This is a genomic window from Amycolatopsis speibonae (genome assembly GCF_042647925.1).
Taxonomy (GTDB): Bacteria; Actinomycetota; Actinomycetes; order Mycobacteriales; family Pseudonocardiaceae; genus Amycolatopsis; species Amycolatopsis speibonae.
Map to the genome: position 1 here is coordinate 1 of NZ_JBHRWK010000006.1, position 54,365 is coordinate 54,365.

Annotated in this window: 54 protein-coding genes; 36 read left to right on the forward strand and 18 right to left on the reverse strand. The window is 70.1% G+C overall.

All coding sequences use genetic code 11. The features are described from left to right. Positions 1 to 268: 268 nt before the first annotated feature. Positions 269 to 748 carry a hypothetical protein gene (locus ACFOSH_RS03125; protein WP_378237082.1) on the forward strand — a complete coding sequence of 160 codons (480 nt, stop codon included), beginning with the start codon at positions 269 to 271 and terminating at the stop codon, positions 746 to 748. On the opposite strand, the gene ACFOSH_RS03130 is transcribed toward ACFOSH_RS03125, so the two are convergent. Beyond that, positions 745 to 1,386 (reverse strand): nitroreductase family protein, encoded by a 642-nt coding sequence (locus ACFOSH_RS03130; protein ID WP_378237084.1) that lies wholly within the window; start codon positions 1,384 to 1,386, stop codon positions 745 to 747. The two genes, ACFOSH_RS03125 and ACFOSH_RS03130, sit on opposite strands and share 4 nt — an antisense overlap. A 10-nt stretch (positions 1,387 to 1,396) precedes the next feature. Continuing rightward, entirely contained in the window at positions 1,397 to 2,245 is an 849-nt protein-coding gene (locus ACFOSH_RS03135; protein WP_378237085.1) for an alpha/beta fold hydrolase, read from the reverse strand. Positions 2,246 to 2,303: 58 nt separating this feature from the next. On the opposite strand from ACFOSH_RS03135, the gene ACFOSH_RS03140 reads away from it, so the two are divergent. Then, positions 2,304 to 2,837, forward strand: coding sequence for an ABATE domain-containing protein (locus ACFOSH_RS03140; protein ID WP_378237086.1), 534 nt, complete (start codon positions 2,304 to 2,306; stop codon positions 2,835 to 2,837). On the opposite strand, the gene ACFOSH_RS03145 is transcribed toward ACFOSH_RS03140, so the two are convergent. Next, positions 2,834 to 3,361 (reverse strand): amino-acid N-acetyltransferase, encoded by a 528-nt coding sequence (locus ACFOSH_RS03145; protein ID WP_378237087.1) that lies wholly within the window; start codon positions 3,359 to 3,361, stop codon positions 2,834 to 2,836. The two genes, ACFOSH_RS03140 and ACFOSH_RS03145, sit on opposite strands and share 4 nt — an antisense overlap. Before the next feature lie 88 nt (positions 3,362 to 3,449). On the opposite strand from ACFOSH_RS03145, the gene rimO reads away from it, so the two are divergent. From rimO to ACFOSH_RS03165, 4 genes are all read left to right on the forward strand, one after another. Further along, on the forward strand, positions 3,450 to 4,898 hold the full coding sequence (rimO, locus tag ACFOSH_RS03150) for a 30S ribosomal protein S12 methylthiotransferase RimO (protein WP_378237088.1): 1,449 nt from the start codon (positions 3,450 to 3,452) through the stop codon (positions 4,896 to 4,898). Continuing rightward, positions 4,895 to 5,536, forward strand: coding sequence for a CDP-diacylglycerol--glycerol-3-phosphate 3-phosphatidyltransferase (gene pgsA / locus ACFOSH_RS03155; protein ID WP_378237089.1), 642 nt, complete (start codon positions 4,895 to 4,897; stop codon positions 5,534 to 5,536). The genes rimO and pgsA overlap by 4 nt, the downstream gene beginning before the upstream one ends. Further along, positions 5,533 to 5,994 carry a CinA family protein gene (locus ACFOSH_RS03160; protein WP_378237091.1) on the forward strand — a complete coding sequence of 154 codons (462 nt, stop codon included), beginning with the start codon at positions 5,533 to 5,535 and terminating at the stop codon, positions 5,992 to 5,994. The genes pgsA and ACFOSH_RS03160 overlap by 4 nt, the downstream gene beginning before the upstream one ends. Before the next feature lie 101 nt (positions 5,995 to 6,095). Continuing rightward, positions 6,096 to 6,542: a helix-turn-helix domain-containing protein gene (locus ACFOSH_RS03165; RefSeq protein ID WP_378237092.1), complete on the forward strand. Its 447-nt coding sequence runs from the start codon at positions 6,096 to 6,098 to the stop codon at positions 6,540 to 6,542. A gap of 62 nt (positions 6,543 to 6,604) precedes the next feature. Here the strand turns inward: ACFOSH_RS03165 and ACFOSH_RS03170 are convergent, their stop codons facing one another. Further along, entirely contained in the window at positions 6,605 to 7,090 is a 486-nt protein-coding gene (locus ACFOSH_RS03170; RefSeq protein ID WP_378237093.1) for a carboxymuconolactone decarboxylase family protein, read from the reverse strand. Between the two features lie 171 nt (positions 7,091 to 7,261). On the opposite strand from ACFOSH_RS03170, the gene ACFOSH_RS03175 reads away from it, so the two are divergent. The 4 genes from ACFOSH_RS03175 to ACFOSH_RS03190 all read left to right on the forward strand — a co-directional run bounded on the left by ACFOSH_RS03175 (position 7,262) and on the right by ACFOSH_RS03190 (position 12,727). Then, positions 7,262 to 8,143, forward strand: a complete 882-nt coding sequence (locus tag ACFOSH_RS03175; protein ID WP_378237094.1) for an RNA polymerase sigma-70 factor — start codon at positions 7,262 to 7,264, stop codon at positions 8,141 to 8,143. A gap of 219 nt (positions 8,144 to 8,362) precedes the next feature. Continuing rightward, positions 8,363 to 9,208 (forward strand): PspA/IM30 family protein, encoded by an 846-nt coding sequence (locus ACFOSH_RS03180; protein ID WP_378237095.1) that lies wholly within the window; start codon positions 8,363 to 8,365, stop codon positions 9,206 to 9,208. A 73-nt stretch (positions 9,209 to 9,281) separates the two neighbouring features. After that, positions 9,282 to 10,262, forward strand: a complete 981-nt coding sequence (pspM, locus tag ACFOSH_RS03185) for a phage shock envelope stress response protein PspM (RefSeq protein ID WP_378237096.1) — start codon at positions 9,282 to 9,284, stop codon at positions 10,260 to 10,262. 830 nt (positions 10,263 to 11,092) lie between these two features. Then, positions 11,093 to 12,727, forward strand: coding sequence for an amidase family protein (locus tag ACFOSH_RS03190; RefSeq protein WP_378237097.1), 1,635 nt, complete (start codon positions 11,093 to 11,095; stop codon positions 12,725 to 12,727). Here ACFOSH_RS03190 and ACFOSH_RS03195 read toward each other — a convergent pair. The 6 genes from ACFOSH_RS03195 to ACFOSH_RS03220 form a co-directional block, all read right to left on the reverse strand. After that, entirely contained in the window at positions 12,687 to 13,736 is a 1,050-nt protein-coding gene (locus ACFOSH_RS03195; protein ID WP_378237098.1) for a quinone-dependent dihydroorotate dehydrogenase, read from the reverse strand. The genes ACFOSH_RS03190 and ACFOSH_RS03195 overlap by 41 nt on opposite strands. Before the next feature lie 23 nt (positions 13,737 to 13,759). After that, positions 13,760 to 14,320: a GNAT family N-acetyltransferase gene (locus ACFOSH_RS03200; RefSeq protein ID WP_378237099.1), complete on the reverse strand. Its 561-nt coding sequence runs from the start codon at positions 14,318 to 14,320 to the stop codon at positions 13,760 to 13,762. Between the two features lie 381 nt (positions 14,321 to 14,701). Then, positions 14,702 to 14,887 (reverse strand): hypothetical protein, encoded by a 186-nt coding sequence (locus tag ACFOSH_RS03205; protein WP_378237100.1) that lies wholly within the window; start codon positions 14,885 to 14,887, stop codon positions 14,702 to 14,704. Then, the gene (locus ACFOSH_RS03210; protein ID WP_378237101.1) at positions 14,830 to 15,240 is read right to left on the reverse strand and encodes a hypothetical protein; all 411 of its coding nucleotides are present in this window, start codon (positions 15,238 to 15,240) and stop codon (positions 14,830 to 14,832) included. The genes ACFOSH_RS03205 and ACFOSH_RS03210 overlap by 58 nt, the downstream gene beginning before the upstream one ends. A 231-nt stretch (positions 15,241 to 15,471) precedes the next feature. Then, positions 15,472 to 16,275 carry a DNA-formamidopyrimidine glycosylase family protein gene (locus tag ACFOSH_RS03215; protein ID WP_378237103.1) on the reverse strand — a complete coding sequence of 268 codons (804 nt, stop codon included), beginning with the start codon at positions 16,273 to 16,275 and terminating at the stop codon, positions 15,472 to 15,474. A gap of 5 nt (positions 16,276 to 16,280) precedes the next feature. Next, positions 16,281 to 17,147 (reverse strand): ParA family protein, encoded by an 867-nt coding sequence (locus ACFOSH_RS03220; RefSeq protein WP_378237104.1) that lies wholly within the window; start codon positions 17,145 to 17,147, stop codon positions 16,281 to 16,283. A 109-nt stretch (positions 17,148 to 17,256) separates the two neighbouring features. Here ACFOSH_RS03220 and ACFOSH_RS03225 point away from each other — a divergent pair, with 109 nt between their 5' ends. The 3 genes from ACFOSH_RS03225 to ACFOSH_RS03235 all read left to right on the forward strand — a co-directional run bounded on the left by ACFOSH_RS03225 (position 17,257) and on the right by ACFOSH_RS03235 (position 20,121). Further along, on the forward strand, positions 17,257 to 17,988 hold the full coding sequence (locus ACFOSH_RS03225; RefSeq protein ID WP_378237105.1) for a methyltransferase domain-containing protein: 732 nt from the start codon (positions 17,257 to 17,259) through the stop codon (positions 17,986 to 17,988). 301 nt (positions 17,989 to 18,289) lie between these two features. Then, positions 18,290 to 19,507 (forward strand): DNA polymerase IV, encoded by a 1,218-nt coding sequence (gene dinB, locus ACFOSH_RS03230; RefSeq protein ID WP_378237138.1) that lies wholly within the window; start codon positions 18,290 to 18,292, stop codon positions 19,505 to 19,507. A 197-nt stretch (positions 19,508 to 19,704) separates the two neighbouring features. Next, entirely contained in the window at positions 19,705 to 20,121 is a 417-nt protein-coding gene (locus ACFOSH_RS03235) for a DUF3040 domain-containing protein (protein WP_378237106.1), read from the forward strand. Positions 20,122 to 20,721: 600 nt separating this feature from the next. Here the strand turns inward: ACFOSH_RS03235 and ACFOSH_RS03240 are convergent. From ACFOSH_RS03240 to ACFOSH_RS03250, 3 genes are read right to left on the reverse strand one after another with little or no spacing between them, the layout of a single operon-like run. Next, positions 20,722 to 23,247 (reverse strand): transglutaminase family protein, encoded by a 2,526-nt coding sequence (locus ACFOSH_RS03240; protein ID WP_378237107.1) that lies wholly within the window; start codon positions 23,245 to 23,247, stop codon positions 20,722 to 20,724. Continuing rightward, positions 23,244 to 24,518 (reverse strand): DUF58 domain-containing protein, encoded by a 1,275-nt coding sequence (locus tag ACFOSH_RS03245; protein WP_378237108.1) that lies wholly within the window; start codon positions 24,516 to 24,518, stop codon positions 23,244 to 23,246. The genes ACFOSH_RS03240 and ACFOSH_RS03245 overlap by 4 nt, the downstream gene beginning before the upstream one ends. 15 nt (positions 24,519 to 24,533) lie before the next feature. Further along, positions 24,534 to 25,622 (reverse strand): AAA family ATPase, encoded by a 1,089-nt coding sequence (locus tag ACFOSH_RS03250; protein WP_378237109.1) that lies wholly within the window; start codon positions 25,620 to 25,622, stop codon positions 24,534 to 24,536. Positions 25,623 to 25,908: 286 nt separating this feature from the next. Between ACFOSH_RS03250 and ACFOSH_RS03255 the strand changes: the two genes are divergently transcribed. The 20 genes from ACFOSH_RS03255 (at position 25,909) to ACFOSH_RS03350 (ending at position 46,266) form a co-directional block, all read left to right on the forward strand. Further along, positions 25,909 to 26,262, forward strand: a complete 354-nt coding sequence (locus ACFOSH_RS03255) for a hypothetical protein (RefSeq protein WP_378237110.1) — start codon at positions 25,909 to 25,911, stop codon at positions 26,260 to 26,262. Positions 26,263 to 26,266: 4 nt separating this feature from the next. Beyond that, a complete protein-coding gene (locus tag ACFOSH_RS03260) occupies positions 26,267 to 26,821 on the forward strand; it encodes a DUF3558 domain-containing protein (RefSeq protein ID WP_378237111.1) in 555 nt (184 codons plus the stop codon). Positions 26,822 to 26,832: 11 nt separating this feature from the next. Then, positions 26,833 to 27,411: a PE-PGRS family protein gene (locus ACFOSH_RS03265; protein ID WP_378237112.1), complete on the forward strand. Its 579-nt coding sequence runs from the start codon at positions 26,833 to 26,835 to the stop codon at positions 27,409 to 27,411. After that, positions 27,408 to 28,160: an ESX secretion-associated protein EspG gene (locus ACFOSH_RS03270; RefSeq protein ID WP_378237113.1), complete on the forward strand. Its 753-nt coding sequence runs from the start codon at positions 27,408 to 27,410 to the stop codon at positions 28,158 to 28,160. Before ACFOSH_RS03265 ends, ACFOSH_RS03270 begins: the two co-directional genes overlap by 4 nt. 53 nt (positions 28,161 to 28,213) lie before the next feature. After that, a complete protein-coding gene (locus ACFOSH_RS03275) occupies positions 28,214 to 28,741 on the forward strand; it encodes a YbaB/EbfC family nucleoid-associated protein (protein ID WP_378237115.1) in 528 nt (175 codons plus the stop codon). Then, positions 28,738 to 29,061: a type VII secretion target gene (locus ACFOSH_RS03280; protein ID WP_378237116.1), complete on the forward strand. Its 324-nt coding sequence runs from the start codon at positions 28,738 to 28,740 to the stop codon at positions 29,059 to 29,061. Before ACFOSH_RS03275 ends, ACFOSH_RS03280 begins: the two co-directional genes overlap by 4 nt. Next, positions 29,058 to 30,116 carry a WXG100 family type VII secretion target gene (locus ACFOSH_RS03285; protein ID WP_378237117.1) on the forward strand — a complete coding sequence of 353 codons (1,059 nt, stop codon included), beginning with the start codon at positions 29,058 to 29,060 and terminating at the stop codon, positions 30,114 to 30,116. Before ACFOSH_RS03280 ends, ACFOSH_RS03285 begins: the two co-directional genes overlap by 4 nt. Then, entirely contained in the window at positions 30,116 to 30,688 is a 573-nt protein-coding gene (locus ACFOSH_RS03290; RefSeq protein ID WP_378237118.1) for a hypothetical protein, read from the forward strand. Before ACFOSH_RS03285 ends, ACFOSH_RS03290 begins: the two co-directional genes overlap by 1 nt. 505 nt (positions 30,689 to 31,193) lie before the next feature. After that, positions 31,194 to 31,625 (forward strand): division/cell wall cluster transcriptional repressor MraZ, encoded by a 432-nt coding sequence (gene mraZ, locus ACFOSH_RS03295; protein ID WP_091616769.1) that lies wholly within the window; start codon positions 31,194 to 31,196, stop codon positions 31,623 to 31,625. A gap of 204 nt (positions 31,626 to 31,829) precedes the next feature. Continuing rightward, entirely contained in the window at positions 31,830 to 32,789 is a 960-nt protein-coding gene (rsmH, locus tag ACFOSH_RS03300; RefSeq protein ID WP_378237120.1) for a 16S rRNA (cytosine(1402)-N(4))-methyltransferase RsmH, read from the forward strand. Then, entirely contained in the window at positions 32,786 to 33,511 is a 726-nt protein-coding gene (locus tag ACFOSH_RS03305; protein ID WP_378237121.1) for a hypothetical protein, read from the forward strand. The genes rsmH and ACFOSH_RS03305 overlap by 4 nt, the downstream gene beginning before the upstream one ends. Next, positions 33,511 to 35,439: a peptidoglycan D,D-transpeptidase FtsI family protein gene (locus ACFOSH_RS03310; protein ID WP_378237122.1), complete on the forward strand. Its 1,929-nt coding sequence runs from the start codon at positions 33,511 to 33,513 to the stop codon at positions 35,437 to 35,439. The genes ACFOSH_RS03305 and ACFOSH_RS03310 overlap by 1 nt, the downstream gene beginning before the upstream one ends. Positions 35,440 to 35,880: 441 nt before the next feature. After that, positions 35,881 to 37,386, forward strand: coding sequence for a UDP-N-acetylmuramoyl-L-alanyl-D-glutamate--2,6-diaminopimelate ligase (locus ACFOSH_RS03315; protein WP_378237139.1), 1,506 nt, complete (start codon positions 35,881 to 35,883; stop codon positions 37,384 to 37,386). Beyond that, positions 37,383 to 38,915 (forward strand): UDP-N-acetylmuramoyl-tripeptide--D-alanyl-D-alanine ligase, encoded by a 1,533-nt coding sequence (locus ACFOSH_RS03320; RefSeq protein ID WP_378237123.1) that lies wholly within the window; start codon positions 37,383 to 37,385, stop codon positions 38,913 to 38,915. The genes ACFOSH_RS03315 and ACFOSH_RS03320 overlap by 4 nt, the downstream gene beginning before the upstream one ends. Further along, positions 38,912 to 39,997: a phospho-N-acetylmuramoyl-pentapeptide-transferase gene (mraY, locus tag ACFOSH_RS03325; protein WP_378237124.1), complete on the forward strand. Its 1,086-nt coding sequence runs from the start codon at positions 38,912 to 38,914 to the stop codon at positions 39,995 to 39,997. The genes ACFOSH_RS03320 and mraY overlap by 4 nt, the downstream gene beginning before the upstream one ends. Before the next feature lie 3 nt (positions 39,998 to 40,000). Continuing rightward, complete coding sequence (gene murD / locus ACFOSH_RS03330) at positions 40,001 to 41,404, forward strand: UDP-N-acetylmuramoyl-L-alanine--D-glutamate ligase (RefSeq protein ID WP_378237125.1); 1,404 nt, start codon at positions 40,001 to 40,003, stop codon at positions 41,402 to 41,404. Then, positions 41,391 to 42,878 (forward strand): putative lipid II flippase FtsW, encoded by a 1,488-nt coding sequence (gene ftsW / locus ACFOSH_RS03335; protein WP_378237126.1) that lies wholly within the window; start codon positions 41,391 to 41,393, stop codon positions 42,876 to 42,878. The genes murD and ftsW overlap by 14 nt, the downstream gene beginning before the upstream one ends. Next, a complete protein-coding gene (gene murG / locus ACFOSH_RS03340) occupies positions 42,875 to 44,002 on the forward strand; it encodes an undecaprenyldiphospho-muramoylpentapeptide beta-N-acetylglucosaminyltransferase (protein ID WP_378237127.1) in 1,128 nt (375 codons plus the stop codon). The genes ftsW and murG overlap by 4 nt, the downstream gene beginning before the upstream one ends. After that, on the forward strand, positions 43,995 to 45,404 hold the full coding sequence (gene murC, locus ACFOSH_RS03345) for a UDP-N-acetylmuramate--L-alanine ligase (RefSeq protein WP_378237128.1): 1,410 nt from the start codon (positions 43,995 to 43,997) through the stop codon (positions 45,402 to 45,404). The genes murG and murC overlap by 8 nt, the downstream gene beginning before the upstream one ends. 25 nt (positions 45,405 to 45,429) lie before the next feature. After that, positions 45,430 to 46,266 (forward strand): cell division protein FtsQ/DivIB, encoded by an 837-nt coding sequence (locus tag ACFOSH_RS03350; protein ID WP_378237129.1) that lies wholly within the window; start codon positions 45,430 to 45,432, stop codon positions 46,264 to 46,266. Positions 46,267 to 46,276: 10 nt separating this feature from the next. Here the strand turns inward: ACFOSH_RS03350 and ACFOSH_RS03355 are convergent, their stop codons facing one another. Continuing rightward, complete coding sequence (locus tag ACFOSH_RS03355) at positions 46,277 to 47,026, reverse strand: TetR/AcrR family transcriptional regulator (RefSeq protein ID WP_378237130.1); 750 nt, start codon at positions 47,024 to 47,026, stop codon at positions 46,277 to 46,279. 95 nt (positions 47,027 to 47,121) lie between these two features. Here ACFOSH_RS03355 and ACFOSH_RS03360 point away from each other — a divergent pair, with 95 nt between their 5' ends. Further along, the gene (locus ACFOSH_RS03360; RefSeq protein ID WP_378237132.1) at positions 47,122 to 47,955 is read left to right on the forward strand and encodes an NAD(P)H-binding protein; all 834 of its coding nucleotides are present in this window, start codon (positions 47,122 to 47,124) and stop codon (positions 47,953 to 47,955) included. Positions 47,956 to 48,159: 204 nt separating this feature from the next. Here ACFOSH_RS03360 and ACFOSH_RS03365 read toward each other — a convergent pair whose 3' ends face one another. Together ACFOSH_RS03365 and ACFOSH_RS03370 are read right to left on the reverse strand one after the other, a co-directional pair. Continuing rightward, complete coding sequence (locus tag ACFOSH_RS03365) at positions 48,160 to 48,942, reverse strand: hypothetical protein (RefSeq protein ID WP_378237133.1); 783 nt, start codon at positions 48,940 to 48,942, stop codon at positions 48,160 to 48,162. 120 nt (positions 48,943 to 49,062) lie between these two features. Then, positions 49,063 to 51,120 carry a PASTA domain-containing protein gene (locus ACFOSH_RS03370; protein ID WP_378237134.1) on the reverse strand — a complete coding sequence of 686 codons (2,058 nt, stop codon included), beginning with the start codon at positions 51,118 to 51,120 and terminating at the stop codon, positions 49,063 to 49,065. Positions 51,121 to 51,304: 184 nt separating this feature from the next. Between ACFOSH_RS03370 and ACFOSH_RS03375 the strand changes: the two genes are divergently transcribed. Continuing rightward, positions 51,305 to 51,673 carry an Rv2175c family DNA-binding protein gene (locus tag ACFOSH_RS03375; RefSeq protein WP_378237135.1) on the forward strand — a complete coding sequence of 123 codons (369 nt, stop codon included), beginning with the start codon at positions 51,305 to 51,307 and terminating at the stop codon, positions 51,671 to 51,673. Here the strand turns inward: ACFOSH_RS03375 and ACFOSH_RS03380 are convergent. Further along, positions 51,642 to 52,820, reverse strand: a complete 1,179-nt coding sequence (locus ACFOSH_RS03380) for an MFS transporter (RefSeq protein ID WP_378237136.1) — start codon at positions 52,818 to 52,820, stop codon at positions 51,642 to 51,644. The genes ACFOSH_RS03375 and ACFOSH_RS03380 overlap by 32 nt on opposite strands. 22 nt (positions 52,821 to 52,842) lie before the next feature. Between ACFOSH_RS03380 and ACFOSH_RS03385 the strand changes: the two genes are divergently transcribed. Continuing rightward, complete coding sequence (locus tag ACFOSH_RS03385; RefSeq protein WP_378237140.1) at positions 52,843 to 53,394, forward strand: CGNR zinc finger domain-containing protein; 552 nt, start codon at positions 52,843 to 52,845, stop codon at positions 53,392 to 53,394. Between the two features lie 68 nt (positions 53,395 to 53,462). Here the strand turns inward: ACFOSH_RS03385 and ACFOSH_RS03390 are convergent, their stop codons facing one another. After that, positions 53,463 to 54,248 (reverse strand): LLM class F420-dependent oxidoreductase, encoded by a 786-nt coding sequence (locus tag ACFOSH_RS03390; protein WP_378237137.1) that lies wholly within the window; start codon positions 54,246 to 54,248, stop codon positions 53,463 to 53,465. Between the last annotated feature and the right edge of the window lie 117 nt (positions 54,249 to 54,365).

Consider the following 54,365-nt stretch of genomic DNA (forward strand, 5'->3'; position numbering starts at 1 on the left):
TTGTTCCGTCGCAAGAACAATCATCCCAAGCCAGAGGGCATTTGCGTACCCAGACACACCCCAAACACCACATCAACACCGGTGGATCCAAGTTGAGTGTCCCTATTTCCACACACCCCCTCAAGCCTCTCGGGCCATCTGGCCGGTCGCTGACCCGTCCCGCAAGCACGCCGCGTTTGCCTGGGCCAAGAGAACCGTCGTCACCCTCTCACGAGGGCAACTGAAGAACCGATGCAACGGACCGGAGCCTCCGTTACGTCCAGACTCCGTGGACCCCAAGAAGCTGCTCGTCGTCCTCTGCGCTCTGGTCGGCCTCGCCTGCGGAGCGGGCAGCTCCGCCGCGCGCGAAGAACCCACGGCGACCCTGCCCACTTCGGTCCAGCCCGCGCCGGCGCAGCAGCCGGTCCCCAAGCCTCAAGAAACGCCCCAGAGCACCGTCGAACTGGGGGAGACCGTCGTCCTCAAGGCCGGTGACACGACCGAGGTCGCGTCGAAGGACGTCAGTATCCGCTTCGCCCGCCTGGTATCCGATTCCCGCTGCGCGGAAGGCATGGTCTGCGTCTGGGAAGGGGAGGCCGTGGTCGAGCTGACCTTGGCCGAACCGGGACGCGGTGAGCGGACGTCGGCGGAAGTCGCCTCCACCGCACGTGGTGGCAGGCAGTCCGTCGAGTTCGCCGCCTGCCGGGTGGACCTGGTCGCCGTGAGTTCGGGGGGCGACCAGGTCACCCTGCGGGTGTCCAAGGCCTAAAGCGCGTTGCCCCAGCCGTCGAGATACGCGACTTCCGGCAGCGGCACGCGCGAGGCGGGTTTGAAGTCCGGCACCGTCGTGTAGGCGACAGGCAGCAGCCCGACCTGTGTGACGTCCGCCGGGATGCCGAGGATCTCGGCCGCTTCCGCCTCGTGGGTCAGGTGATACGTCGTGAGCGTCGAACCGAGGCCCCGCGACCGCAGCGCCAGCTGGAAGTTCCACACCGCCGGGAAGATCCCGCCGTAGAACGCGGCATCTGTCGCGTTGTCGCCGCTCGGCCTGCCGGTCAGGCACGGGATGACGTACACCGGCACCCGGTCGATCACGTCGATCAGGTGCTGTCCCGAAGCGAAAGCACGCGCCACGGCGGGCTGGTTGATCGCCTCACCCAGCGCGGCCGCGTTCGTTTCCAGGTACGCCTTCCCGACCCGGCGGAACAGCTCGGCCAGCCGGTCCTTCACGCCTTGGTCACGGACGACGAGCCAGCGCCACGACTGCGCGTTGCCCGGCGTCGGCGCCTGCAGCGCGAGCCGCAGGCACTCGCCGAGCACCTCCGGCTCGACAGGCCGGTCCAGGTCGAGTTTGCGCCGGACCGACCGTGTCGTGCTGAGCAGGTGGTCGGTGACCGAGGTGTCCATGTCCCGCCTTTCAGTGCCGCGCCGCCAGGAAGCGGTCGATCAGCTCGCTGATCGGTTCGACGTCCTCCTCCAGGGCGAAATGCCCGGTGTCGAAGAAGTGAACCTCCGCCGAGGGGACATCATTCCGGAAGGCTTCGGCTCCCGCCGGGACGAAGAACCGGTCGTTGCGGCCCCAGACGGCGAGCACCGGCGGCTGCGTCTCCCGGAGCCACGCCTGGAACTTCGGGTACACCGGCGGGTTGTTCCGGTAGTCCCACAGGAGGTCCTGCATCGCCTCCGTCCGGCCGGGACGGTCGAGGAAGTATCGGTCCAGCAGGTAGTTCGACGGATCGATGGTCTCCGGATCGCGGGCGCCTTCGGTGTACTGCCACTTGATCTGGTCCGGCCCGAGGATCTCCGCGAACCCGCGCCGTGCCTCGGCCTCGTCGGTCAGGGAAGCGAAGTCCGGCATCGCCGGGCCGAGGCCTTCGACGTAGGCGTTGCCGTTCTGGGTGATCAGCGCCGTGACCTCGGACGGCCGCGAGACGGCCAGCCGCAGGCCCGCCGGGGCACCGAAATCGAAGACGTAGAGCGCGTATCGGCGCAGCTCCAGCGCCTCGACGAAGTCACCGAGCACCTCGGCGAGCCGGTCGAAGGTGAACGTGAACCCCTCGGGGGTCACGGTCTCGCCGAAGCCCGGCAGGTCCGGCGCGATGAGCCGCCATCTCCCGGCGAGTCGCCGCATCAGCCGCGTGAACTGGTGCGACGACGTCGGGAAGCCGTGCAGCAGGAGCAGGACGGGCGCGTCGGGATCGCCGGCCTCGCGGTAGAAGACCTCGACGTCGCCGAGCTGGACCGAACGGTGCCGGATGATCGCCATGAACACTCCCTAATGGTTTGAACTGTTTTTAACCATTAGTACCTGATAGTGTCAAGTCATGCTCGATCTCGACTCGCTTCCCGGTGACGATCTCGCGGTGAACCTCGCCGACACCGTCCTGCTGGCCGTCTCGCCGTCGATCGACCTGCTCGACGACGGTCACGACAGGTTCTGGTCGGCGCAGGCGTCCCGGCTGCCCGAAGGCGCCCGGCCGCCGTCGCCCGAGCGGACGAGGCGGCTGCGGTCCGCGGTGCGTGAGGTGCTGGAAGCGCTGGTGGCTTCCCGGGAGCCCGAGGCGTGGGCGGTCGAGCGGGTCAACGCGGCCGCGGCCGCCGTCCCGGTCAGCCCGCGGCTCACCGCGCGCGGAGCCGAGACGATCTGGCATGGCGAGGACGGCGGTGAGATCGCCCTCGCCGCGGTCGCGGCGGCCGCGATCGACCTTGTCTCGGGGCCGCGCGCCGAACGGCTCAGGCGATGCGGCGCGCACGACTGCTCGATGCTGTTCGTGGCGGCCAACAGCAGGCGGGTCTGGTGCACGCCGTCGCTGTGCGGCAACCGGGTCCGGGTCGCGCGCCACGCGAAGAAGGCCTAAAGCTCCAGCAGCATCCGGCTGTTGCCCAGGGTGTTGGGCTTCACGTACGGCAGGTCGAGGAACTCCGCGACCCCCGGATCGGCCGAGCGCCGCATCTCCTCGTAGACCTCCTGCGACACCGGGGTCCCGTCGATCTCGACGAACCCGTGACCGGCGAAGAAACGGGTCTCGAAGGTCAGCACGAACAGCCGCTTCAGTCCGATCTCGCGGGCGAAGCCGATGAGCTGGGCGACCAGCGCGTACCCGATCCCGCGGCCTCGCGCGCCCTTGTCGACCGCGATGGTGCGCAGCTCGGCGATGTCCTCCCACAACACGTGGAGCGCGCCGCAGCCGAGCACGTCGCCACCGTCTTCGACGACCCAGAACTCCTGGACGCTCTCGTAGAGGGTGACGAGTTCCTTCTCCAGCAGCACCGTCCCCGCGTCGGAGTCGACCAGCGCCTTGATCTTGCGGACGTCCGCGATCCGCGCCCGGCGGACGGTGGGGCGGCGGTGAAGGAGAGGGTCTGACGGCACGTCCACCATTAAGCCATCCCGGGGGCCGCGGCCGGTCGAGGGCTCGCCCGAGCGAGCGATCGCCGACCCCGAGAACAGGCCAGCTACCCTAAGGCACGTGCCTTCTCCCACCACTGATCCTGTCGCCACCCGTCGCGTTTCCTTGTTGACCCTCGGTTGCGCCCGCAACGAGGTCGATTCCGAGGAACTCGCCGGACGGCTGGCGGCGGGCGGCTGGGAGCTCGCCGCCGAGCCCGAGGACTCCGACGTCGTGGTCGTCAACACCTGCGGCTTCGTCGAGTCCGCCAAGAAGGACTCGGTCGACACCCTGCTCGCGGCGGCCGACACCGGCAAGAAGGTCGTCGCCGTCGGCTGCATGGCCGAGCGCTACGGCAACGAGCTGGCCGAGAACCTGCCCGAGGCCCACGCGGTCCTGGGCTTCGACCACTACGCCGACCTCGCCGACCGCCTCGACGACGTCGTGGCGGGCCGCAAGGTCGAGTCCCACACCCCCTCCGACCGCCGCAAGCTGCTGCCGATCAGCCCGGTCCAGCGCCCGACCGCCGCCGAGTCGGTCGAGGTGCCGGGGCACGCGCAGCACGGCTGGGGCCCGCGGGTGCTGCGGACCAGGCTCGACACCTCCCCGGTGGCCGCGCTGAAGATCGCTTCCGGCTGCGACCGCCGCTGCTCGTTCTGCGCGATCCCGTCGTTCCGGGGTTCCTTCGTGTCCCGGCAGCCGGACGAGATCGTCGCCGAGGCGATGTGGCTCGCGGAGAACGGCGTCAAGGAGGTCTTCCTCGTCTCGGAGAACTCCACCTCCTACGGCAAGGACTTCGGCCGTGACGGCGCCCGCGCGCTCGAACTGCTGGTCCCGCGCCTGGCCGCGGTGCCCGGGATCGAACGCGTCCGCGTCTCCTACCTGCAGCCCGCCGAGACCCGCCCCGGCCTGGTCAAGGCCATCGCGACCACGCCGGGTGTCGCCGACTACTTCGACCTGTCGTTCCAGCACTCCAGCGAGACCGTGCTGCGCCGGATGCGCCGGTTCGGGTCCACGGACTCGTTCCTCGCGCTGTGCGACCAGATCCGCGAGTACTCGCCCGACGCCGGCATCCGCACCAACGTCATCGTCGGGTTCCCCGGCGAGACCGAGGAGGACGTCGCCGAGCTGGAGCGCTTCCTGAACGGCGCGAGGCTGGACGCGGTGGGCGTCTTCGGCTACTCGGACGAGGACGGCACCGAGGCCGAGACCTTCGAGGGCAAACTCGACGAGTCCGTGGTGAACGAGCGGGTCGCGCGGATCTCCGCACTGGTCGAGGAGCTGACGTCGCAGCGGGCCGAGGACCGCATCGGCGACTTCGTCGACGTCCTGATCGAGCAGGCCGAGGACGGCGAGGACCCGATCGGCCGCGCCGCGCACCAGGCCCCCGAGGTCGACGGCGAATGCGTCCTGATCGAAACGGACGACCTGCCCTCGCTGGCGGTGGGTGACTTCGTGCGCTGCGAGGTCGTCGACTCCGAGGGCGTCGACCTGATCGTGCGGCCCGCGCCGCCCGAGGCCGACCGGTGAATGCCGCCCCGAGCGACGCCGGGGCCGGTGAGGGGACGGGCGGCGAGCACGCCCGGGTGCCCGAGGCCACCCCGGTCCCGACCCTGAACCTGGCGAACCTGCTCACGATGTCGCGGCTGGTGCTGGTGCCGCTGTTCGTGATGGCGTTGTTCACCGGGGACGGGACGGACACCTTCTGGCGCGCGATCGCCACCGCGCTGTTCGCGATCGCGTCGTTCACCGACCAGGTCGACGGCTGGGTGGCGCGCAAGTACGGGCTGATCACCGACTTCGGCAAGATCGCCGACCCGATCGCGGACAAGGCCCTGATCGGCGCCGCGCTGATCGGGCTGAGCGTGCTCGGCGAACTGGGCTGGTGGGTCACCATCGTCATCGCGATCCGCGAGATCGGCGTGACGCTGCTGCGGTTCTGGGTGATCCGGCACGGCGTCATCCCGGCCAGCCGGGGCGGCAAGGCCAAAACGCTCGCGCAGATCGCGGCCATCACCGCTTACCTGCTGCCTCTGCCCGCCTCCGCCGAGCCGGTGCGCTGGATCCTGATGGGCCTCGCGCTCGTGCTGACCGTCGTGACCGGGCTCGATTACGTCGTGCGCGCGGTGCGGTTGCGGTCCGCGGGAAGGCGCGCTGCGGGCGCATGAAAGCTGAGACCTTGATCACTCACCTGATCGAGCGAGGGGAGACGGTGGCGACCGCGGAGTCGCTGACCGCCGGGCTGGTCTGCGCGACGTTGACCGAGGTCCCCGGATCGAGTGCCGTCGTCCGGGGCGGCCTGATCGTCTACGCCACCGACCTCAAGGCGTCGCTCGCCGGGGTCGACGCGGACCTCCTCGCCACCCATGGCGCGGTGCATCCCGAGGTCGCGGCGCAGTTGGCCGCCGGCGCCAGGGACCGCTGCGGCGCCACCTGGGGCCTCGGCCTGACCGGGGTCGCCGGTCCGGCCGGGCAGGACGGCGTCGCACCCGGCACCGTCCACGTCGGGCTCGCCGGGCCGGCCGTGCTCACCGTCCGTACGCTGGGCTTGAGCGGCGATAGAGCCTCGGTCAGGGCGGGCGCCGTCGGTGGCGCGTTCGCCCTGCTGGGGGAACATCTCGCATGATCGCCGCGTTCGCCCTTGGCGTATTGCCGTGTCAACACCTGCGCCCGGGGCACCGCTCTGGGTAACGTAGGGGGTAGTCAGTCCTGGAAGGGAGGCGCGTGATGACCGTGCTGTTGCGCGAGGCGATCGGCGACCGGCTCCGACACGCCCGCACGAACCAGCGTCGAACGCTGCGGGACATCTCCCGCGCCGCCAGGGTGAGCCTCGGCTACCTGTCCGAGGTCGAGCGCGGGCAGAAGGAGGCGTCCAGCGAGCTGCTGGCGTCCATTTGCGATGCCCTGGAGCTTCCGCTGGGCGAACTCCTGCACAAGGTCGCGGCGGACGTCTCGGCGATGGACAACGTCGAGGTCGCCCCGGTGAACGAGAAGGTCGAGGCGGGCAAGCGGCGCGCTCCGGAGCGGGAGAGTGCCGAAGCGGGCCTCGAAGGTGGCCGTCTGGTGTCCGAGCTGATCGGCAACGACCTGGCCGACCTGCGGATCTCGCCGCCGCCGCGGATGAGCCCCGCGCTGCGGACGACGATCTCCGCACCGAAGATGGTCGCCGCTTAGCGAGTCGTGAACGCCGAGAGGCCCCAGGCGCTCCGCCTGGGGCCTCTCGGCGTTTCGCCGGATCAGTTCGCGGCGGCGTCGAACGTGCCCGCCTGGTAGGAGCCGCCCTTGGTGTGGGTGATCACCAGCAGGCGGTTGGCGGCGTTGATCATCGCGACCAGGTAGATCAGCGCCGCGACCTGGTCGTCGTCGTAGTGCTTCCGCACCTGGGACCAGGTGTCGTCGGAGACGCCCTGGTGCGCGTCGGCGAGGCGGGTGCCCTCCTCCGCGAAGGCCAGCGCTGCCTGCTCGGCCTCGGTGAACACGGTGGACTCGCGCCAGGCGGCCACCAGGTTGACGCGCACGGCGGGTTCGCCGGCGGCCGCCAGGTCCTTGGCGTGCGCGTCGACGCAGTAGCCGCAGCCGTTGAGCTGGCTGGCCCGCAGCGACACCAGTTCCTGGGTGGCCTTCGGCAGTGTCGAGCCTTTGATGCCGACACTGACTCCTGCGAAGCGCTTGCCGAGCTTGGCGCCGAGTTCGTTGCTGTTCAGATCGAAACGGGAATCCATGGTCTCGCCCTCATTCGTGGTCGTGTGCTGAACCGGACGACCACCAGATGCCGGTGGGCCCGAAGTGCTGACAGCACGAGGACGTGACGTGCGCCACGCTCGCGAAGTGTCAGAAACCGGCGAGGTCCGGTGTCTGGTGGGGGACACCGTCCCCAGGAACAGGAGCAGTCCATGTCCGACACCGCCACGGAGGCGTTCGTCGCCCACCGGAACCTGCTCTTCACCGTCGCCTACGAGATGCTCGGCTCGGCCGCCGACGCGGAGGACGTCCTCCAGGAGACCTGGCTGCGCTGGTCGGGCGTCGACCTCGGCGTCGTGGAGAACCCGCGGGCCTACCTGGTGCGCATCACGACCCGGCAGGCGCTCGGCAGGCTGCGCACGCTCGGGCGCCGCAAAGAGTCCTACGTCGGCCCTTGGCTGCCCGAACCGCTGCTCACCACGCCCGACGTGGCCGACGACGTCGAGCTGGCCGACAGTGTCTCGATGGCGATGCTGCTGGTCCTGGAGACCCTCACCCCGACCGAGCGCGCGGTGTTCGTGCTGCGCGAGGTGTTCGACGTGGCCTACACCGAGATCGCCGAAGCCGTCGGCAAGACCCCGGCCGCGGTCCACCAGATCGCGCACCGGGCCCGGGCGCACGTCGCCGCGCGGCGGCCACGGGGTGCCGCGTCGCCGGGCGAGACCCGGGACGTGCTCGAAGCGTTCCACCGGGCGGTCCGGACGGGTGACCTGCAAGGACTGCTCGACGTCCTGTCGCCCGACGTCGTCTTCCTCGGCGACGGGGGTGGCGTGGTGCAGGCCGTGCTGGAGCCTGTGATGGGGGCCGCGCGGGTCGCGCCGCTGCTGGCCGCGAGCCGTCCGGCACGGGACGACACGGCGACGATGCGGACGGCGCACGTCAACGGCCATCCGGCGCTGATCCTCCGGCTCGATGGCGTCCTCGACACGGTGGTCGCCTTGCGCGTCGAGGACGGACTCATCACCGGGCTCTACGCCGTGCGCAACCCCGAGAAGTTGTCACGCATGGAAGAGGAGACCGCTCTGCGTCGCTGACTCCGGCCGTTTTCACCCAGGGTCACCGGCCGGTGAACCCGAAAGTCGTGGACATCACAGTCAGGGGGATCCCTGAATTCCGTCGGGGTCGCCTGGAACGCGGGACGCCGACCTGACACGATGGAACTCAACGCCGGGGTCGGGACGTTGCAACATCACAGAGGGGACGCCCCACCTCGAGGTAACAGCCCGTGGGATGCGAGAAGGCAGGCGGAGGAGATGGCCAACCCGTTCGTGAAGTTCTGGAAGTACATGATGGCGGCGTTCTCGTCGAAGATCGACGAGCACGCTGACCCGAAGGTACAGATCCAGCAGGCCATCGAGGAGGCACAGCGCAATCACCAGGCGCTGACCCAGCAGGCCGCCTCGGTGATCGGTAACCAGCGTCAGCTGGAAATGAAGCTGAACCGCCAGCTCGGCGACGTGGAGAAGCTGCAGGCTTCGACCCGCCAGGCGCTGGTGCTCGCCGACGAGGCGCGCGCCAAGGGCGACGAGCAGAAGGCGACCGAGTTCGAGAACGCGGCGGAAAGCTTCGCCGCGCAGCTCGTCACCGCCGAGCAGAGCATCGAGGACCTGAAGACCCTGCACGACCAGTCGCTTCAGGCTGCGGCGCAGGCGAAGAAGGCCGTCGAGCGCAACGCGACCATGCTGCAGCAGAAGCTGGCCGAGCGCACCAAGCTGCTCTCGCAGCTGGAGCAGGCGAAGATGCAGGAGCAGGTCTCCGCTTCGCTGAACCAGATGAGCCAGCTGGCCGCACCGGGCAACACCCCGTCGCTGGAAGACGTTCGCGACAAGATCGAGAAGCGCTACACCACGGCGCTCGGCTCGGCCGAACTCGCACAGAACTCCGTCCAGGGCCGGATGATGGAGGTCCAGGCCTCCACGACGCAGCTCGCGGGACACTCGCGGCTGGAGCAGATCCGCGCGTCCATGAAGGGCGACTCCGTCGCTCAGGTGACCGACGGCAAGACCGCCGCCGCCGCGCCGAAGGCGTCGGGCGGTGCGGACATCCAGCGTGAGATCCAGGCACGGGTTCAGGCCGAACAGGGCAAGAACCCCGCCTGAAACACCACCTAGAGCCGGTCCCGCACCCTCGCGGGTGCGGGGCCGGGCTCATCTGACGACAGGGGCGAGGGCAATGGGTCAGGGCAGGCGCAAGGACTTCGGGGAGTTCACCGCCAAGCTTGAGAAGCACATCGAAAAGCTTCCCGACTACGCCCAGCGCGCGCAGGAGAAGCTGCAGCGCTACATCCCGCCTTCCGAGCAGGGTTCTTCTCCGCGACCCGCTCGGCCCTCTCGGCCGCGCCCCCAGATGCCCCAGATGCCGCCCATGCCGAAGATCTCGCAGCAGCTGTCGTCGATGGCGACGGGGCAGATCCCGGTGGTCGCCGAGGCGAAGGCCAAATGGGCCCGCTGGAACGAGCCCGCCGCCAAACTGGAGAGACAGAAGCGCCGCACGTCCCGTGCGCTGACGTTCTGGATCCTCCTCACCATCCTTTGTGGACTGTTCGCCTTCGTCGCGGGCGCCGGCCTGCTGAAGTCGGGCCAGGCCGACGTCCTCCAGGCCATCGCGGGCGGCGCGTTCACCGTCGTCTTCGGCACCTTCGGGGTCAAATCGGGACTGCGGCTGCGGTCGCTCAAGCGCACCGTGCTGCCCGCCGCGCCCGCCGCTCCGGCGCCGCTTCCCCCGGCGCGGTCCGTCGCGCGGGAGCCGATGGAGCGCCTCGCCGAGAGCGAGGCTTCGCTGGCGGAGCTGCTCCGACAGCTTTCGCAGCCGACGTCGCTCGGCACCATGCCGGTGTCGGAGATCGCCGTCGCGGACGCCCGGACCACCGCCGGCGAGGCGACACAGGCCCTGCGCGGGCTGGCGGGCCGCATCCAGGCCATCGAACGCGGACGTGACGCGGCGCCCGAGCGGGAACGCGGCGCCCTCGACGCCGCCATCAAGCAACTGCGCGAGCAGCTCGACGACGGACTCGACGGCTACGGCGGTCTCGTCGCGGCCGCCGGGCACACCGTCGCCGCCAGCTCGGACGGCATGACGTCGTCCAAGGAATCGCTCTCCGACGCGACCGACAAGCTCGCCGGGCTCGCGATGGCACTCCGCGAGCTCTCCTGAGCTGCAGGGCGTCCGTGCCGCGTGGGTCCAGGTGGCCGTGAGTGGCGATTCGGGTTCTAACCGTCCTTGCCACTCACGAGGCCCTAGGCCCGCCACGGTCCGGCCCCCTGAGGTATGTCCACTGACCCCGGAAAGCCGCCACATTGGGCGCACAGCTCAACGACATGACACGTTTGCCTTAGCCGCCGATAACCCGAATCGCCACTCACGACCAACGCGCCCCAGCACAGTCCGGCACCTTGGTCGCTGAAGTCCGTGAAGGGGTCCTTCACGCGCGGCCGCTGTGGCTGCTGGTGCGTGTGGGGCGGATTTGGCGGTCTTGGAGGTGGTGAAGGCCTCCTTCCCTACCTTCAGGGTAGGTAAGGAGGCCTTCACGGACTGGACCGGCGATCGACCTTGGCCGGAATCCGATAGGTACCGAAGACACCGTCGGTCCGAACCCCAAGCGCCACTCACGACCACCTGGACTGACGCGTCACCGTCACCGTGGCTCGGACTTGCGACCATCATCACCAGGACCGATCCAGGCGTAGAGTCCGCAAGTGGACTGTCCTGAGCAGGCGCTTTCCTGGACAATCGTCCCATTCGTGGTCGCTAATACTCCATTGAGTAACGACTCTCTCACTGTGCGATACCGAAACGCTCGCGTAACCCGAAACCGCTGGTTACGGCAACCCGCGATGCCTAACGTTTCTCTCATGCACGCAGTGCTTTTCCCAGCTCGGGCCTGAACCCAGCCCGCGTGAGCGGGCGTCCCAGGGTGGCGGACCGGACACAGTGGATCTCGCGCAGTGGTCTTTCTCGTCCCCCCACCGAGGAAAGGACGCCCAGTGACGACGCTTCCCCCGGAACCAGAGCCGATCCCCGCACCGCTTCCCAGCTCCTACCAACGCGTCATCGCGGCCTACGACCGGATCGCCGAGGTCGACCGGCCCGACATCTGGATCACCCTCCGTCCCGTGGAAGACGCCCTCGTGGAGGCGAAGGCGGTCGACGAACGGGTCCGCGCGGGCGTGGACCTGCCGCTCGCCGGAATCCTGGTGGCGGTCGCCGACGTCATCGACGTCGCCGGTCTTCCCACGGCGGGGGGCGAGCCCCGCTGTGCCGGTGCGCCCGCCGTGTCCCGGCTGGCCGAGGCCGGGGCGGTGGTGATCGGCAAGACCAACTGCGACAGATTCGGCGCCGATCTCGAACACACTCACAGCCCGTACGGCGTCGTGAGCGCCGCGCTGAACACCGCCCGCGTGTCCGGGAGCGCGAGCAGCGGGGCGGCCGTCGCCGTCGCGCTCGGCCTGGCCGATCTGGCGGTGGCCACCGACACGGCGGGAGCGGGCCGGGTGCCCGCGTCGCTCAACGGGATCGTCGGCTTGAAGCCGACCCTGGGTCTCGTGCCCAAGACCGGGGTCGCGCCGTGCGGCGGTGTCGCCTTGTTCGCGCGCAGTCTCACGCTGGGGCAGCGCGCGCTCGGGCTGATGACCGGTCCCGACGGGGCCGACCCACTCGCACGTGACTGGCCTCCCGACATCCGGCTTTCGGCGGGGGATCGGCCGAGAGTGGCGATCCCGGGCTCCGAAACACTCACCGCTCTTTCGCTGCAGTCCCGGTCCGTCTTCCTCGGCGCGGTTTCGGCGCTGAGGGCGTCCGGGGCCGTCGTGGAAACGGTGGAGGTCTCGGCACTGTTGTCGGTGGGTGAACTGATCCACGACGACGGCTTCACCGCGGACAGGCAGCGTGTCGCCGAGGCCGGGATGCTCGCGCTCCGGACGCTGTCCGAGTACGACGCCCTGGTCCTCCCGACCGTCGCGGACCATCCCGAGGTCTCCGAGGCACTGTCCGATCCCGACAGTGTCACGAGACGGCTGGAGCGGTTCACGGCGTTCGTCAACCTGCTCGACCTCGCCGCGGTCACGGTGCCGTCGTCGCCGTCGGATCTCGGGCCGTACGGGGTGTCGGTGGTGGTCCGGCCGTTCGACGACCAGGTCGCCATCGACCTCGCCGCCGTGCTCACCGACGAACAGGCCGATTTCCCTTACCCCGCACCGGGGGCGGATCTCGTGGTGTTCGGCGCGCATCTGCGCGGGCAGCCGTTGAACGAGGGTCTGGTCACCGCGGGGGCACGGTTCTCCGGGCTGGTCCAGACCGCCGAGGGCTATCGGATGCTGTTGCTGCCGACCGATCCACCCCAGCCGGGCGTGGTGCCGGTGAGCGCCGCGGGCGAGCGCACGATGCTGTCGGGCGAACGCTGGCGGCTCTCACCCGCCGCTCTCGGTGCCTTCGCGGCGACCTTGCCCGCTCCGTTCGTCCTCGGCCGGATCCGGCTGGAGAACGGGGAGACACCGCTGGCCGTCCTTTGCGACCAGGCGGCCACGGCGACGGCGACCGAGCTGACGCGGTACCAGTGCTGGCGGGCCTACCTGAGGTTCGTCAGTACGGCCGGGCCGCGAGACCTCGGGCGACCCGCTTGACCAGACCGGGACCGTGCAGGGCGAAACCGGTGTAGAGCTGGACGAGACCGGCGCCGGCGTCGAGCATCCGGGCGGCGGCGCCGGCGTCGAAGACACCGCCGACGCCGATGATCGGCAGCTCGCCGCCGGTTTCGTCGTGCACGAACCGCACCACTTCGACCGAGCGTGCCGTGAGCGGCCGGCCGGAAAGCCCGCCCGCCTGCTCGCCGACGGCGGCCTCGGGCGGCGCGATCCCTTCGCGTGACAGCGTCGTGTTGGTCGCGATCAGCCCGGCGACACCGTGATCGAGGCAGACCTGAAGCAGTTCCGCGAGCGCTTCGTCGGTCAGGTCGGGGGCGACCTTCACCAGCACCGGCGTCGGCTTCGCGTCCCCGGCGAGTTCGGCCGAGGTCTTCCGGAGCTCGCCGAGCAGTTCGGCCAGCGCAGACTTGTCCTGCAACGCCCGCAGTCCCGGCGTGTTCGGCGAACTGACGTTGATCGCGAAGTAGTCGGCGTACGGGTACAGCGCCCGCAGCGAGAACCGGTAGTCCTCGACGGCCTCGTCGAGCGGGGTCACCTTGGACTTGCCGATGCTGACGCCGAGCGGCACCGGCGGCTTCCCGCTCGCGGCGAGGCGGGCGGCGAGCGCTTCCGCGCCTTCGTTGTTGAAGCCCATCCGGTTGATCACCGCGTCGGTCTCGGCGAGGGTGAACAGCCGCGGTTTGTCGTTGCCCGGCTGCGGATACCGGGTGACCGTGCCGACCTCGACGAAACCGAAGCCGAGCGCGGGCCAGGCGTGCAGCGCGCGGCCGTTCTTGTCCATGCCGGCGGCGAGGCCGACCCGGTTCGGGAAGCGGAGCCCGAGGAAGGTGACCGGATCGTCCGTCCGGTAGACGCGGCCGAGCGCGCCGAGCACGGGGGAGACCCGGCTCAGCCTGGCGAGCGTGCCGATGGTGCGTTCGTGCACGGTTTCGGGGTCGCTGCCGGAGACCCGGTAGAGAGCGGGGCGGACGATCTTGTCGAAGAACACGCGCCCATCATGCCTGGTGAGCTCTAGCGGCTCGCCTTCCACTCGTCTTCGAGCATCGCGAAGACGAGTTCGTCGGTCCACTCGCCCTTGACGACCTCGTTCTCACGCAGGTGCGCTTCCTTGCGCATACCCAGGCGCTCCATCAGCGTCGCCGACGCGGTGTTGCGTCCGTCACAGCGGCCGATGATCCGGTGCAGTCCCAGCTCTTCGAAGCCGAGCCGCAGCAGCTCGGTGGCGGCCTCCGCGGCGAACCCCTTGCCGTGGTGATCGGGGTGGAAGACGAAACCGACCTCGCCCTGACGGTGCTCACTGCTGAGGTATTCGAGGTTCAGGTCGCCGATCAGCTGCCCGGTCTCGGTCAGTTCGACGGCGACCGCGAGGAGCTGGCCTTCCTTCGACAGGCTGCTGCTGTGCACCCGTTTGGCGAGCGCCGCGGCGGATTCGGCCCGGCTGCGCGGCCCCCAGTAGAGGTAACGGGCGACGTCGGCGCGGGACTGGAAGGAGTTGAGTTCGTCGAGATCCGCCGAAGTGAAGGCGCGGAGGGTCAGGCGCTGGGTGGTGATCGGGAAGTCGGGACTCAACATGGCGTCAGGTTATCCAGTCGGCGGGGTTCCCGGAGCGGGAACGGCGGCGGACGGTCGTCCGGGGCGGCGGGTGGTACCCGCCGAGCTCGCAAAAGGGGCCATAACCCGGAAATGAGGGTACCCCCGAGGTGGCTCCCGGACGCCGGAATCGGCGGCCGGGCCCGAGCCGGACCGGTGCTCGGGAACCTCGGGGGCCCGGTGACTGCCTGGTATTCACTATCAGGCATCACGCGAAGCAGAGACGACGAGCCGAAGGTGGCTCCAACTTGCGTTGTATCGCTGCTCGGAAGTCCTACGCGTGCCGTCCGCTAGCGGACAGTCACCTCACGAGTCCTGTTGGAATACAACTTTGGACCACCTCCTCTCTCGTGTACCGCCACGCTAGGCGAGGAGTTCGGGGTCCTGCAACAAGATTTCTTCGATCTCCGTCAGCAGGACGTTCTTGTCCGCCGAGGGCAGAAAAGACGCTTCCACCGTGTTCGTCGCGAATCGGGCGATTTCGGCCGCGGTCAGGCGCAGGGGTTCGGCGACCGCCAGGTGCTCGCCGTCCAGGGTGGCGCCGAACATCGGCGGGTCGTCAGGGCGCTGGATCGCGACGTGTGCCGCGATCGCGTGGAGGGCGCCCTTGGGGAGACCGTGTGGCCGGGGTCGTCCGGTCCCGTTTGAGCAACCGCCGAGCCCGAGGAGACCAGGCCCTCGGGGCGTTCGCGGAGCGCGAACACGACCGTCTCGCGTCCGGCGACGATCCCTTTCTCGCCGGGAATGTCGAAGCACCAGGCCAGTGCCACCCCGTGGTCCGCCCGGCCGGTGGCGAGCCCGGTGACGAGGGTGTGGATGTCGCGGAAGGTGAAGAAGTCCGCGAGGGCCGCGGGCTCGGTCGGTACCCCCGCGGCCGGGCGGCGGCGGGCCAGTTCCAGCACCGTGGGGCAGGCTCGCCGAACCGACGAGGTGGACGTGGAGTTTCGACCTTGGGCAGGGCGTGCACGAACGCGCGCAGCGCCTCGCCCGTAAGGATTCCGGGCATGACAAAGCTCCCTGGGAAAGAAGTGAAGGGTGACGTGCGGAGGGAGCGGGCGGCTCAGGGAGCGAGGTCGCCGCGTTCGGTGTCGGCCCCGTAGAGCGGGAGCTTGAACAGCGTCACGCGGCCCAGTTTAGCGGCCGGGAGCGGGCCCTGACTGGCATTTCGGGCAGAACCAGGTCGGCCTCGCCTGGTGCCCGGGGCCCTGGGAGGCGACTCTGAGCCGCCCGCCGCAGCGGAAACAGCCCTGTTTGGTCCGCTCGTACACCCAGTGTTCACGGCCGCGGCGCAGATCTCCCGTGGTGGTCTGCGAGGTGCGCCAGGCGTTGGCCTTCAGCAGTTTGCGGCCGAGCGCGACAACCCTGGCCGTGTCCACTTCGGACACCGGCGTCCACGGCGTGACCCCGAGCAGGAAGCACATCTCGACCTTGTACATGTTCCCGACGCCCGCCATGATCCGCTGATCCAGCAGGGCGTCACCCAGTTCGCGACCCGGATCCGCGGCCAAAGCGGTCGCCGCGCGCTCCGCGAGCTCGTCCGTCCACTGTGGATCGAGCAGATCCGGGCCGAGGTGGCCGACCAAACGGTCTTCTTCGTCCGTGGGCACGAGTTCGAGGTCGTGCACGCGGAAACCGATCGCCTGCAGGTCCTCGGTGGCGAGGACGACCCGCGCCTGATGCGCCGGACTGCGCCACCGCGCGCCCGCCCGGTAGACGTCCCACTTGCCGTCCATGCGCAGGTGACTGTGCAGGGTGAGGTCGCCGGAGAACCGGGTCAGAAGATGTTTGCCGACCGTGCCGACGCCGAGCACGTCGCGGCCCGCGAGATCCGTCGTCGCCAGCTGCGGGACCCTGAACTCGCCTCGCAGCAGGGTCTTTCCGGCCAGCGCCTTGTCGAGGACCTTGCCGGCGAGGAAGACGGTGTCGCCTTCGGGCATCGGCGCTAACCCGTGCCGGTGTCGCTCAGCTTGGCGGACTCTTCGGTGGTCTCGGGTCCTTCGTCGCCGCGGACGCGATGCCGCCCGGCCCGGCTCGAGCGGAGGACCTTCGCCAGCACCATGTTGAAGGTGAGCGCGATCTCCTGCGCGCCGGGGGAGTGCCACTCGTGGATCGGGCTGCACGCGCCCTGCGCCTGCTGCACCGCGAGCCTGTCCGGGATGGCCGTCGGCATCACCAGCGGGCCGAAGTTCTCCCGCAGCTCCGCCACACGGAACTGGTGCTCGTAGGAGCGCACGCGGAGCTTGTTGACCACGACGCCGATCGGCCGCAGCCCCGGGTTCTGCTCCTCGCGGATCTTCTCGATCGCGTCGAGGGCGCGGCGGGCGCCGGAGACGGCGTACATCGTCGGCTCGGTGACGATCAGGGCGCTGTCCGCGGCCACCAGCGCGGAGCGGGTCAGCCTGCCGAGTGACGGCGGGCAGTCGAGGATCACCAGTTCGTACGGTTCCTCGCGCAGCGGGTTCGTGTGCAGTTCGTCGAGCGCGCGGGACAGGTTCTCCAAGCGGCGGATGTCGGCGTCGGGCTCGTTGAGCATCTCCAGCTCTTCGGCGCCGACGAGGACGTCGATCTGGTCGCTCCACACGCTGGGCGCGATCGCGCGTTCCAGCACCGAGCGCACCGGCGTCTCCAGGACGTCGGCCAGGGTGCGGTCGGTGAGGGGCGGGTCCAGCGAGGTGGTGGCGTTGCCTTGCGGGTCGAGGTCGGCCACGAGAGTCCGGGCGCCCCTACGCAGCGCGGCGGACGCGACACCGAGGGCTACCGTCGTTTTACCGACGCCACCCTTCAGGCTGAGAACAGCGACCGTGTGCACTCGATACAGCCTACGGGCAGTCGGCGGGACGGCTCCTTGGCAAGGTGTCGAACACCGCATCGGACTACACCCGGCGGCGCCCGGAAGGCGGGCATTACCCTGTGCGTTTATGAAGACGGACACCGTGGCCACGCGGGGATCGGGGGCGGTTCGCCGGGTTCTCGAAGCAGAACTCCGGGCCGCACGGGCGCGAGGCGCACAACAGCCGCACGTCGTCGACGTCGGCGGCGGCAGCGGGGGCTGGGCGGTACCGCTGGCCTCGGCGGGTTGCCTGGTGACCGTGGTCGAGCCGAACCCCAACGCGCTGGCGACCCTGCGCCGCCGCGCCGAGGAAGAGGGCGTCTCCGGCAGCATCAAGGTGATCGCCGACGACTCCGACGCGCTCGGAGCCCACGTCGCTGCCGGGTCGGCGGACCTCGTGCTCGCGCACGGGCTGCTGGAGGTCGTCGACGACCCTGCGCTCGTGCTCGCCGCGCTGGCCGCCGCGGTCAAACCCGGCGGCGCGGTCTCGGTGCTGGTGGCGAACCGCCACGCCGCGATCCTGCAGCGCGCGCTGGCCGGACGGCTCGGCGAGGCGAGGGAACTGCTCGCGGCCGAGAGCGGCGTGCTCGGCGGCGGCAGGGAGACCGTGCTGCGGCGTTTCGACGCCGAAGCCCTCCGCGCGCAGCTGACCGAAGTGGGCCTCGAGGTGACCTCGCTGCAGGGCGACGGCGTCGTGGCGGACTTCGTGCCCGGCGGGGTGCGGGAAGAGGACCTGGTGGAGTTCGAGCTGGCGGCCGCGTCCGTTTCGCCGCTGCGGGACATCTCCAGCCGGCTGCACGTGGTGGCCCGCCGCCCTTGATCCTCGTGAAGCCTCGCCCGATGTCATGAAAGGGTCGTTCAGGACACTTCGGGGGCCCGGGCTCGCGCGCACCGCGACGGAATTGTCGGTGGCCCCGGCTAACGTGCCTCCAAGGGTCGCCGGAGGGCGCCCCGGCGCCCGACGGCGACTTCACCGTCGCGCGCCCTCTTTCGGGCCGTAGGCCCCCGGAAACGTTTTGGCAGGGCGCCTTCATGACCACCGCAGCTCATATCGACCACCTGCGCCCTGGCAGAACGTTTCCGGCAGCGCGCGACAAATGAACACCGAGCTGCCCGGTGGGATGGCCCGCTACCGGGTGACCACCGGGGCCACCACCTGGCCCGACGACACCGGGTGCGGCCTGCTGCACGTCGACATGGACGCCTTCTTCGTGTCCTGTGAGCTGCGCACGCGCCCGGAGTTGGAGGGCAAGCCGGTGGTCGTCTCGGGCGGCGGCCCGAGGTCGGTCGTGGCGGCCGCGAGCTACGCGGCGCGTGAGTTCGGCGTGCGGTCGGCCATGCCGTTCTCGACCGCCAAACGGCTCTGCCCGCGGCTGATCTGCATCACCCCGACACCCGGCCTCTACGGCGAGGTGTCCCAGGGTGTCATGGCGATCTTCCGCGAGCTGACGCCGCTGGTGGAGCCGCTGAGCCTGGACGAGGCCTTCCTGGACGTCAGCGGGGCGCTCAAGCGGCTCGATTCCTCGCCCGCGCGGCTCGGCGCCTGGATCCGGGAGCGGGTGGCCGCCGACTTCGGCATCACCTGCTCGGTCGGCGTCGCGAAGGTCAAGTTCGTCGCCAAGCTGGCGTCCGGGATGGCGAAACCGGACGGCATGGTCGTCGTCCCGGCGGCCGAGACGCTCGCGTTCCTGCGGCCCTTGCCGGTGTCGGCGCTGTGGGGCGTCGGCAAGCGCACCGAGGAGCATTTGCGGCAGCAGGGCCTCGACACCATCGCCGACGTCGCGGCCGCGCCGCTCGTCCGGCTGCGGCGCTCGCTGGGCCGGGCGCTGGGGGAGCACCTGTGGGCGCTCGCGAACGGGCATGACGAGCGCGAGGTGATCCCGGAGACGCCGGACAAGTCGATCGGCGCCGAAGTGACCTTCGACGTCGACCTCCACGACCGCTCCGTGCTCGGGCTGGAGCTGCTCCGGCTGTCGGAACGTGTCGCCGCCACCCTGCGCCGCCGAGGGCTGCGCGGGCGGACGGTGTCGATCAAGGTCCGGTTCGCGGATTTCAAGACGATCACCCGCGCCAGGACGACCGCCGTCGGAGTGGATGTGGCCCGGGACATCCACCGCACCGCCGTCGAACTCCTCACCGAGCACGCGCCGTCGGGCGCAGTCCGCCTGATCGGCGTAAGAGTCGAAGGATTGGACACGGAGAGTAGTGGAGAGCAGCTACTTTTCGACTCACCCGAACCCCGTTGGCGGGATGCGGAAGTTGCCGCCGACGTCGCGAGGTCGAAGTTCGGCGCCGCCGCGGTGCGGCCGGCGTCACTGTTGACCCCCCGTGACCAGTGACATTGCCTGTTCGGCCGTCTTCGAGAGAGCCGAGTCGGGTGGTTTCGGCCAATTCGATCCCTTCTGGATACGGGATCGGGTAGTCGGACGAGCGCGGGGCTCGTATCCTGGACAGAGACACCCCGCCTGGGGTTGTCTGTTGGGTCCATGACGTTGCGCGGCCCGGCGCCCGCGACAGCTGTGCCGGAGGAGGAAAGATGCCACTCTCCGAGCATGAGCAGCGGCTGCTCGATCAGATCGAGCGCGAGCTCTATGCCGAGGACCCCAAGTTCGCATCCACGGTGCGAGGCACCCGGTTGCGCCGCCCCGCCCGCCGACGGCGTTTGCAGGGCATCGCCCTGTTCGTAGTGGGCGTCGCACTGTTGGTGCTCGGCGTGGTGGTCAACATCCGGGTGGCCGAGATCCCAGTGATCAGCGTGCTCGGGTTCCTCGTGATGTTCTTCGGAGTCATGATGGCCGTCACGTCGATTCGGCACGGAGCCGAACCGGAAGGCGGTAAGGACAGCGGTGGCCAAGGAGCAAGCGGAGGTGGCGGCGGCAAGTCGTCGCCGCGCCGGAGCTCCTTCACCCAGCGCATGGAAGAGCGCTTCCGCCAGCGCTTCGAGGAGCAGTAGCTCTCACACACGCGAACATGCCGACGGGGCCTGGCCCCGTCGGCATGTTCGCGTTGTCATGCGCGTCGGACGACCACACACGAGGCCGGCGGTCGTGAGTGGCGATTCGCGATAGGGCCAAGCGTCTTAGGTACCTACTGCCGGGCGGTTTCGTGTGGCTAGGGGCGACACGCGTGATCCGACGGGCGACACGTGTGTCCAGACGGACGACTCGCGGCAAGGGGCCTGCCGTCACGCGTGTCGTCCACTCGGTCACACGGCACCACCGGCTCGGGTCCAGGTGGTCGTGAGTGGCAAGTGGGGTTAGAACGACACTTGCCACTCACGACCAACCCGACCCACTCGCCACTCACGACCAACCCGACCCACTCGCCACCGCCGCCCCGGTCGCCTGAGTACGTGAAGGACCCCTTCATTGCGCTAGGCGCAATGAAGGGGTCCTTCACGTACCTCGGCAAGGCGTGAAGGCCCCCTTCCCTCGGCTGAGCCGAGGGAAGGGGGCCTTCACGCGCACCCACTGCGACTGCTGGTGCACATGGGGCGCGTGGGGCGATACGCAAGTCCGTGAAGGCCCCCTTCACGGACTTCGCAACCCGTCGGCTACTTGTCCCGTCGCCGAAGCGATCGCGGGAACAGCCGGCCCTTCCACGACATCGGCGCGTTCCGCTTCAGGCTCTTGCGAACCTCGTCGAAGGCCGGGCCGAGCGCCTGGTCGTCCGCCGGCTTGTCCGAGTACCAGGACGTCTCCACGACGCCGATGACCGTCCGCAGCCCGGAGCGGCCCTCTTCGTCCAGACGGTGCTTCTCGACGACCTTCCGGCCCGCGCCTCGCACCGTGTCGCCGTCGGAGAGCGGCAGGCCGCGGTCCGCGCACTCGTCCAGCAGCTCGCGCCACGCCGCGTCGGCCGCGGCGGGGGAGTGGGACGCGATCTTCTGCAGCCGCAGCCGTCGCTTGACCTCCCGGATCGCCGTCGGCGTGCCGAGCCCGCCGAGGACGACCACCAGCACGAGCGCGAACCACCACGACACCCACGCCGCCAGGAACGCGAACGCCGCCACCCACAGCCCGATCGCGATCAGCGGCAGCCAGTTCGTCACGTTCTGGTTGTCCAGGAACCCGTGATCCGAAGCGGGTGAGTCCGGCGAAGGCGCCGAGCGCATCAGCGTCCGGTACCTCAACCGCGACCGCACGATCGCGACCACGGTCAGCGCGGCCGCCAGCCCGCCGAGGATCCCGGCGAGGATCGCGGGCCACAGCGGCTCTTCGTCCTGCTGGTCCCCGTTGCCGTCCGCGCCGGGGTCCGCGCCCGGGTCACGGGGCGTACCGGTCGCGGGGACGCTCGACGCGGGCGCGCTCGGCACTTCCTGGGTGTCGTTGGCCGCGGAGCTGCTCGTGTCGCCCTGCAGGTACGGCGGGACGACCGCGCGGCCGTCGACCAGCGGGGTCGGGTCGAAGCTGACCCAGCCCTTCGTCTGGAAGTAGACCTCGACCCACGCGTGCGCGTCCTCGGAGCTGATGGAGAGGTGATCGCCCTTCGGCGTCCCGGAGGTGAAGCCGATGGCGACCCGCGACGGGATGCCGACCGCCCGCAGCATCACGGCCATCGCGGACGCGAACTGCTCGCAGAACCCGCGTTTGCCGTTGAGGATGAAGTCGGCGAGCGCGTCGGGATCCTTGGAGTCGGCGGTCTTCGTGTCGTAGACGAAGCCGTTCTGCGCGGTGAAGAACGACCAGAGCGCCTGGGCCTTGTCGAAGTTGTTGGTCTCGTTCTCCGTCAGCTGCTTGGCCTTCGCGGCCACCCGGGGGTCGACGCGGTCGACCTGGACGAACTGCTGCGGCACGTCGCCCGGGCGGGCGTCGTCGTTCCGGAGTTCGTTCTTCGACGGTTCCTTGATGGCCGCGGTCTCGGTGTAGGCGGGCGCGTTCTGCTTGGTCGTGGTGAACACGGCCCCGCCGACGGGGTCGTACAGCCAGTTTTCGGCCAGCCCGTTGAGCGTCCGGGGCACCCCGTAGATCGGCAGCCAGTTGTCGACCCAGTTCGTCGGCTCGATCCGGATCTCGCGGCCGGGACCGGTGCCGTCGTCACCCGTGACGGGCGGGAGCGGCAGGTTGGCCTGCACACCCTGCTGGGCGCGGCCGTTCTGCGCCAGGCCCCAGCCTTTGTTCGGCGTGTAGGTGTCGAGGGTGAACGCGCGCAGCAGCCGCTTGTCCGCGCCCATCCCGTAGACCTTGAACAGCTCCACGTTCTCGCCCTGGTCGAGCAGGCCGCGCAGCTGCGTGAACGGCTCGACGCCGAAGCCGCCCGCTCCGCCACGGCCGGATCCATCGGCGCCGGGGAGCCTGCCGACCGTGCCGACGCCGGTGACGGCCGTGCCGATGACCAGGCCCATCGCGATCGCCGCGGCCACCACCCCGACCGGGGCGGACAGTGTGCTCGCCGAGTTGCCGAGTCCGGGCGCGTCCCGGTTGCGCCAGCGGCGATGCCGGTGGTTCCCGTCGACGGCGAGCAGCGCGGCGAAGGCACCCGCGCCGAGCAGGAACGTCCACCACGGCAGCATGTCCTCGGCCAGCGCGGCGGGGACGGCGTACACGCACAGCAGCACCAGACCGGTCGCGGCGGGCGCGGCCGCGGCCACCGCCAGGGTGTCGACCAGGACCGCGACCAGGCCGATCGCGATGGTGATCAGGCAGAGGATCGGCGGCGTTCCCTCGACCGGCGGCAGGCCGATGCGGATCTGCTCGGCCGCCGCGGCGAGTACGCCGCGCAGTTCGTCGAGCGCGGCCGGGCCGGGGATGATCTTCAGGATCCCGCTGGTGGTGAACGCCCCGGTGATCAGGAACAGCAGCACCAGCAGCTGTGCCAGGCCGACGACGATGGTCGGCGCGCGCAGCGAGCGCAGGGCGAGCCCGGTGGAGGCGATCAGCACGACGGCGACCAGCAGGTAGCCGAACCACGCCCAGCCGGAGACGACGCCGGTGAGCGAGGTCGAAGCGAACAGCGTGGCGAGCCCGGCGGCGACCGGCGCGAGCACACTGCTCGTCCAGACCGGGGGCGGCGCCGCGGGACGGGGCTGCGGGGTGTGAGGCTGCGGGGTGTGCGGCCGGGGTGGCGCGGCCGCGGTCACAGGCCGCCTCCGATCAGCGTGCCCCGGCGGGTGGCGGTCTGGCAGAGCTCGGCCCAGACCTGCGGCATGGGCGAACCGGGGCCGGCGACGACGACGCCCCAGCCCGCGGCGCGCAGCAGCGCCACCGATTCTTCGGTGGCGGCGGCCCGGTTTTCGGGCCGGTTGACGCCGGAGGACCAGCCGGGGGTGTCGAGCAGCACGGCGAGGCTCCGGATCCCGCGCGGGCGGTACCGGGACAGCTCGTGCACGGATTCGTTGCTGACGGTGCCGAGCACCGCGATGAGTTCCTGTCCCTCGGCCGGGTCGTGGCCGAGGGTGATGTCGCGCTGGTGCGCGGGCTGGAGCGCGGCGAGGACGTCGAGCACGATGTTGTCGTAGTGCTCGCCACCCTCGCCGGGGGTGTCGGCCAGGGGCCGGCCGTGTTCGGTGATCAGCCGGACGCGATGACCAGAGCGGCGCAGGTGCAGCGAGACGGAAGCGGCGAACGAAACGGCCCATTCGAGGCTCGCGGCGGGACCGGTGCCGTGATGCGCGGCCGCGCGGTGGTCCAGCAGCACCGTGGTGCCACCCCGCCACGGCCGTTCCTCGACGCGGACCATGATCTCGTCGCGGCGGGCGGTCGAGCGCCAATGGACTTTCCGCAGGTCGTCGCCCTGGCGGTACTGCCGGACGATCACGTCCGACTCGCCCTGCCCGGCGTGCAGGCGGATGCTGCCGTCGTCGCCCGCGCCGATCCCGGCGCCGCTGGGCAGGCCCCACAGGCCGACCGCCTTCGGCACGACGACCAGCCGGGAATGCCCGATGAGCTCGCGTTCGAACTCGCACAGCCCGAACGGGTCGGTGATCGTCGCCCGCAGCGGGCCGACCTGCTGGATCCCGCGCAGCACCGGCTGCAGCGGATACCGCAGCGCGACCCGCCTGTCGTGGGGCAGCCGTTCGACGACGAACCGCGGCCGTGAGCCCAGCGCGTAGGGCACGCCGTCTTCGAGCAGCACCTCGCCCGCCGGGAGCCTGCCGTTCCGCCAGAGTTCGAGCTGGACCTCGCCGGGCGAGCCGACCGAGACCCGGTCCGGGCGCAGCGTACGGGCCGCGCCCAGCTTCAGCCGGGTCGCCGAGATGAAGTAGGCGACCAGCAGGGGCAGGGCGATGACGAACACCGCGACCCGCAGCAGGTCCCGTTCGTTGAGCACGAACGAGCAGACCGCCGCGGCGACGCCGGCGGCGAGGAGGCAGCGGCCGCGTGTGGTCAGGCCGGACAGAGCACGCAGCATGGCGCCGGAATCCAATCAGCGGTGGTTCGTGCCCGAGGAGCCCTGCGGAACGGGAACACGGTGCAGGATCGCGCGGACCACGTCCGTGGCCGAACGGCGGGCGGCGTGTGCCTCGGTGGTGAGCACCATGCGGTGTGCCAGCACCGGGACCGCGACCGTGTGCAGGTCGTCCGGGACGACGAACTCGCGGCCCGAAAGCGCGGCCTGCGCACGGGCGGAGCGCACCAGCTGCAGGGTCGCGCGTGGCGAGGCGCCGAGACGGATCTCCGGCACCTGGCGGGTCGCGGACACCAGCTCGACGGCGTACCGGCGGACCTCCGGCGACATGTGCACCGACCGCACCGTTTCGATCAGCCGCTGCACCGACTCACGGTCCGAGACGGGTTCGAGGTCGGCCAGCGGGTTGTGCCCGGCGTGCTCGTCGACCATGGCCAGTTCGGCCTGCTGGTCGGGGTAGCCGATGGACACCCGCGCGGTGAACCGGTCCCGCTGGGCCTCGGGCAGCGCGTAGGTGCCCTCCATCTCGATCGGGTTCTGAGTGGCGATCACCATGAACGGCTCTTCGAGGTGGTACGTCGAGGTGTCGACGGTGACCTGGTGCTCTTCCATGCATTCGAGCAGCGCCGACTGCGTCTTCGGCGAGGCACGGTTGATCTCGTCGCCGACCACGATGTTCGCGAACACCGGGCCGGGCCGGAACTCGAACCCGCCGGTCTGCCGGTTGTAGATGGACACCCCGGTGACGTCGCTGGGCAGCAGGTCGGGGGTGAACTGGATCCGGCTCACGGTGCAGTCGATCGAGCGGGCCAGCGCCTTCGCCAGCGAGGTCTTGCCGACCCCGGGGACGTCTTCGACGAGAAGGTGGCCTTCGGCGAGGAGGGTCACGAGCGCGATGCGGATGACTTCGGGTTTTCCGACCAGCACCCGCTCGACGTTGGCGGCGATCCGCCGCGCCGTCTCGTGCAGTTCGTCCAGCGACGCACGGCCAGTACGGCCGTTCTGCGCTCCGCTGACCGAGCCCGCGGCCGTGGGGTACGGCGCTTGCCCGGTTGCCTGCTCGCCCTGCTGTTCGCCGGGCGTCGCAGACTGGATTCTCGACGTCACTCGACCTCCTGATGCCGCGTGGCTGGATGTCCGCTTTGGTCCGCTGAAGGCCAGCATTTCCACACCCGAGCAGTCCCTCGGGCAGCGGTCAGCCTCCCACGAAGTGTGTCAAACTCGGGCGAACTCGTGGGGGGAACCCCGCCAACCCCAGTCGATGACTCTGTGCAACCAGAGACCTTACCTCGATCGGGTGAGCTGAGCGTGTTTTCAGGTGCTCCCGCTGACACCGGGTTTTATCGTATGCTCCGTTGCGAGATCGTCCGACTACGGAGAGGCGTAATCGCATATGAGCGAGGTGAGCACCGCCAAACCGCGGTTCGATCTGAGCGGCTTCGCGGTCGCGCCGGAACTGGCGTCCGATGCCCACGTGAAGATCTCCGCCCTGCAAGACGTGGTCGGCCAGATGGTCCGGGAGGCCAAGGTCCTCGGCCGCACGGTTCCCCTCGGCGGGGGATACGCGGACGAGGTCGGCAAGTTCATGGCGCAGTACGGGATCGGCGCCGACGGCTCCGCTGTCGAGGCGCTCACCGCGTTCGGCAGGGAACTCGAGGCGCTCAAGAACCGGATCGAGAAGGCGCTGGCCCGATACACCCGACAGGATGAACAAGCGGCGGCGGACGTGGATTGTGTCGGCGGCTGATCCCATGCGCTCACGCCTCCCTCTCCAGGCCCTCTTCGGCGCGCTCTCCCTCCTCACAGTGTCCGCTTGTGGGCAAGGGGCCGCAGGCCAGGCACGGATTCCCGCCGCCGACGACGGCGCGGGCCCGGCTCGCTCGGCTTCGGCGTCTTCGGCGGCCGTGCCGGACGACAGGGTGGACCCCTGTTCGCTGCTCGACCCACAGGACCGGTCGACGGCCGGGCTGAACGTGCTCGGCGTCCCGAAGGAGATCAACGGCGCCCGCGCCTGCGACTGGACGGTGCCCGCGACCTTCGGCCTCACCATCACCGTGGACGAGCGGAACGGGCTGGCCGACCTCGAGATCGCGCGGAAGACCGCGACCAAGACCAAGGTCGGTGACCGGGAAGCGCTCAAGGTCGCCGACAAGAAGGCCGCCGACGGGACCTGTGCGGTCCTGCTCGGCATGGGGAAGAAGGCGAGTGTCCAGATCGACGTGAGCAACACGAACTTCACCGACACCCCGCTCGCCTGCGAGCGCGCGGTGAAGGTGGCGGGACTGGCCGAACCCAAACTGCCTTAGGAGAAGGTGCCGTGCCTGAAGGAGAAACGCCGGGCCGCGAGATCCCGGTCGCGGCCACGCGGTACGAGGCCTACAGCCATGAGGCGCTGGCCGCCGAAGTCGAAGCGGGCAACGACCCCGAGGCGGCGGGCGGCATCGGCGCCGCCTGGGACGCGCTCGCGGGACGCATGCACGACGCGACGTCCGAGCTGGCCGGGCTCGTCGGCAGCAGCGAAGAGAACTGGCGGGGCGAAGCGGGTGACGCGCTCCGCGGCGTGCTGGCCACGGCGTCCGGCTGGCTGACCTGGTCCGCCGATCTCTCGTCCGCGCTCGGGCAGGCGGTCTCAGGGCAGGCCGAGGCCGCCGCGCGGGCCCGCGCTGACATGCCGCCGCCGGTGGACTACGACCCCGGCTCGATGATCCGCGGCGCGGCCGCGGGCGGGAACCTCGCGCTTCTCGCCGCGCTCGCCGACGAGATGGAGGCCAAGCACGCGGAGGCCGAGGCCGCCCGGCGCAAGGCCGTCGACGTGATGAACACCCGCGATGCGTCGCTGCACTCGCTGACCCCGCAGGTCTCCTTCGGGAAGCCGCCCGAGCTGGGGCGGTCTTGATCCGCGTTTCCGCGTCGGCGTTCGACGTCCTCTGGTCCGACCTGGGGCACGGGCCCCCGCCTTGGCCGCTGTCCGTCCGCAGCGTCGGAACCACGGAAGCGGAACGCGCCGAGATCCGCGGCGCGGTCTACGAAAACCTCGCCGAACGGGGCCTCCACGACGGGGACCGGCTCGACGCCGCCCTCGAAGCGCGGCTGGACCTGCTCGCGCGTGCCGAGGTCTATGTCGAATGCGAGGCGCTGGCCGACATGACGGCCGAAGCCCCGTTCCGCGCGGTCGCGGCCGCGCGCGGGCGGCACGGCGTGCTGGCCACCCAGCCCGAGCAGACCATCGCGCTCTCCGGGATCGGCGACGGCGAGGTGTTCGCCGCGATCGTCGACGTCCTGCCGGAACTGCGGCCCGGCCCGGGCTACGGGATCAGCCTGCCCGCGGCGCGTTTCGGCGGCGACCTGGAGGATCCGGTGTTCGGTGACGGCGGGCGGTCGTCGGCCTCGGACAATCAGCTGCGCGAGGTGCTCGCGATCCAGGCGAGGCCGGTCTACAGTGCGGGCCAGTTCACCGTACGGACCCGCGACCGTGACGGCCGGGCGCACCGGGCAGGCGGCCTGACCTGGTTCGACACCGACGTCGGCGCGTACTGCGCGGCGCGGACCGAGGGCCGCGGCGGACAGGCGTGGGTGAACGTGTCCCCTGTGGACGGTCCCAGGCTGGCCGCGCGCCTGGCTTCGCTGCTGGACGCGGACCGCTAGGTTTTGACGAGTCGAGTGCCCGAGGGGGGACTTCGGGAGAAGGGGGTTCCGGGATGACCGTGCCGTTCGGTGGCCAGGTGCGCGATCCGCAGGAGTGGATGCGCGAACAGGAACAGCGCAGTGCCGCGCTGCTCGCCAAGGCGGAACAGGCGAAGACCGACCTGGAGAACAACGTCGTCACCTTGAGCAGCCCGGACCGGATGGTCACGGTGACGGTCAACCCCGGCGGTGGCCTGACGTCGCTCGCGCTGTCCCCGCAGGCGCAGGAACGGCCGCCCGCCCAGCTCGCGTCGCTGATCATGAGCACCTACCGCAAGGCGACGACGAAGGCCGCGGACCGGACCCTGGAGATCATGGCCGGGCTGACCGGCGAAGACTCCGACGCGGTCGACTTCATCAAGAGCACGCTGCCGCCGAGGGAAGAGCCCCAGGCCGCTCCGGAACAGAACGACTCCGCGCGCTTCGTGGTCCCCGAGGAGGAACCCGCGCCCGAAGCGCCGAAGCGCCGGCCTTCCCGTCCCGCGTCCGGTGAGGACGACGGCGAAGACTTCCAGAACGTCGACTGGACCGGCCGCTCGTGAGCGGGCCGGGATACGGCGTCTCGCCGGACCGTCTCAAGGCACACGCGGACCAGGTCTCCGACCTCGCCGAGCGCATCCGCGGCGCGGCTTCGGCGGCGAACCAGGTCGGCATGGGCGGCTTCGCGGGCTACGGCCTGTTGTGCGCGGTGCCCGTCGGAGGTGTGCTGCAGATCGCCCAGGGGGACGCGGACGAGCTGATGACCAGTGCGGCGAACCTCGGCGACGCGTTGTCCGATGCGCTGAAGAAGGCGGCCACGGACTACGCGAAGATCGACGACGACGCGGCGCAGCTCAGCCGGGATCTGGGGAAGAAGCTGTGAGCGAAAACCTGATCGCGCAAAAGGAAGACAAGTCCGAGCCGTTCAAGGGCGGAGGCGTCTTCGACAGCGGGTCGAGCGTGGTCGGCGACATCTACAAGGGGGCGAAGGGCGAAGATCTCGACGCGTTCGCGGTCGCCATGGACGGCGTCTCCTTCGGTCTGGACGTCTTGTCCATGGTCCTGAACCCGCTCGGTGAGCTGGTGAAGGCCGGCGTCGGCTGGCTGATGGAGAACCTGGACTTCATCCGCGAACCGCTGGAGATCCTCACCGGTGATCCCGAGCTGGTCCAGCAAGCGGCTCAGACCTGGAACAACATCGCGGCCGAACTCGAAGCCGTGGCGGGCGACTACGAAGGTTCCCTGAGCACGACATCCGGATGGGACGGTGACGCGGCCATCGCCTACCGCCGTGTCGCGCTGCAGTACACCCAGTCTTTGCGTGACGTCGCCGCCGAAGCGAAGGACTCGGCACAGTGGATCACCACCGGCGGCATGGTGGTGGCCACCGCGCGGGCACTGATCTTCGACATCATCGCCGGTTTCATCAGTGACGTGATCACCCGCGCGCTGCTGGCCCTGGCCTCGTCGTGGTTCACTCTCGGCGGTTCGGTCGCCGCGTTCACCGCGAGCATCTTCGCCGACGCGGTCAAGGTGATGGCGAAGATCCAGAAGAAACTCGGCAAACTGCTCGGCGCCATCCAGCGGTTCGTGAAGCGGTTCGAAGGTTCGAGCGGGCGTGCCAGGGAAGCGACACGGGCACTGGGCCGGAAGTCGTCCGAGCTGGGGCGCGAGGCGAACAAGGCGATCAAGGCGAGCGACAAGACGCTGGACGGTCTCAAGGGCGACAACCTCAAGTACCTCCGTGGCGCGAAAGACCGGTTGGAGAACACCGTCGGCGGCAAGATCGCCGAGAACACCGGCCTCAAGGTCGCCAAGGAAGCGGGGAAGGCGGCCGCCGCGGACCACGATCAATATGACGGCGGCTCGCCAGGGCGCGGCCAGGTCGTCCCGCCCAAGACCGGCCGGATCAGCGGCTCGCTCGACGACGATGACTGATGACCGGACAAGGTGACAGCGCCCGCCGCACCCGGTGGTGGCCTCCTGGCGTGATGGGCGCCCTCGGCGTACTTCTCACGCTGTGGCTGATGTTCTCGCTGCAATGGGTGGCCGGTTTCGAGCCGTGGGGCACGCTCACCAGGACCGGTACCGCGCAGGTCGGGCAGTGCGGGAGGAGCGCGGTCCACACCTGGATGACGTACTCGTGCGAGGCGGAAGTCCGATGGGACAACGTTTCCCCTGGTGAAGAACCGGTCTCCACCACGACCGTCACCTCGGTCTCCGCGTTGGCGGGCAGCGTGGCGGTCGAGGAGTTCAAGTACACGAAGAAGAACAGCTCGCGGGGCGGATCTTCCGTGGTCCCGGTCGACCGGCCGTCGTGGCCGGTCGCCGACGGCTGGTGGATCCTTCTCGTCTTCGTGAGCGTGATCCCCGGCTGGCTCGCCGGGTTCTGGGCAGGCGGCCGTCTCGGTCGGTTGCTGCCCGAGCCGAAGGAGAAGCCCAAGGACTGGCGAGGCGTCAGTCGTCGTGCCACGTCCGGCATGAACGGACGTCGCAAGCGCAAACGCTGAGGTGTCCGATTAGGACAGCCGGATACCTGGGATGAACCGACGCGTCGTGGCTCCACAGGGCTCTTGAATGAACGGGTCTCGTGAGTGAACAGGACGGTTGGAACCGTCATTACCACTCACGAGGCTCGTTGGGAAGTACCGCCAGGTACGGAATCCGTCGCGGATGACGCTCCACAATGCCCCCACCGTGCCTCGCCGGATTCCCCACTTTCACCCCCACTTCGCCCCACAGCAGGGTTCCGGCTGCCGTTATCCGGACGCATCAGGCATGGATGAGGTTGCTTCGATACCCGCCCAGGGGGATCTTGGCCACCGTCCCCCACCACGCCCCCACCTGGCCCCACCTGGCTGACCAGCGAAAACGTCTGACACGACGGAGTGGTCGCGGCTTTTGCCGCGTTGACTGTGGTGAAAAGTGGGGTACGGTGGTGCGCAGTGGGGCAGAAGGGAGCCCCGTGGCCGACCTTGGTTGTTCACAGCCAGGATCGGTAGGGAGGTGGAGCCGATGTTCCTCGGCACCCACACCCCGAAACTGGATGACAAGGGGCGGCTCACGCTGCCCGCGAAGTTCCGCGACGCGCTCGCCGGTGGGCTGATGATCACCAAGGGGCAGGATCACTGTCTCTTCGTCTTTCCCCGGGCCGAGTTCGAGCAGATGGCGAGGAAGGTCGCCGACGCCCCGTTCACGAACGAGGCGGTCCGGGCCTATCAGCGCTACCTCTTCGCCGGGACGGACGAACAACGCCCGGACGGGCAAGGACGTATCGCGATAGCGTCCGAGCTCCGACGCTATGCCGGGCTGAACAAGGAATGCGTGGTGATCGGGGCGATCACCAGGCTGGAGATCTGGGACGCCCAAGCGTGGCAGGGCTACCTGGACGAACACGAAGACAGCTACGCGAAGGCTCGAGAGGAAGTTCTGCCGGGCGTCTTCTAGACGTGGCCGAGGAAGCACCCACGCCGTCGGGGGGCGCGGGTTCACGCTTCGGGAACGCCGGAAACCGCCCACACGGATGCCGTGAGGCCTCTGTCCGCTCAGTGGCCCTGGTACACCTTCCCCGGTACCAGGTCAGTAGGCGGGCGGACAGGGACCTGACGGCATCCGGCATCTTCCCCGGCACTACAGGAAAGGGGGGAAGACATGGCAGGCGAACACGAGCACGTACCGGTGCTTCTCGACCGCATTGTCGAGCTGTTCGCGCCGGTCTTCTCCGACCGCGAGGCCGTGCTGGTCGACGCGACCGTCGGACTCGGCGGTCACTCGGACGCGCTGCTCACCGCGTTCCCCGCGCTGCGCCTGGTCGCGCTCGACCGCGACCCCAACGCGCTGGAGCTCTCCGCGAAACGCCTTGCGCCGCACGGTGATCGCGTCGACTTCGTGCACGCCGTCTACGACGAGATGCCGTCCGCGCTGCAGGATCTCGGACTGTCCAGAGTGGACGGGATCCTGTTCGACCTCGGTGTCTCCTCGATGCAGCTGGACCGCGCCGAGCGTGGTTTCGCCTACTCCAAGGACTCCCCGCTCGACATGCGGATGGACCCGACCACCGGGATCACCGCGGGCGACGTGCTCAACACCTATGCCCCGGGCGAGCTGATCCGGATCCTGCGTGACTACGGCGAGGAACGATTCGCCCAGCGGATCGTCAAAGCCGTTGTGGCGGAACGAGAGAAGGAACCCTTCACCCGCAGCGGGCGGCTGGTGGAACTGCTGTACGACGCGGTCCCCGCGGCGAGCAGGCGCACCGGCGGGCATCCGGCGAAACGCACCTTCCAGGCGTTGCGGATCGAGGTCAACGGCGAACTGGAGGTGCTGCGGCGGGCGATGCCGCGGGCGCTGTCCTCGCTCGCCGTCGGCGGCCGCATCGTCGTCGAGTCCTATCAGTCCCTCGAGGACAGGCTGGTCAAGCAGGCTTTCGCGGAACTGGCGAAATCCCGGACGCCGGAAGGGCTTCCGGTCGAACTGCCGGGCCACGGCCCGGAACTGAAACTGCTCACCAGAGGGGCCGAGAAGGCCGGCGAGGCGGAGACCGAGCAGAACACACGGGCCGCCTCCGTGCGGCTGCGAGCCGCCGAACGGATCGGAGACCGAGCACGATGACCGCTCCCGCGAAGTCCCGCGGCCGCCGGACACCGGCGCCCGGACGGCGTGCCCGCGCGACCGGCACGGTCGAGGAAACGCCGGACACCACCGAGACCACGAAGTCCACTCGCGCCTCCCGCGGCCGGACGTCGGCGGCGGAACGCGCCTACGCCCGTCGCGCCCAGCGCGCCGATCTGCTGCAGCGAGACCAGCGACGCAACCGTCCCGACGCCGACGGCGGCGCGGGCAAGGAAGAGCCGAGGAAGAAGCTCAAGCTGCGCTGGCCGCGCTCGCGCGCGTCGTTCGTGCTGATGATGATGGGCATGCTTGCCGTCGGCGTGGCGTGCACCCTGTGGCTGACCACGCAGGCCATCGCCGACTCGTACCGGCTCGAACAACTCCGCACGACCAACGCCGGGCTCGCCGAGTCGAAGGAACGGCTGCTGCGTGAGGTCGCGAAGGCCGAGTCGCCCGCTTCGCTGGCGCCCAAGGCCAGGGAGCTGGGCATGGTGCCCGGCGGTGACCCCGCGCACATCGTGGTCGGACCGGATGGTCAGTCCACTGTGGTCGGTGACCCGAAGAAGGCCACGGGTGACGCCCCCGTCGCCCAGCCCCAGTCCGTGCCGCCCGCCGAGGGCACTCAGCAGGGCGCGCCGATCGAGGGCGACCAGCCCGCGGTCCCGCAGGAGAACGTCGCGCCGCCGGCGCCTCCCGCACCTCCGGCGCAGGGAGGTCAGTGATGTCACCCGGCCGTCCGGCGCAGGCCCGGTCACGGTCGGCGGGGAGCGCTCGGCGGACGTATGCGGCCGGGACCCGTCGTGCCACCGCCCGGCGGGGCAACGGCGGGAACCCGAGCCGGTTCACCGGCGTCCGGATCCTGCTGATCATCGTGATGGTGCTCGCCGGCCTCAAACTGGTGCAGGTGCAGTGGTTCGAGGCCGGCGCGCTGTCCGAAGCCGCGGAACGACAGCGGGCGTCGGTGATCGAAAGTCCCGCGCAGCGCGGGTCCATCCTGGACCGCAACGGGACGAAGATCGCGTTCAGCATCGAGGTGCGGACCCTCGCGGTGAGCCTGAACTGGCTCCACAAGACGATGGACGACTTCGCCGCCAAGAACCCGACCAAGGGCAAGAACTTCGAGACCGAGGTGGCGGGCGCGGCGAAGTTGATCGCGGCCAAGCTGCCGGGCGTGATCACCGAGAAGGAACTGCTGGACAAGTTCCACAAACCGGACGCTTTCACCTATCTGGTCCACGACATCGAGCCGTCGGTCGCCGAGGCGATCGTCAAGGAATTCCCCTGGATCAGCGTCGAAAAGCGCTCGAAGCGGGAGTACCCCGGTGACTCGGTGGGCGCGAACATCATCGGTTACGCGAACTGGCGCACCGACGACAAGGACCTCTCCAAACACAACCTGCACGGTGGCTACGGGCTCGAAGCCTCCCGGGACTACGACCTGGCCGGAACGCCGGGCCGCAAGATCGTCAACACCCGGAACGGCAACGACAACCTCGTCATCCCCGGTACCGAGCGGGACATCCAGAACGCCGTCCCGGGTTCGGACCTGCAGCTGACGATCGACACCGATCTGCAGTACGAACTGCAGCGGCAGCTGAGCGAGTACGTCGTCAAGTCGAAGGCCAAGGGCGGCCAGGCCGTCATCATGGACGCGAAGACCGGCGAGGTCTACGCACTGGCCAACGACAAGACCGTCAACCTCAACGACCCGGCTTCGCGCAGCGAGACGGAGAACCTCAACAACCGTGCGGTGACCACACCGTTCGAACCCGGTTCGGTGAACAAGATCGTCACCGCCGCGGGCGCGATCGACGACGGCATCACCACCCCGGAGTCGTCACTGGCGGTACCGGGTTCGCTGCAGGTCGCGGACAAGATCGTCAAGGACGCCTGGCACCACGGCACGCAGCAGTTCACCACCACCGGCATCTTCGCGAAGTCGTCGAACGTCGGGACCCTGTTGCTGGCGCAGAAGCTCGGCGAGGACAAGTACGCGGACCTGCTCAAGAAGTTCGGTCTCGGCCAGCGCACCGGTCTCGGCCTCCCCGGCGAAAGCCCAGGCGTCGTTCCGCCCCGGAACCAGTGGTACGCCACGACTTTCGGAAACCTGCCGATCGGGCAGGGGCTTTCGATGACCGTCGTGCAGATGGCCGGGATGTACCAGGCCATCGCGAACGACGGACTGCGCGTGGAACCGCGGGTGGTCAAGGCGAAGGTCAACCCGGACGGGACCGTCGTCCCCGAACCGGCGCCGAAGACCGTGCAGGTCATCAGCCCGCAGGCGGCGAAGACGGTGCGCGACATGATGCGCGCGGTGACGCAGAGCGGCCGCGGGCTGCAGAGCGGCACCGGACCGAAGGCGGCGCTGGAGGGCTACCAGATCTCGGGCAAGACGGGCACCGGCCAGCAGGTCGACCCGCAGACGAAGAAGTACAGCAACCAGCTGTACAACATCACCTTCGCCGGGATCCTGCCCGCCGACAACCCGCGTTTCGTGGTCGGCATCCGGCTCGACGCGCCGGACACCTCCCTGCCGGGAGGGGGCTCGTCCGCGCCGCTGTTCCACTCGGTGGCCGCCTACCTGGCGCAGCGGTTCCAGATCCCGCTTTCGAACGGTCCTACGCCCCAGGTCCCGCTGGTGCTTTCCTGACGTACCACGCGTGCTTGAAGCCGGATCTCGCGTGTCTGGGGCCGTAACTCGCGTGTTTCGGGACGGATGAGCGAGATCCGGTCCCGGGCACCGCGCCGGAACGTGATCGTCGCTGTCCGTGAACGGTTCCCCGCACCGGGCGGTGTCCGGAAACCCGGGCCCGCTCGGCCCTGAAGTCCTCAAGCGACAGTCGGAAGCCCTTGTGCGCCAACGAGAGCTCATGAAACCCATTACCACGAGCATGATCGCCGCGCTCACACCCCGCACCGCTTCAGTCACCCGAATGCCACGCCGGTAACCTCCTTTGCTGTGTCGGTGCCTACTTCAGATCCCCGCAGCGGTCCCGCCGTCGAAAGCGGGTCCGGCGCGACGGCTGCCCAGGTCCCGGACAGTCCGGTCAAGGCCGTCGCCGCACCCCCTCGTCCGGCCAGGATCGAGCCGATGCCACTGGGCACGCTGCTCGCCAGGGCGGGCGCGCGACTCGTGGTGGACGGTGACGACTATCCGGCCGCGGCCGAGCTGACGGTCACGGGCAGCACGCTGCGCGCGCAGCACGTCCTCCCCGGCGACCTCTTCGCCGCGCTTCCCGGCGCCCGTGCCCACGGCGCGGACTTCAGCGACCAGGCCATCGCCGCCGGCGCGGCCGCCGTGCTCACCGACGAGGCCGGCGCCGAACGTCCGGTGCTCCGGGACGCCGGCGTGCCGATCCTGGTGCACCAGGACCCGCGTGCCGCCCTCGGCGAGATCGCCGCCTGGATCTACGGCGAGCCGTCGCTGGAGCTGTCCGTCCTGGGGATCACCGGGACTGCGGGCAAGACCACGACGTCGTACCTGGTCGACGCCGGGCTCAAGGCGGCCGGGCTCACCACCGGGCTGATCGGCACGGTCGAGACCCGGATCGCGGGCGAGCGGCTGGCCAGCGGGTTCACCACCCCCGAGGCGCCGGATCTGCAGGCGCTCCTGGCGGTGATGGTGGAACGCGGGGTCACGCACGTCCCGATGGAGGTCTCCAGCCACGCGCTGTCGCTGGGCCGGGTCAACGGCACGCGCTTCGCGGTCGGGGCCTTCACCAACCTCTCCCAGGACCACCTGGACTTCCACAAGGACATGGAGGAGTACTTCGCCGCCAAGTCGCTGCTGTTCGACGGCCGCTCCACCGCCGAGGTGGTCGTCGTCGACAGCGCCTGGGGCCAGGCGCTGCTCACCCCGCACACGGTGACCGTCTCCACCGAGCCGGGCACGGACGCGCTGTGGCGCGCCACCGACCTGACGCCGACGCCGGCGGGGGAGCAGACCTTCACCCTCCACGGCCCCGACGGCCTCGCCGCGTCGGCGAAGATCCCGCTGCCGGGTGAGTTCAACGTGGCGAACGCCGTGCTCGCCGCCGCGATCCTCACCACCGCCGGTGTCCCGCTCGAAGCCATCGTCGCCGGGCTCGCCTCGGTCGAGGTGCCGGGCCGGATGGAGCGGGTCTACCTCGGCCAGCCGTTCACCGCGGTGGTCGACTACGCGCACAAGCCCGCCGCGGTCGCGCAGGGCCTCGACGCGCTGCGTGCCCGCACCGAGGGCCGGATCATCACCGTCCTCGGCTGCGGCGGGGACCGTGACACCGCGAAGCGCCCGGTGATGGGCGAGGCGGCGGTCCGGCGCAGCGAGGTGCTGATCGTGACCGACGACAACCCGCGGTCGGAGGATCCGGCCGCGATCCGGGCGGCCATGCTGGCCGGCGCCCGCAACGCCGGACCGGCCCAGGGCGGCGAGATCCTCGAGATCGCCGACCGCCGGGACGCCATCGTCCACGCGGTGGAGCTCGCCCGGCCCGGCGACATCGTGCTCATCGCGGGCAAGGGCCACGAAACCGGCCAGGAGATCCAGGGTGTCGTGCACCCGTTCTCCGACCGGGAAGAGCTGGCCTCCGCCATCCGCAGACGTCTGGAGACAGTGTGATCGTGCTCAGCCTGGCCGAGATCGCCGCCATCGTCGGCGGCAGGCTGCATCGGACCGACGGGACCACCGAGGTCACCGGAAGCGTCGAATTCGACACCCGTGAGATCACGCCCGGCGGCCTGTTCGTCGCGCTGCCCGGGGCGAAGGTCGACGGCCATGACTTCGCCGCGCGGGCCGTCGAGTCCGGCGCCGTCGCGGTGCTCGCGGCCCGTGAGGTCGACGCCCCGGCCGTGATCGTGCCGCCGCTCGACGCCGGTGTCGCCCACGACCGGGCGTTCGCGCTGGTCTCGGACAAGGACGGGGCGGGCGCCGCGGTGCTGGCCGCGCTGGCGAAGCTCGCCCGGCACGTGGTCCGGAAGCTCTCCGGCGACCACCTGACGGTCGTCGGGGTCACCGGCTCGGCCGGCAAGACCTCGACCAAGGACATCATCGCCCAGCTGCTGGAGCCGCTCGGTCCGACGGTGGCGCCGCCGGGATCGTTCAACAACGAGCTGGGCCACCCCTGGACGGCGCTGCGGGCCGACGACTCGACCCGGCAGCTGGTGCTGGAGCTGTCCGCCCGCGGGCCCGGCCACATCGCCGAGCTGGCGGCCATCGCGCCGCCGCGGATCGGGGTCGTGCTCAACGTCGGCACCGCGCACGTCGGCGAGTTCGGCTCACGCGAGGGCATCGCGAAGGGCAAGGGCGAGCTCGTCGAGGCCTTACCGAGCGCGGAAGACGGCGGTGTCGCCGTCCTCAACCTCGACGACCCGTACGTCGCGGCGATGGCGAGCCGGACCACCGCGCGGGTGGTGTTCGTCGGCGAGAGCGAGTCCGCGCGGGTCCGTGCTGTGGACATCACCCTCGACGACGAAGCGCGCGCGTCGTTCCGCCTGGTCACCCCGGACGGCGAGGCGCCGGTGAAGCTGCCGCTCTACGGCGAGCACCAGGTCGGCAACGCGCTCAGCGCCGCCGCCGTGGCCCTGGAGACGGGCTCGACGGTCGAGGAGGTCGCGGCCCGCCTGTCGAGCCTCGAACGGCGCTCGGACCGCCGCATGGAGGTCACCACCCGCGCCGACGGCGTCACGGTGCTCAACGACTCCTTCAACGCCAGCCCCGAGTCGATGCGGGCCGCGCTCAAGGCGCTCGCGTCGATGAGCGCGACGCGCCGTTCCTGGGCCGTGCTCGGCGTGATGGGAGACCTCGGCGAGGACTCGGTCACGGCGCACGACGGCATCGGCAGGCTCGTCGTCCGGCTCAACATCGACAAGCTCGTGGTCATCGGCCAGGCGGCCGCGGCCACGCATCAGGGCGCCCAGCAGGAGGGTTCCTGGGGCGAGGAGTCGGTACTGGTACCCGACGTCGAGGCCGCCATCGCCCTGCTGCATGATCAGCTCCGCGCGGGAGACGTGGTGCTGGTGAAGGCGTCCAAGGCCGCCGCACTGTGGCGAGTGGCCGACGCCGTGCTCGCCTCCCCCGAAACGAACGCAGAATCCCCTGTAGTACCCCCTTCCCCCTCTCAAGAACGCTCGAACGGTGGTGACGCGTGATCAGCATCCTGATCGCGGCCGGCGCGGGCCTGCTGGTCTCCATCCTCCTCACTCCCTATCTGATCCGGGTCTTCTCCCGGCAGGGCTTCGGCCAGGAGATCCGGGAGGAAGGACCGCAGGGACACAAATCCAAGCGCGGTACCCCGACGATGGGTGGTGTCGCGATCATCGTCGCGATGGTCGTCGGGTATTTCGTGGCCCATCTGATCAGCGCGATCAGCGGCGGAAACGGCACCGGCGGCCCGTCCGCTTCGGGCCTGCTGGTCCTGGCCCTGGCGGTGGGCCTCGGGATCGTCGGGTTCCTCGACGACTTCATCAAGATCCGCAAGCAGCGCAACCTCGGGCTGAACAAGACCGCGAAACTGGTCGGCCAGCTGGTGGTCACGATCGCCTTCGCGATCCTGGCGCTGCAGTTCGCCGACGAGCGCGGGCTGACCCCGGCGTCGGAGAGCCTGTCCTACGTGCGGGACCTCGCGCTGATCACCTTCCCGTCGGTGTTCTTCGTGATCTTCTGCTACATCGTCATCTCGGGCTGGTCGAACGCGGTGAACTTCACCGACGGCCTCGACGGTCTCGCCGGTGGCACCGCGGCGATGGTCCTGGCGACCTACGTCGTCATCGCCTTCTGGCAGACCCGCCTCTCGTGCGCGGTCTCCCCGCAGACCGCCTGTTACGACGTCCGTGACCCGCTGGACCTGGCCGTGGTGGCCGCCGCGGCGACCGGGGCCTGTGTCGGGTTCCTCTGGTGGAACGCGGCGCCGGCGAAGATCTTCATGGGTGACACCGGTTCGCTCGCCCTCGGTGGCCTCGTCGCCGGTCTGTCGATGACCACCCGCACGGAACTGCTCGCCATCGTCATCGGCGGTCTGTTCATGGTCGAGATGATCTCGGTGGTCGCGCAGATCGCGGTGTTCCGCACGACCAGGCGGCGGCTGTTCCGGATGGCCCCGTTCCATCACCACTTCGAACTGGCGGGCTGGGCGGAGACCACGGTCATCATCCGGTTCTGGCTGCTCTCGGCCATCTGCTGCATGTTCGGTCTCGGCCTGTTCTACAGCGAACAGCTCAGCTTCGGGGGTTGAGAAGTGGAGCTAGCCGGGCGTCACGTCCTTGTCGCCGGAGCCGGGGTGACCGGTAAATCCATCGTCCCCGTCCTGGCCGACCTGGGTGCGCGGATCACCGTCACCGACGGCGACGCCGAACGGCTGGCGGAACTCGAAGGGCTCGGCGCGGAACTCGTGCCGGGCCTGTCGGAGCCGCCCGAAGGTGTCGAGCTGGTCGTGACCAGCCCCGGCTGGAAGCCGACGTCGCCGCTGCTGGTGGCGGCGGCCGAGGCGGGTCTCGAAGTGATCGGCGACGTCGAGCTGGCGTGGCGCGTCGGGCAGCTGCGCGACAAGCCACCGGTGTGGCTCGCGATCACCGGCACCAACGGCAAGACCACCACCGTCGGGATGCTGGAGTCGATCCTGCGTTCCGCCGGGGTCGACGCCGTGGCCTGCGGGAACGTCGGCTTCGCGGTACTCGACGCGGTGCGCGCCGGGCACGAGGTGCTCGCCGTGGAACTGTCGAGCTTCCAGCTGCACTGGTCGTCGACGCTGGCCCCGCTCGCCTCGGTGGTACTGAACCTCGCCGAGGACCACCTCGACTGGCACGGCTCGATGGAGGAGTACGCGGCCGCGAAGGGGCGGGTCCACACCCACTCCCGGAACGTGGTGCACAACCTCGGCGAAGAGTGGTCCGCCCGCCTCGCCGACGAGCACGCGCCCGCCGACGCCCGCCGCGTCGCGTTCGGCATGGACACCCCGCGCTCCGGTGAACTCGGGATAGTGGAAGACCTGCTGGTCGACCGCGCCTTCGTCGCCGACCCGGCGACCAGCGCCGACGAACTCGGCACGCTGGCCGACGTCCGCCCCGCCGGTCCGCACAACGTCGCCAACGCGCTGGCCGCGGCCGCGCTGGCCCGCGCGTACGGCGTCACCGGCGAAGACGTCGCCAAGGGCCTGCGCGAGTACCGGCCCGCCCCGCACCGCGCCGAGGAGATCGGCGAGATCGACGGCGTCCGGTACATCAACGACTCCAAGGCGACCAACCCGCACGCGGCGAGCGGGTCGCTGCGCGCGCATCTGAACGTCGTCTGGATCGCCGGTGGCCAGCTCAAGGGCGCTTCCGTGGACGAACTCGTCGGCTCGATCGCCGCGAGGCTGCGCGGAGTCGTCCTGTTCGGTGTGGATTCACCCGTGATCGCCGCCGCTGTTGCGCGACACGCGCCCGATGTCCCGGTCAACAGCCTCCCTTCGGGTGACGATGACACCATGACTGCGGCGGTGAAGGCGGCCCGCGCCCTGGCGCGCCCTGGAGATGTGGTGCTGCTGGCCCCCGCCGCGGCGTCGTTGGACATGTACCGCTCCTACGGCGAGCGCGGCGACGCGTTCGCGCGTGCGGTCCGTGTCCTGCGCGACGGTGCGGGGGAGACCAGTGACGGCGGTTGAGGACAGGAAGAGCGGGCCTTCTCCGAGGCCGCCTCGTAAACGGCGGGAGCACAAGGAAAGCCCGTTCGTCGCTTTCCGCACCGCGCTGACGGCGTGGCTTTCGCGGCCGCTCGCCTCGTTCCACCTGGTGCTGGCGCTCACCGGCGTGCTGACCGTGATCGGCATCGTGATGGTGCTGTCGGCCTCGTCGGTCGCTTCGTACAACCCCAAGACCGGCACCGGGGTGTACGCCCAGTTCAGCAAGCACATCATGTTCGTCGCGATCGGCGCGGCGGTGTTCTGGGTCGGGCTGCGGGTCCCGCTGGAACGCGTCCGGCGGCTCTCGGCGACGGCGACGGTGGTCTGCCTCGGGCTGCTCTTCCTGGTGCTGACCCCGCTCGGGTCCACGGTCAACGGCTCGCAGGGCTGGTTCCGGCTCGGCGGTTTCGCCTTCCAGCCGGTCGAAGCGGCCAAGGTCGCGCTGGCCTTCTGGGGCGCGCACATCCTGGTGATCAAGTACAACATCATCAACCAGTGGCGGCATCTGCTCGTCCCGGTCGTCCCGATCGCGCTGCTGATGTTCGCGCTGGTCATGATGCAGCCCGACCTCGGCGGCACGGTCACCCTCGCGGTGGTGCTGCTGGCGCTGCTGTGGTTCGCGGGCGCGCCGAAACGGCTGTTCGGCGTCATCCTCGCGGGTGGTCTCGCCGGGGTCCTGGTGCTGGCCATCATCGAGCCGTACCGGCTCGCCCGGGTCCTGTCGTTCGTCTCCGGCGACCCGGACGTCAGCGCGGACGGCTTCCAGGCCAACCAGGCGAAACTCGCGCTCGCCGACGGCGGGCTGTTCGGCAAGGGGCTCGGCCAGGGCCAGTCCAACTGGGGCTACCTGCCCAACGTGCAGAACGACTTCATCTTCGCCCTGATCGGCGAGGAACTCGGCTTCATCGGCTGCGCGGTGGTGCTGGGGCTGTTCGCCGGGGTCGCCGTCGTGGGCCTGCGGATCGCCACCCGGAACCTCGACCCGTGGATCCGCATCGTGGCGGGCACGCTGACCGTCTTCCTGGTCGCGCAGGCGGGTATCAACATCGGTTACGTCGTCGGCCTGCTGCCGGTCACCGGGGTCACGCTGCCGCTGATCTCCTATGGCGGGACGTCGCTGGTGATCACCATGCTCATCATGGGGATCCTCGCGAACGCCGCCCGGCACGAACCGGAGGCGGTGGCCGCACTGCGCTCGCAGGGGCCAGGTAAATTCGGACGCCTGCTGAGGCTTCCCGCCCCCGAGCCGTACCGCCCGCCCGCCAAGCGCAAGGGTGCCGCGGCCAGGGGCGGCGCCGCCAAGGCGGCGAGGCCCGCGCCGAGGACGGCGAGGCCGTCGACCGCCCAGGAACGGCGCCGTTCGGTGCGGGAACCCGGCAGGAGGACGGCCGCGCGAACCGCGGTGAACCGCGGTACCGCGAAACGGGGTACCGCAAACCGGAGAGGTCATAGGTGAACAACCCCGTCAGAGGCGGCGCCGCAGCCGAGGTCGAAGGCAAGGCGCCGGTGGTCGTGGTCGCCGGCGGCGGTACCGCAGGGCATATCGAACCGGCTCTCGCCCTCGCCGACGCGGTGATGCGCCTGCGTCCCGACGCGAAGGTGATCGCGCTGGGAACCCAGCGCGGGCTGGAGAACAAGCTCGTCCCGGCGCGCGGCTACCCGCTCGAGCTGATCCCCCCGGTCCCGATGCCGCGCAAGCCGACACCGGAACTGCTGAAGATGCCGCTGAAGGTCCGCGACTCGGTCAAGCGCACCCGCGAGATCCTGGAGCGGGTCGGCGCGGACGTCGTCGTCGGCTTCGGCGGTTACGTCGCGCTTCCGGCGTACCTCGCCGCGCGCGGGCGGACGCCGATCGTGGTGCACGAGGCCAACGAGAAGCCGGGCCTGGCGAACAAGGTCGGCGCGCGGTTCGCCGTCCGCGTCGCCGTCGCCGTCCCGGGGACGCCGCTGGCGAGGGCCGAGGTCGTCGGCATCCCGCTGCGCCGTTCCATCACCTCGCTCGACAGGGCCGCGCTGCGTGCCGAGGCCCGTGAGTTCTTCGGGCTCGACCCGGACGCCCCGACGCTGCTGGTCTTCGGCGGCTCGCAGGGCGCGGTGTCGATCAACGGCGCCGTCTCCGGCGCGGCCAAGGAGTTCGCGGACGCCGGCGTCGGTGTCCTGCACGCCCACGGGCCGAAGAACACGCTGGTCGTCCAGGAGTTCCCCGGACGGCCCGCGTACGTCCCGGTGCCGTACCTGGAGCGCATGGACCTGGCCTACGCCGCCGCCGACGCGGTGCTGTGCCGGTCCGGCGCGATGACCGTCGCGGAGGTCTCCGCCGTCGGCCTGCCCGCGGTGTTCGTCCCGCTGCCGTACGGCAACGGCGAACAGGCTGTCAACGCCCGGCCCGCGGTCGACGCGGGTGCCGGGCTGATGGTCGCCGACGCCGACCTCACCCCCGCCAACGTCGCGGAACTGGTGATCCCGCTGGTGTCCGACGCCGACCGGATCGCGAAGATGAGCGCGGCCGCGGTCGGTCTCGGCCACCGAGAAGCCGACGAGACCCTTGCCAAGATCGTGCTGGAGGCCGCCGGTGCCTGACAACCTTCCCGACACGCTCACGCGTGCCCACCTGATCGGGATCGGCGGTGCCGGGATGAGCGGCATCGCCCGCATCCTGCTGGCCCGCGGGGCCAGGGTCTCCGGTTCCGACGCCAAGGAGTCGCGCGCGTTCCTTTCGCTGCGTGCCCAGGGCGCCGAGATCGCCGTCGGCCAGAGTGCCGAGAACCTCGACGCGTTCCCGGAAGGCCCGTCCTCGGTGATCGTGTCGACCGCCATCAAGGACGACAACCCGGAACTGGTGGCCGCGCGGGAACGCGGGATCACCGTGCTGCACCGCGCGCAGGCGCTGGCCGGGCTGATGGAGGGCCACCGCGTCGCCTGCATCGCCGGGACGCACGGCAAGACGTCGACGACGTCGATGCTGACCGTCGCGCTGCAGCAGTGCCGTCTCGACCCGTCGTTCGCCATCGGCGGCGACCTCAACGAGTCGGGCGCGAACGCGCACCACGGCGAAGGCGGCGTCTTCGTCGCCGAAGCGGACGAGAGCGACGGGTCGTTCCTTGCCTACTCGCCGTCGGTCGCCGTGGTGACCAACGTCGAGCCGGACCACCTGGACCACCACGGCACGGCCGAGGCGTACGTCTCGGTGTTCACCGATTTCCTCGGCCGGATCGAGCCGGGCGGGCTGCTCATCGTCTGCGGTGACGACGAAGGCGCCGACGCGCTGGGTACGCAGGCTTCGGCGCAGGGCATCCGCGTCCGCCGCTACGGGCGTTCGGTCACCGGACCGGACGACGCCAAGATCCTGGACTTCGTACCCGCCCCGGACGGCGGCGTGGTCCGGATTTCCTTGCAGGGCGAGGAAATCGTCCTCCGGGTCGCGGTGCCGGGTGAGCATATGGCGCTGAACGCGGTCGCCGCGCTGCTGGCCGGGATCGAGCTCGGCGCGCCGGTCGAAGGACTGGCCGAAGGGCTCGCCGCGTTCGGCGGCGTCCGGCGGCGGTTCGAGTTCAAGGGCCGCTCGGGCGACGTCCGGGTGTACGACGACTACGCGCATCACCCGACCGAGGTCGACGCGCAGCTGCGCGCGGTGCGGACGGCCGCGGGCACGGGCCGGGTCGTCGTCGTCTTCCAGCCGCACCTGTACTCGCGCACGAAGACGTTCTCGAAGGAGTTCGCGGCCGCGCTGGCGCTGGCCGACGAGGTCGTCGTGCTGGACGTCTTCGGGGCCCGCGAGAAGCCGGAGCCCGGGGTGAGCGGCGCGCTCATCGCCGACCAGATCTCCGGTGTCCCCGTGCACTACCAGCCCGCTTTCGACGTCGCGGCGAAGCTCGCGGCGGATCTGGTCAAACCCGGCGACCTGCTGGTGACCATGGGCGCCGGTGACGTCACGCAGCTCGGCCCGGAGATCCTGGCCGAGCTGGACCGGCGGGCGGGCTAGCCATGACATCGGCCGGCGGGCAGCCATGACACAGACCGGGGAACGCCGCCGCCCGGCCGAACCCGGTCGGCGTCCGCGCACCGAACGGGTCAAGCGGACTCCGCGGGCCGAACGGACTAAACGACTGAAGGAGCGGCGCGCCAGGCAGTCCGGGTACGACCGCCGCCGCACCGCCCGGCCGTCGCGGCACAAGGAGATGCGGCGGCGATGGGTCACGCTTCTCTCGGCGCTGACCATCGCCGCCCTCGTCTACCTGCTGTGGTTCAGCTCGATGCTGGGCGTGCGGCAGGTCGACGTGGTCGGGGCGAATTCCGTGCCCGCGGAGCAGATCCGCGGCACGGCGGCGGTGCCGGACCAGAAGCCGATGCTGCGCCTGGACACCGACGAGATCCGTGACCGGGTGGCGCAGATGCCCGGCATCGCCACCGTCGACGTCTCGCGGTCGTGGCCGGACACCCTCGACATCACCGTGACCGAACGCGCCGCGATCGCGTTCTTCGACAGCGGGCCCGGCGGCGACGGCGTGCACCTCGTCGACGGCGCGGGAGTGGTGTTCAAGACGGTCAAGGAGCGGCCCGCCGGGCTGCCCGAGCTCAAGCTGCCCTCGGTGTCGGCCGACGACCCGGTGACCCGCGCGGTGACCGGCGTCCTCGGCGTGATCCCGCAGCAGCTGCTCAAGCAGGTCACCACAGCGACGGCGAAGACGCCCGGCAGCGTCGAGTTCGCGCTGGCCGACGGGAAGACCGTGCGGTGGGGGACCTCGGCCGACACCGAACGCAAGGCGAAGGTCCTGGCCGCGCTGCTCACCCGCGAGGGCAAGGTCTTCGACGTCTCGGCCCCGGATCTCCCCACCGTCTCCTGACGCAACTCGCTCAGGGGGAGACGAGGGCTTCGATGCCGTCCAGCATGCGCTCCAGGCCGAACGTGAAGGTCTCGTCGGCGGCTTCGCAGGTCTCGGCCTCGTAGCCGCCGCTTTCCCACATCCGCGTCATCGCCGGATGCCGCTCCACGTCGAAGTACTTCTCCCAGAACACCGACCGCTGCCCCCACCAGGCGTCCGTCGACTGCCCGGTCTCCTGTTCGACCTGCGCGGTCTCGGCGAACAGCGTCGCGTTCGCCTGGACGTAGATCTCGATGCTGTTCGCGGCCGCGGCCGCCTTGCGCGGCACCAGCCCGATGTCCGACACCGCCGCGATCAGGTACTCCTGGCCCGCCATCAGCCCGGGACCGAGCACCGGCCGCACCATCGACGTCGAGCGCAGCCACGGATGCGCCCGGAAGACGGCCAGGGTGCGCTCGGCGTAGAGCCGCACCTGCTCGCGCCAGCCGTCCGGCAGGGGATCGCCGGGGCCGGGGAGGTCCCGTTCGGCGAGCACCGAGTCCACCATGAGGTCGAGCAGTTCCGTCTTGCCCGGGACGTAGGTGTACAGCGTCATCGTGCCGACGCCGAGCTTCTCGGCGATCCGGCTCATCGACACGGTCGCCTCGCCCGCGCCGTCGGCGAGCGCGACGCCGGTGGCGATCACCTGGTCGAGGGTCAGTTTCGGCTTCCGCCCCCTGGTCGGTTGCCGGGCCTCGCCGCGGTCACGCCACAACAGATCGAGACTGCGCTCGAAGTCCATCCACACTCCCACTCGCCCGTGAAGCTGGATTCTACATTCTCGTATCGGGTACGGTTAAACTATTCCCGTAGGACGTACGAAAAGGAGTGGGAATCGTGACGATCCTGGTGACCGGTGCGACCGGAAGCGTCGGCAGGCTGCTGGTCGACGAGCTGGTGAAGGCCGGAGCGCCGGTGCGGGCGCTGACCGTCAACCCGGCGAAGGCGGCGCTGCCCGAGCAGGTGGAGGTCGCCAAGGGGTACCTCGGCAAGCCGGAGACCCTGCCGGAAGCCCTCGAAGGCATCGAGACCGTGTACCTGGCGCCGCTGGCGGACACGGTGGACGACTTCGTGAAACTGGCGAAGGAGGCCGGAGTGCGCCGTGTGGTGGCGCTGTCGGGCAGCAACGCCGACGACCCGGTGGAGAATTCGAGCGGGGTGGCCTACGCGATCATCGAAAAGGCGATCCTGGCGGCGGACTTCGAGTGGACGTTCCTGCGGCCGGGCGCGTTCATGAACAACACCCTCGGCTGGGCGGAGATGATCAAGGCCGAGCGGGTGGTCCGCGAGGCCTACGCCGAAGCACGCATGACGCCGATCGACCTCGGGGACATCGCCGCCGTCGCGGCGCACGTCATCCTGACCGAGGGGCACGTCGGCAAGAAGCACACGCTGAGCGGGCCGACGGCGATCAGCCGGCGCGAACAGGTCGCCGCCATCTCGGCCGCGCTCGGCGAGGAGGTGACCTTCCAGGAACTCACCCGGGAGGAGGCGAACCGGCAGTGGGCCGGCGCCGGTATCCCGGTGGAGATCGTGGAGTGGCTGCTCGACGGCTTCGCGTACTTCACCGAGAACCCCGACAAGCCGACAGGTGTCGTCCAGGAGCTCACCGGACGGCCTGGTGTCACCTATGCGGAATGGGCCGCGGCGAACGTCGAAGCTTTCCGCTGAGCCGCGGGAAGGGGTCCTTCACGCGCGCCCGCCCGTGACTGTTGTGGCTGCTGGTGCGTGTGGGGCGGTCCTGGAGGTGGTGAAGGTGGTGAAGGCCTCCTTCCCTACCTTCAGGGTAGGCAAGGAGGCCTTCACGGACCGGACCCGCGAACTACCGCGGCCAGAATCCGACAGATACCGAAGACGCCCTTGGCGCGACAGGCGTCAGCGCGCCCGGCGGGGGAGGCGCGTAGGCAGCGGCGCGCCCTTCCACGGCTGGTCCGCCGTGTCCGGAGCAGGCGGTTGAGGCTGTCGTTTCGGCTGGGGCAGCGGAGGCGGGGCCTGTGACTCGCGGGGCCAGGCGGGGGTGATCATCGCCTGCGCCCCGACCCGGCGGACCGGCAGCCCGTGCGCCTCCCTGGCGCGCAGGCCGGGCCAGATCTCGCTCGCCTCCTTGGCGGCGTCGCGGAGCGCGGTGCCGTCGAGCGAGGTGTGCGTCTCCTCGATGTCGCGGTCGAGCCACTGGACGACGAACTCCAGCGGCCCGTCGGGCGGCAGCGGCCACAGGAAGATCTCGTGGTCGACGTGGAACGCCGAGCCGCCCGAACCCTGCGCGCGCAGTACCGGCTGGTCCGGTTTGGTGGCGGACGGCACGGAGATGGTCTCCGAACTGGCCCGCCTGCCGTCGGGGAAGAGCACGCCGACCAGCAGCGCGTTGTAGTCCGGGACCCGGCGGTGGTCGATCAGGCCTTCGCCGGGTTCGTCCAGCAGGAGATCCCGTGAGTACACCGACAGCTGGAAGGCCACCGACTCCGGCCACACCTCGATGCCGCGCAGCGCCACGATCGTCCGTTCGGCGCGGCCCAGCGGCATCGACCACGGCAGGATCGCCGGGACGATGTACTCGTGCGGCGGCTCCACCCAGGGGCGGCCGTTGTAGCCGAACAGCTCCTGCTCCGGCACCGGGAACAGGGGACGGCTGCGCGGACCGTCGGTGAAGAAGCTCATCGCGGACCGGTCGTGGCAGCACGTGGAGCGAACCTGTCCGACCTGCCGTCGACGACCACCATGCGGTCACGGTATCCGATGACCACGCCGGTACTGAACGGTTTCAACGCACCTTTCGCGTCACCCGAAGCCCTTGAGCCGCACTTTCGAGCCCTTCGGCACCTTGGTGCCCGGTTGCGGATCCTGCTGCAGGACGAAGTCGAAACCACCGTTTCCGCCGCCGTGGCCGTTCCCGTTTCCGCGACCCTCACGGTCGGCATCCAGACCCGCCTGGCGCAGGATCTGGATGGCCTCCTCCATCCGCTTGAAGGTCACGTTCGGTACTTCGACGGCGTTCGAAACGAATACCCCGATCCGGCGGTTGCTCGCCTTGCCGCCGCCCTTCGGGTCGGTGCGGATCACCTGGCCGGCGACGAACTGGTCGGAGAACTCCTCGCCCGCCTGGAACGGCTGGAAACCGGCCTGCTGCAGGATCTGGAAGGCGGCGTCCTTGCTCTGGCCCGTGACGTCCGGGACCGGCGGCAGCGGTTCGGGACCCTTCGACAGGATCAGCGCGACCTGTCCGCCGATGTTCAGCTGCGAACCGGGGCTCGGGTCGACACGGATCACCTTGCCCTTGGCGACGTCGCTGTACTCCTGCTCGCCCTGGGCCGGGGTCAGCTGCGCGGCCTTGATCGCCGTCTCCGCGTCCTGCTGGCTCGTCCCGGCCTGGATGTCCGGCACGACCGGACGGCCCTTGGACAGCACCACGTTGACCGTGGCACCCGGCGCGACCGCCGCGCCGGCCGCGGGGTCGGACCGGATCACCGTGTGCTGCGCGGCGGTGTCGCTGTACTCCTCGGTGTAGGCCGGGGTCAGCTTCGCCGACCTGAGCGCGTCACCGGCGGCGGCCTGGTTCATCCCGGCGAGCTTCGGCACCGACGACGAGGTCGGGCCGGAGTCGTTGAGGATGAAGGCGAACGCGCCGATCAGACCGCCGAGGATCACCACGGCTGCCGCGATCATCAGGTAGAGACGCTTGCGCGACCCTGGCTGCTCTTCGTCCGCCGCGGCCGGCGTGGGCCGAGGGGGAGGCGTCCGGGGCGGCTGGGCGGCGGGGAACCGCTGTTCCCGGTGCAGCGCCTGCGTTCCGCGCGGCCCGGAGACCGGCATGGTCGCCTCGGCGACCGGGGTCAGCACCGTCGTCGCCTGCGCGGGGTTCACCGCCGGGACGGCCGGGATGCCGGGGGTGGTGCGCTCGGCGTCGGTCTCGCGGTCGGCGTCCGCGGGCAGCGGCACGGGTACCGGGACGGCCGGGATGCCGAGGACGGTGCGCAGGTGGTTCAGCTCGGCGAGGAACACCGCGGCGTCGGCCGGGCGCTGTTCGGGATCGCGGCGGGTGGCGCGCAGGATCAGCTCGTCCAGCGCGGGCGGGATCCCCGGGCGCAGTTCGCTCGGGCGCGGGACGTCGTCGTTGACGTGCCGGTACGCCACCGAGATCGCGGTGTCGCCGGTGTAGGGCGCGCGTCCGGTGAGCATTTCGTACAACAGGATCCCGGCCGAATAGACGTCGCCGCTCGAGGTGGTCACGCCCTTGGCGACCTGTTCGGGGGAGACGTAGGCGACGGTGCCGAGAATGACGCTCGAACTCGTGGTGCCCGCGCTCGCGATCGCGCGGACCAGGCCGAAGTCGCCCACCTTGACCACGCCGCCCGAAAGCGCCGTACCGCCCCGGCCGATGAGCACGTTCTCCGGTTTGACGTCGCGGTGCACCAGTCCGGCGGCGTGCGCCGCGGCGAGCGCGGAGAGCACCGGTTCGGTGATGCTCAGCGCGAGCGCGACGTCCAGCGGGCCGCGTTCGGACAGCAGTTCGCGCAGGGTCCCGCCGTCGACGAGTTCCATCACCAGGAACGCGCGGCCGGACTCCTCGCCGTCGGGGGTGTCGAAGCCCTGGTCGTGCACCGCCACCACGTGCGGGTGGTGCAGCCGGGCCGCCGAGCGGGCCTCCCGCTCGAAGCGCTCGACGAACGACCTGTCGTCGGCGAACCGCGGGTCCATGATCTTGATGGCTACCTGGCGGTCCAGTCGGGTGTCGACGCCGCGGTACACCGACGACATCCCGCCGCGTGCGAGCAGCTTGTCCACCCGGTAGCGGCCCTCGAGCAGAGTGCCCACCGGTGTGGGGTCCGTGCGTGTCACGGCTATGGATCGTACGGAAGTGCCCATGTTCTGGTGTACGGGACCTGGCTCGCCGGGGATCACGATTTCCGGCGATTCGTCGAATCGGTCGTATGCGTGACCATTTGGCCACCCTCCGTCATGGCGGCGCCGTCACCCATGCGTACTAGCGGGGCGGAAGGCGGAATGTGGCACAGTGTCACCTGTGAGTGGTATCCCCGTCGCCGACGACGTTCTCGAAGCTGATGTGGCCGTTCTTCCGCTTCCCGAGGTCGCGACCGCGCTGAACGTTTCGGCCAACAAGGTCCGCCAGATGCTGCGCGACGGCCACCTGATCGCCGTCCGGCGCAAGGGCGAGCTGTACGTCCCGGCCGGGTTCCTGGTGAAGGACGGCGTGGTCAAGGGCCTGGCCGGCACCATCACCGTGCTCGCGGACTCCGGTTTCAGCCGCACGGAGATGCTGCGCTGGCTCTTCGCCGAGGACGAGACGCTGCCGGGGGCAACCCCGGTCAACGCGCTCCGCACCAGCCACGGCACCGAGGTCAAGCGGCGCGCGCAGGCGATGGCGTTCTAGGCCGCTTGGCCGTTTTGACCAGTACATACGTCGCAGCCGCGAGCAGCTGACAGCCCGCCGCGGCACTCAGCGCGGCGGTTACGGAGAGTGCGCTCAACGGCCCCGCGGCTGCCGCACCCGCCGCGAGTCCGGTGATCTTCACGCTCGCCGCGGTCGTGAAAACCTGAGCCCGTACGTCCGCGGGCGCTTCGCGATGCCGGATGGCGAAAAGAGCCGAAAGTTGTGGTCCTTCGGCGAAACCGGCGAGTACGGCGGCGGCCAGCAGCGTCGCCACGTCGTGGCCCGCCGCCGCCAGCAGGAAGCTCGCGCCCAGCAGGACGGTGGTGGCGAGCACGGTGCGATCCGGCGGGGGCGGCTTGCGGGCCAGCACGGCGTTCGCGACCAATGACGCGGCGGCCAGCACGGTGAGCAGGAGCGCGCCGAGACCAGGGTTCCCCAGCCGTTGGGCGCCGAGCAGCGGATAGCAGACCACGGCGATCCCGATCCCGACGAAGGATACCGTGGACGTCGCGGTGGCCCGCAGCAGCGAGCGGTTGCGGAAAAGGACCGAGAACCCGTCGGCGAGCCGTCGGCGGAGCGGTTTCGCGGGCTTCGCTTCGACGGCGGGCAGCGACCAGGCCGCGGGGAAGGCCGCCACGACCAGCGTGATCGCGACGGCCACCGCGGCCGGAGCTCCGGCATGCGCGGCCACGAGCCCGGCGAGTCCCGGCCCGGCGAGGCTCGCGGCGGTGAAGGTCATGGCGTCGAGCGCGCTCGCCTTCGGCAGTGGTATCGCACCGCGGACATGGGGCAGCTGTGCCGTCCAGCCGCCCGCCAGCGCCGGGTTGAGCAGCCCGGCCGCGACGGCCACCGCGATCGCCGCGGGGACCTCGACGAGCGCGAGTACCGCGCCGAGCCCGCCCGCGTAGGCGAGCAACGCCCACGCCAGCAGCCGTCCCGGCCGGGGACTGCGGTCGAGCAGCGCGCCGAGCAACGGCCCGCCCGCCGCGGCCGAGATCGTCAGGCCCGCGAGCAGGGCGGACCCGGTGGCGGCCGAGCCGTCGACACTGAGCCCCAGCAGGAGCAGCGCCGGTCCGGACAGTTCGTCGCCGGTCCGGGCGATCGTCGCGCCGGTGAGGTAGACGGCGAGTCCGTAACGGCTTTTCATGAGCAAGACGTTACAGTGGGGCATGACTTCGGCGCAGCGGGATTTCCTGCCCGGCGGTTCGGCGCGGGCGGCGGCTCAGCGTGCGGTGGATCTGCTGGGGGTCCTGCTCGCGCCGGACCCCACGGTTCCGGCGGTTCGTGCCGTACTGGAGGCGCACGGCGAGACCTCTGTCGAGGTGAAGCCTTCGGATGTGGCGTCGTTGCGCGAGGCCGCCTTGGAACTGCGTGAGGTCTTCGCGGCGCGGGATGCCGCGGAGGCGGCCGGGGTGCTCAACCGGCTTTTGGCTCGCTACGCGCATCCGCCGCGGCTGACCGACCACGCCGACGGGTTCGGCTGGCATCTGCATGTGGACGCCGATGACGACGGGCCGTGGGGGGCGTGGCTGGTGACGTCGTCCGCGCTGGCGCTGGCGGTGCTGCTTTCGGACCGTCAGGCGCCGCCGGGTGGGCTTTGCGCCGCTTCGGGCTGCGGGAAGCCCTTCGCGCACTTGGGCGGGGGGAGTCCGCGTCGGTACTGCTCGACGCGGTGCGCGACTCGGGAGCGGGTCGCTGCTCACCGCCGTGGTCGGTCCTGAACGCTATGAAAGGTCCTTTCCTTGCAAAATTTGCAAGGAAAGGACCTTTCATAGCGCGTGAAAGAGACTCAGCCCTGCTTGTCGCGCCACTGGATCCAGGACCGCAGCTTGTCCAGGTTGTAGTCCGGTCCGCCGGTCGCCACGGTGAACAGCGAGACGCCGTGCTCCAGCAGCTTCGGGCCCAGCTCCTCGGGGTCGCCCTCGACGGCGACCGAACGCTCGATCTCCTTCGGGTCCCGGCCGACGTCGGCGCAGTGCTGGTCGAGGATCTTGACCTTGCGCTCCACGACCTCCGGGTCGCCGAAGCCGTGCCAGATGTCGGCGTGCTTCGCGACCAGGCGCAGCGTCTTCTTCTCGCCGCCGCCCCCGATCAGCACCGGGATCTTGCGGGTCGGCGCCGGGTTCAGCTTGCCGAGCCTGCTCTCGATCCGCGGGAGCGACTCGGCGAGGTTGTCGAGCCGCCCGCCGGCGGTGCCGAACTCGTAGCCGTACTCGTCGTAGTCCTTTTCGAACCAGCCGGAGCCGATGCCGAGGATCAGCCGTCCATCGGAGATGTGGTCGACGGTGCGGGCCATGTCGGCGAGCAGTTCGGGGTTGCGGTAGCTGTTGCACGTCACCAGCGCGCCGATCTCGACCCGCGACGTGGCCTCCGCCCAGGCGCCCAGCATGGTCCAGCACTCGTAGTGCAGTCCCTCGGGCTCGCCGAAGAGCGGGTAGAAGTGGTCCCAGTTGAAGACGATGTCCACACCGAGGTCTTCGGCTTCCGCGGCCGCCTGGCGGATGGCCTTGTACTCGGCGTGCTGAGGCTGCAGCTGGACGCCGATCCGGATCTTCCTGTTCGCAGCAGTCGTCATGATCGCACCCTAATACTGCAACGGCAGTTCGGTGAGTGGGTAGCCTCGTCGTTTGTAGTGGCTGAGGCGGGCTTGGTGTTGTCGTCGGCGGCGGAAGTGTGACCAGTGCCAGATGTG

Coding starts and splice junctions, on each gene's coding strand:
- ACFOSH_RS03315 (WP_378237139.1), top strand. CDS start 35,881: ATGCCACTGGGCACGCTGCTCGCCAGGGCGGGCGCGCGACTCGTGGTG.
- ACFOSH_RS03310 (WP_378237122.1), top strand. CDS start 33,511: ATGTCACCCGGCCGTCCGGCGCAGGCCCGGTCACGGTCGGCGGGGAGC.
- mraZ (WP_091616769.1), top strand. CDS start 31,194: ATGTTCCTCGGCACCCACACCCCGAAACTGGATGACAAGGGGCGGCTC.
- pspM (WP_378237096.1), top strand. CDS start 9,282: ATGGGTCAGGGCAGGCGCAAGGACTTCGGGGAGTTCACCGCCAAGCTT.
- ACFOSH_RS03235 (WP_378237106.1), top strand. CDS start 19,705: ATGCCACTCTCCGAGCATGAGCAGCGGCTGCTCGATCAGATCGAGCGC.
- ACFOSH_RS03145 (WP_378237087.1), bottom strand. CDS start 3,361: ATGGTGGACGTGCCGTCAGACCCTCTCCTTCACCGCCGCCCCACCGTC.
- ACFOSH_RS03170 (WP_378237093.1), bottom strand. CDS start 7,090: ATGGATTCCCGTTTCGATCTGAACAGCAACGAACTCGGCGCCAAGCTC.
- ACFOSH_RS03205 (WP_378237100.1), bottom strand. CDS start 14,887: ATGTTCGGCGCCACCCTGGACGGCGAGCACCTGGCGGTCGCCGAACCC.
- ACFOSH_RS03180 (WP_378237095.1), top strand. CDS start 8,363: ATGGCCAACCCGTTCGTGAAGTTCTGGAAGTACATGATGGCGGCGTTC.
- ACFOSH_RS03365 (WP_378237133.1), bottom strand. CDS start 48,942: ATGAGCTTCTTCACCGACGGTCCGCGCAGCCGTCCCCTGTTCCCGGTG.
- ACFOSH_RS03260 (WP_378237111.1), top strand. CDS start 26,267: ATGCGCTCACGCCTCCCTCTCCAGGCCCTCTTCGGCGCGCTCTCCCTC.
- ACFOSH_RS03245 (WP_378237108.1), bottom strand. CDS start 24,518: ATGCTGCGTGCTCTGTCCGGCCTGACCACACGCGGCCGCTGCCTCCTC.
- ACFOSH_RS03385 (WP_378237140.1), top strand. CDS start 52,843: ATGACTTCGGCGCAGCGGGATTTCCTGCCCGGCGGTTCGGCGCGGGCG.
- ACFOSH_RS03355 (WP_378237130.1), bottom strand. CDS start 47,026: ATGGACTTCGAGCGCAGTCTCGATCTGTTGTGGCGTGACCGCGGCGAG.
- ACFOSH_RS03140 (WP_378237086.1), top strand. CDS start 2,304: ATGCTCGATCTCGACTCGCTTCCCGGTGACGATCTCGCGGTGAACCTC.
- ACFOSH_RS03165 (WP_378237092.1), top strand. CDS start 6,096: ATGACCGTGCTGTTGCGCGAGGCGATCGGCGACCGGCTCCGACACGCC.
- ACFOSH_RS03290 (WP_378237118.1), top strand. CDS start 30,116: ATGACCGGACAAGGTGACAGCGCCCGCCGCACCCGGTGGTGGCCTCCT.
- ACFOSH_RS03225 (WP_378237105.1), top strand. CDS start 17,257: ATGAAGACGGACACCGTGGCCACGCGGGGATCGGGGGCGGTTCGCCGG.
- ACFOSH_RS03200 (WP_378237099.1), bottom strand. CDS start 14,320: ATGTTGAGTCCCGACTTCCCGATCACCACCCAGCGCCTGACCCTCCGC.
- ACFOSH_RS03135 (WP_378237085.1), bottom strand. CDS start 2,245: ATGGCGATCATCCGGCACCGTTCGGTCCAGCTCGGCGACGTCGAGGTC.
- dinB (WP_378237138.1), top strand. CDS start 18,290: ATGGCCCGCTACCGGGTGACCACCGGGGCCACCACCTGGCCCGACGAC.
- ACFOSH_RS03380 (WP_378237136.1), bottom strand. CDS start 52,820: ATGAAAAGCCGTTACGGACTCGCCGTCTACCTCACCGGCGCGACGATC.
- ACFOSH_RS03390 (WP_378237137.1), bottom strand. CDS start 54,248: ATGACGACTGCTGCGAACAGGAAGATCCGGATCGGCGTCCAGCTGCAG.
- ACFOSH_RS03350 (WP_378237129.1), top strand. CDS start 45,430: ATGACACAGACCGGGGAACGCCGCCGCCCGGCCGAACCCGGTCGGCGT.
- ACFOSH_RS03130 (WP_378237084.1), bottom strand. CDS start 1,386: ATGGACACCTCGGTCACCGACCACCTGCTCAGCACGACACGGTCGGTC.
- rsmH (WP_378237120.1), top strand. CDS start 31,830: ATGGCAGGCGAACACGAGCACGTACCGGTGCTTCTCGACCGCATTGTC.
- ACFOSH_RS03305 (WP_378237121.1), top strand. CDS start 32,786: ATGACCGCTCCCGCGAAGTCCCGCGGCCGCCGGACACCGGCGCCCGGA.
- ACFOSH_RS03175 (WP_378237094.1), top strand. CDS start 7,262: ATGTCCGACACCGCCACGGAGGCGTTCGTCGCCCACCGGAACCTGCTC.
- ACFOSH_RS03275 (WP_378237115.1), top strand. CDS start 28,214: ATGACCGTGCCGTTCGGTGGCCAGGTGCGCGATCCGCAGGAGTGGATG.
- ACFOSH_RS03255 (WP_378237110.1), top strand. CDS start 25,909: ATGAGCGAGGTGAGCACCGCCAAACCGCGGTTCGATCTGAGCGGCTTC.
- ACFOSH_RS03160 (WP_378237091.1), top strand. CDS start 5,533: ATGAAAGCTGAGACCTTGATCACTCACCTGATCGAGCGAGGGGAGACG.
- ACFOSH_RS03215 (WP_378237103.1), bottom strand. CDS start 16,275: ATGCCCGAAGGCGACACCGTCTTCCTCGCCGGCAAGGTCCTCGACAAG.